This is a genomic window from Streptomyces sp. NPDC054796 (assembly GCF_053611545.1).
Map to the genome: position 1 here is coordinate 1 of NZ_JBSHAO010000014.1, position 57,241 is coordinate 57,241.

Annotated in this window: 49 protein-coding genes and 1 riboswitch (1 of these 50 cut by a window edge); of the genes, 17 read left to right on the forward strand and 32 right to left on the reverse strand. The window is 72.1% G+C overall.

Translation table 11 applies throughout. The features are described 5' to 3' along the window. Positions 1–73 precede the first annotated feature (73 nt). From ACWGJ2_RS14165 to rsmH, 16 genes are all read right to left on the reverse strand, one after another. A complete protein-coding gene (locus ACWGJ2_RS14165) occupies positions 74–1,285 on the reverse strand; it encodes a DivIVA domain-containing protein (RefSeq protein WP_453346342.1) in 1,212 nt (403 codons plus the stop codon). Between the two features lie 52 nt (positions 1,286–1,337). Further along, positions 1,338–1,622, reverse strand: coding sequence for a YggT family protein (locus ACWGJ2_RS14170; RefSeq protein WP_453346343.1), 285 nt, complete (start codon positions 1,620–1,622; stop codon positions 1,338–1,340). Positions 1,623–1,699: 77 nt separating this feature from the next. Beyond that, a complete protein-coding gene (locus tag ACWGJ2_RS14175; protein WP_453346344.1) occupies positions 1,700–2,338 on the reverse strand; it encodes a cell division protein SepF in 639 nt (212 codons plus the stop codon). Between the two features lie 158 nt (positions 2,339–2,496). Then, positions 2,497–3,225, reverse strand: coding sequence for a YggS family pyridoxal phosphate-dependent enzyme (locus ACWGJ2_RS14180; protein WP_453346345.1), 729 nt, complete (start codon positions 3,223–3,225; stop codon positions 2,497–2,499). Positions 3,226–3,228: 3 nt separating this feature from the next. Beyond that, the gene (pgeF, locus tag ACWGJ2_RS14185; protein ID WP_453346346.1) at positions 3,229–3,972 is read right to left on the reverse strand and encodes a peptidoglycan editing factor PgeF; all 744 of its coding nucleotides are present in this window, start codon (positions 3,970–3,972) and stop codon (positions 3,229–3,231) included. Next, positions 3,969–5,207 (reverse strand): cell division protein FtsZ, encoded by a 1,239-nt coding sequence (gene ftsZ / locus ACWGJ2_RS14190; protein WP_453346347.1) that lies wholly within the window; start codon positions 5,205–5,207, stop codon positions 3,969–3,971. Before ftsZ ends, pgeF begins: the two co-directional genes overlap by 4 nt. 390 nt (positions 5,208–5,597) lie before the next feature. Then, positions 5,598–6,455 carry a cell division protein FtsQ/DivIB gene (locus tag ACWGJ2_RS14195; RefSeq protein WP_453346348.1) on the reverse strand — a complete coding sequence of 286 codons (858 nt, stop codon included), beginning with the start codon at positions 6,453–6,455 and terminating at the stop codon, positions 5,598–5,600. A 16-nt stretch (positions 6,456–6,471) separates the two neighbouring features. Next, positions 6,472–7,566 (reverse strand): undecaprenyldiphospho-muramoylpentapeptide beta-N-acetylglucosaminyltransferase, encoded by a 1,095-nt coding sequence (murG, locus tag ACWGJ2_RS14200; protein WP_453346349.1) that lies wholly within the window; start codon positions 7,564–7,566, stop codon positions 6,472–6,474. Positions 7,567–7,572: 6 nt separating this feature from the next. After that, positions 7,573–9,054, reverse strand: a complete 1,482-nt coding sequence (ftsW, locus tag ACWGJ2_RS14205) for a putative lipid II flippase FtsW (protein ID WP_453346350.1) — start codon at positions 9,052–9,054, stop codon at positions 7,573–7,575. Positions 9,055–9,104: 50 nt separating this feature from the next. After that, a complete protein-coding gene (gene murD, locus ACWGJ2_RS14210) occupies positions 9,105–10,550 on the reverse strand; it encodes a UDP-N-acetylmuramoyl-L-alanine--D-glutamate ligase (RefSeq protein WP_453346484.1) in 1,446 nt (481 codons plus the stop codon). A 38-nt stretch (positions 10,551–10,588) separates the two neighbouring features. Further along, on the reverse strand, positions 10,589–11,653 hold the full coding sequence (mraY, locus tag ACWGJ2_RS14215; protein WP_453346351.1) for a phospho-N-acetylmuramoyl-pentapeptide-transferase: 1,065 nt from the start codon (positions 11,651–11,653) through the stop codon (positions 10,589–10,591). Beyond that, positions 11,650–13,053: a UDP-N-acetylmuramoyl-tripeptide--D-alanyl-D-alanine ligase gene (locus tag ACWGJ2_RS14220; protein ID WP_453346352.1), complete on the reverse strand. Its 1,404-nt coding sequence runs from the start codon at positions 13,051–13,053 to the stop codon at positions 11,650–11,652. The genes mraY and ACWGJ2_RS14220 overlap by 4 nt, the downstream gene beginning before the upstream one ends. A 5-nt stretch (positions 13,054–13,058) precedes the next feature. Then, on the reverse strand, positions 13,059–14,753 hold the full coding sequence (locus ACWGJ2_RS14225; RefSeq protein WP_453346353.1) for a UDP-N-acetylmuramoyl-L-alanyl-D-glutamate--2,6-diaminopimelate ligase: 1,695 nt from the start codon (positions 14,751–14,753) through the stop codon (positions 13,059–13,061). A 24-nt stretch (positions 14,754–14,777) separates the two neighbouring features. Further along, positions 14,778–16,913 carry a peptidoglycan D,D-transpeptidase FtsI family protein gene (locus ACWGJ2_RS14230; protein ID WP_453346485.1) on the reverse strand — a complete coding sequence of 712 codons (2,136 nt, stop codon included), beginning with the start codon at positions 16,911–16,913 and terminating at the stop codon, positions 14,778–14,780. A 164-nt stretch (positions 16,914–17,077) separates the two neighbouring features. Beyond that, complete coding sequence (locus ACWGJ2_RS14235) at positions 17,078–17,455, reverse strand: septum formation initiator family protein (protein ID WP_453346354.1); 378 nt, start codon at positions 17,453–17,455, stop codon at positions 17,078–17,080. 142 nt (positions 17,456–17,597) lie between these two features. After that, a complete protein-coding gene (rsmH, locus tag ACWGJ2_RS14240) occupies positions 17,598–18,575 on the reverse strand; it encodes a 16S rRNA (cytosine(1402)-N(4))-methyltransferase RsmH (RefSeq protein ID WP_453346355.1) in 978 nt (325 codons plus the stop codon). A 382-nt stretch (positions 18,576–18,957) separates the two neighbouring features. Here rsmH and ACWGJ2_RS14245 point away from each other — a divergent pair, with 382 nt between their 5' ends. The 4 genes from ACWGJ2_RS14245 (at position 18,958) to ACWGJ2_RS14260 (ending at position 24,647) form a co-directional block, all read left to right on the forward strand. Next, positions 18,958–19,563: a beta-class carbonic anhydrase gene (locus tag ACWGJ2_RS14245; RefSeq protein WP_453346356.1), complete on the forward strand. Its 606-nt coding sequence runs from the start codon at positions 18,958–18,960 to the stop codon at positions 19,561–19,563. Positions 19,564–19,651: 88 nt separating this feature from the next. Next, positions 19,652–20,755 (forward strand): AAA family ATPase, encoded by a 1,104-nt coding sequence (locus ACWGJ2_RS14250; RefSeq protein ID WP_453346357.1) that lies wholly within the window; start codon positions 19,652–19,654, stop codon positions 20,753–20,755. Further along, positions 20,755–22,170, forward strand: coding sequence for a DUF58 domain-containing protein (locus ACWGJ2_RS14255; protein ID WP_453346358.1), 1,416 nt, complete (start codon positions 20,755–20,757; stop codon positions 22,168–22,170). Before ACWGJ2_RS14250 ends, ACWGJ2_RS14255 begins: the two co-directional genes overlap by 1 nt. Further along, positions 22,167–24,647 (forward strand): transglutaminase TgpA family protein, encoded by a 2,481-nt coding sequence (locus tag ACWGJ2_RS14260; RefSeq protein WP_453346359.1) that lies wholly within the window; start codon positions 22,167–22,169, stop codon positions 24,645–24,647. Before ACWGJ2_RS14255 ends, ACWGJ2_RS14260 begins: the two co-directional genes overlap by 4 nt. A gap of 239 nt (positions 24,648–24,886) precedes the next feature. Here ACWGJ2_RS14260 and ACWGJ2_RS14265 read toward each other — a convergent pair whose 3' ends face one another. The 3 genes from ACWGJ2_RS14265 to ACWGJ2_RS14275 form a co-directional block, all read right to left on the reverse strand. Then, the gene (locus ACWGJ2_RS14265) at positions 24,887–25,315 is read right to left on the reverse strand and encodes a DUF3040 domain-containing protein (RefSeq protein ID WP_453346360.1); all 429 of its coding nucleotides are present in this window, start codon (positions 25,313–25,315) and stop codon (positions 24,887–24,889) included. Between the two features lie 279 nt (positions 25,316–25,594). Continuing rightward, positions 25,595–26,359 carry a methyltransferase gene (locus tag ACWGJ2_RS14270; protein ID WP_453346361.1) on the reverse strand — a complete coding sequence of 255 codons (765 nt, stop codon included), beginning with the start codon at positions 26,357–26,359 and terminating at the stop codon, positions 25,595–25,597. A gap of 181 nt (positions 26,360–26,540) precedes the next feature. Further along, positions 26,541–27,065: an SAV_6107 family HEPN domain-containing protein gene (locus ACWGJ2_RS14275; protein WP_453346362.1), complete on the reverse strand. Its 525-nt coding sequence runs from the start codon at positions 27,063–27,065 to the stop codon at positions 26,541–26,543. A 745-nt stretch (positions 27,066–27,810) separates the two neighbouring features. On the opposite strand from ACWGJ2_RS14275, the gene ACWGJ2_RS14280 reads away from it, so the two are divergent. The 4 genes from ACWGJ2_RS14280 to ACWGJ2_RS14295 all read left to right on the forward strand — a co-directional run bounded on the left by ACWGJ2_RS14280 (position 27,811) and on the right by ACWGJ2_RS14295 (position 33,309). Then, on the forward strand, positions 27,811–28,626 hold the full coding sequence (locus ACWGJ2_RS14280) for an ATP-binding cassette domain-containing protein (protein ID WP_453346486.1): 816 nt from the start codon (positions 27,811–27,813) through the stop codon (positions 28,624–28,626). Continuing rightward, positions 28,598–30,685 carry a YhgE/Pip family protein gene (locus ACWGJ2_RS14285; protein WP_453346363.1) on the forward strand — a complete coding sequence of 696 codons (2,088 nt, stop codon included), beginning with the start codon at positions 28,598–28,600 and terminating at the stop codon, positions 30,683–30,685. The genes ACWGJ2_RS14280 and ACWGJ2_RS14285 overlap by 29 nt, the downstream gene beginning before the upstream one ends. A 16-nt stretch (positions 30,686–30,701) precedes the next feature. Then, positions 30,702–31,343 (forward strand): TetR/AcrR family transcriptional regulator, encoded by a 642-nt coding sequence (locus ACWGJ2_RS14290; protein WP_453346364.1) that lies wholly within the window; start codon positions 30,702–30,704, stop codon positions 31,341–31,343. A gap of 490 nt (positions 31,344–31,833) precedes the next feature. Then, positions 31,834–33,309 (forward strand): phytoene desaturase family protein, encoded by a 1,476-nt coding sequence (locus ACWGJ2_RS14295; protein WP_453346365.1) that lies wholly within the window; start codon positions 31,834–31,836, stop codon positions 33,307–33,309. Positions 33,310–33,918: 609 nt separating this feature from the next. Here ACWGJ2_RS14295 and ACWGJ2_RS14300 read toward each other — a convergent pair. The 5 genes from ACWGJ2_RS14300 to ACWGJ2_RS14320 form a co-directional block, all read right to left on the reverse strand. Continuing rightward, complete coding sequence (locus ACWGJ2_RS14300; protein WP_453346366.1) at positions 33,919–34,950, reverse strand: hypothetical protein; 1,032 nt, start codon at positions 34,948–34,950, stop codon at positions 33,919–33,921. 43 nt (positions 34,951–34,993) lie between these two features. Beyond that, positions 34,994–35,917, reverse strand: coding sequence for a methylenetetrahydrofolate reductase [NAD(P)H] (metF, locus tag ACWGJ2_RS14305; protein ID WP_453346367.1), 924 nt, complete (start codon positions 35,915–35,917; stop codon positions 34,994–34,996). Between the two features lie 168 nt (positions 35,918–36,085). Continuing rightward, on the reverse strand, positions 36,086–36,748 hold the full coding sequence (gene thiE, locus ACWGJ2_RS14310) for a thiamine phosphate synthase (protein ID WP_453346368.1): 663 nt from the start codon (positions 36,746–36,748) through the stop codon (positions 36,086–36,088). Between the two features lie 140 nt (positions 36,749–36,888). Then, complete coding sequence (locus tag ACWGJ2_RS14315; protein ID WP_453346369.1) at positions 36,889–37,254, reverse strand: Rv2175c family DNA-binding protein; 366 nt, start codon at positions 37,252–37,254, stop codon at positions 36,889–36,891. Between the two features lie 102 nt (positions 37,255–37,356). Next, positions 37,357–38,547 (reverse strand): NAD(P)/FAD-dependent oxidoreductase, encoded by a 1,191-nt coding sequence (locus ACWGJ2_RS14320; protein WP_453346487.1) that lies wholly within the window; start codon positions 38,545–38,547, stop codon positions 37,357–37,359. 207 nt (positions 38,548–38,754) lie between these two features. After that, positions 38,755–38,866, forward strand: a riboswitch (TPP riboswitch). A gap of 42 nt (positions 38,867–38,908) precedes the next feature. On the opposite strand from ACWGJ2_RS14320, the gene thiO reads away from it, so the two are divergent. The 6 genes from thiO to ACWGJ2_RS14350 all read left to right on the forward strand — a co-directional run bounded on the left by thiO (position 38,909) and on the right by ACWGJ2_RS14350 (position 45,591). Further along, entirely contained in the window at positions 38,909–40,093 is a 1,185-nt protein-coding gene (gene thiO, locus ACWGJ2_RS14325) for a glycine oxidase ThiO (protein ID WP_453346488.1), read from the forward strand. Then, positions 40,090–40,344, forward strand: coding sequence for a sulfur carrier protein ThiS (gene thiS, locus ACWGJ2_RS14330; RefSeq protein WP_453346370.1), 255 nt, complete (start codon positions 40,090–40,092; stop codon positions 40,342–40,344). The genes thiO and thiS overlap by 4 nt, the downstream gene beginning before the upstream one ends. A 6-nt stretch (positions 40,345–40,350) precedes the next feature. Continuing rightward, positions 40,351–41,148: a thiazole synthase gene (locus ACWGJ2_RS14335; RefSeq protein WP_453346371.1), complete on the forward strand. Its 798-nt coding sequence runs from the start codon at positions 40,351–40,353 to the stop codon at positions 41,146–41,148. A gap of 153 nt (positions 41,149–41,301) precedes the next feature. Continuing rightward, entirely contained in the window at positions 41,302–43,527 is a 2,226-nt protein-coding gene (locus tag ACWGJ2_RS14340) for a PASTA domain-containing protein (protein WP_453346372.1), read from the forward strand. 403 nt (positions 43,528–43,930) lie between these two features. After that, the gene (locus ACWGJ2_RS14345; protein ID WP_453346373.1) at positions 43,931–44,647 is read left to right on the forward strand and encodes a transglycosylase SLT domain-containing protein; all 717 of its coding nucleotides are present in this window, start codon (positions 43,931–43,933) and stop codon (positions 44,645–44,647) included. 5 nt (positions 44,648–44,652) lie between these two features. Further along, complete coding sequence (locus tag ACWGJ2_RS14350) at positions 44,653–45,591, forward strand: deoxyribonuclease IV (RefSeq protein WP_453346374.1); 939 nt, start codon at positions 44,653–44,655, stop codon at positions 45,589–45,591. A gap of 263 nt (positions 45,592–45,854) precedes the next feature. Here ACWGJ2_RS14350 and ACWGJ2_RS14355 read toward each other — a convergent pair whose 3' ends face one another. Further along, complete coding sequence (locus ACWGJ2_RS14355) at positions 45,855–46,478, reverse strand: sulfite oxidase-like oxidoreductase (RefSeq protein WP_453346375.1); 624 nt, start codon at positions 46,476–46,478, stop codon at positions 45,855–45,857. A 210-nt stretch (positions 46,479–46,688) separates the two neighbouring features. On the opposite strand from ACWGJ2_RS14355, the gene bfr reads away from it, so the two are divergent. Further along, complete coding sequence (bfr, locus tag ACWGJ2_RS14360; RefSeq protein WP_453346376.1) at positions 46,689–47,168, forward strand: bacterioferritin; 480 nt, start codon at positions 46,689–46,691, stop codon at positions 47,166–47,168. A gap of 12 nt (positions 47,169–47,180) precedes the next feature. Here bfr and ACWGJ2_RS14365 read toward each other — a convergent pair whose 3' ends face one another. Continuing rightward, positions 47,181–47,447 (reverse strand): (2Fe-2S)-binding protein, encoded by a 267-nt coding sequence (locus ACWGJ2_RS14365; protein ID WP_453346377.1) that lies wholly within the window; start codon positions 47,445–47,447, stop codon positions 47,181–47,183. Positions 47,448–47,604: 157 nt separating this feature from the next. Next, positions 47,605–48,948: a class II 3-deoxy-7-phosphoheptulonate synthase gene (locus ACWGJ2_RS14370; RefSeq protein ID WP_453346489.1), complete on the reverse strand. Its 1,344-nt coding sequence runs from the start codon at positions 48,946–48,948 to the stop codon at positions 47,605–47,607. A 283-nt stretch (positions 48,949–49,231) separates the two neighbouring features. On the opposite strand from ACWGJ2_RS14370, the gene ACWGJ2_RS14375 reads away from it, so the two are divergent. Continuing rightward, positions 49,232–51,226 (forward strand): anthranilate synthase family protein, encoded by a 1,995-nt coding sequence (locus tag ACWGJ2_RS14375; protein ID WP_453346378.1) that lies wholly within the window; start codon positions 49,232–49,234, stop codon positions 51,224–51,226. A gap of 6 nt (positions 51,227–51,232) precedes the next feature. Here ACWGJ2_RS14375 and ACWGJ2_RS14380 read toward each other — a convergent pair whose 3' ends face one another. From ACWGJ2_RS14380 to ACWGJ2_RS14400, 5 genes are all read right to left on the reverse strand, one after another. Then, positions 51,233–52,255 (reverse strand): 2-hydroxyacid dehydrogenase, encoded by a 1,023-nt coding sequence (locus ACWGJ2_RS14380; RefSeq protein ID WP_453346379.1) that lies wholly within the window; start codon positions 52,253–52,255, stop codon positions 51,233–51,235. A 147-nt stretch (positions 52,256–52,402) separates the two neighbouring features. Continuing rightward, complete coding sequence (locus ACWGJ2_RS14385) at positions 52,403–53,431, reverse strand: 6-phosphofructokinase (protein ID WP_453346380.1); 1,029 nt, start codon at positions 53,429–53,431, stop codon at positions 52,403–52,405. Positions 53,432–53,633: 202 nt separating this feature from the next. Then, positions 53,634–54,353, reverse strand: a complete 720-nt coding sequence (locus ACWGJ2_RS14390; RefSeq protein WP_453346490.1) for a response regulator — start codon at positions 54,351–54,353, stop codon at positions 53,634–53,636. After that, a complete protein-coding gene (gene macS / locus ACWGJ2_RS14395; protein ID WP_453346381.1) occupies positions 54,346–55,608 on the reverse strand; it encodes a MacS family sensor histidine kinase in 1,263 nt (420 codons plus the stop codon). Before macS ends, ACWGJ2_RS14390 begins: the two co-directional genes overlap by 8 nt. Positions 55,609–55,709: 101 nt before the next feature. Further along, positions 55,710–56,546, reverse strand: coding sequence for a lysophospholipid acyltransferase family protein (locus ACWGJ2_RS14400; RefSeq protein WP_453346382.1), 837 nt, complete (start codon positions 56,544–56,546; stop codon positions 55,710–55,712). A 234-nt stretch (positions 56,547–56,780) separates the two neighbouring features. Between ACWGJ2_RS14400 and ACWGJ2_RS14405 the strand changes: the two genes are divergently transcribed. Then, positions 56,781–57,241, forward strand: partial view of an alpha/beta hydrolase gene (locus ACWGJ2_RS14405; protein ID WP_453346383.1) — the 5' portion only. The gene runs 304 nt beyond the window's last position; the window shows 461 of its 765 coding nt (coding positions 1–461); its start codon is at positions 56,781–56,783; its stop codon lies beyond the right edge, outside the window.

The following is a 57,241-nucleotide window of genomic DNA, read 5'->3' on the forward strand; positions in this document are numbered from 1 at the left end:
CCCGGGAGCTTGTGCTCCCGGGCCCGGCCCTTGTCGTGGCTCACGCAGCCTCAGCCGCGCCCCGTGAGGGGAATCAGTTGTCGTCCTCGTCGATGAGGAAGCCCCGCATCGGCGAAGGCGCCTGCTGCGTCGGCTGGGGCCCGCCCTGGGGGCGGACCGGGGCCATGGGCTGGGTCATCGCCGGGGACATCTGCTGCTGGCCGCCGCCGTACGACTGGCCACCGCCCTGCGTGTGACCGCCGTTGGCCGGACCACCGTGACCGCCCATGGTGTGGTTGTTGCCACCCATGGACTGGTGGCCGCCACCCATCCCGGCGGAGGCACCCGCACCGGCGGGCGCACCGGCCGAGGCCATCGAGGGGGACGGCGGCAGCGAGGCCGTGGCGGGAGTACGCGGCGGGGCGAGCGAGTCGTCCGCCTGGTTCTCCAGCTGACGGAGCTGGCTCTCCAGGTACGACTTCAGACGCGTGCGGTACTCACGCTCGAAGCCGCGCAGGTCCTCGACCTTCCGCTCAAGAGTCGCCCGCGCGGACTCCAGGGAGCCCATCGCGACGCGGTGCTTCTCCTGCGCGTCCCGCTCCAGCGCGTCGGCCTTGGCACGGGCGTCCCGCTCCAGACCCTCGGCGCGGCTGCGGGCCTCGCCGACGATCTTGTTGGCCTCGGAACGGGCCTCCGCGATGGCCTGGTCGGCGGTCTGCTGGGCAAGCGACAGGACGCGCGCGGCGCTGTCGTTGTTCTGCCCGCCGCCACCCGGCATCTGGAGCTGTCCACCGGGGCCGCCGGGACCGCCCGGGCCGCCCATGGGGCCGCCCTGCTGCTGGGGACCGGGGCCCTGCGGACCGCCGGGGCCCTGGGGACCGTGACCCATCGGGCCCGGGCCCTGGGGGCCGCCGGGACCGGAGGGAAGCTGCGGCTGGCCGCCGGGCAACTGGGGCGGGCCACCCATGGGACCGCCGGGGCCACCGGGACCGCCCTGCTGCTGGCCGGGCTGCCCGTGCTGACCGGGCGGCACAGGCTGCGGTCCCGATATGGCGGCGGGGACGGGGGCCCCGCCCTGCCGGTCCTGCGGTTCCTGCTTGCGCATACCGCCCTGCTGCTGGTTCTGCGCGGCGGCACGGGTGGCCGCGGCCAGTTTGGCGCGCAGATCCTCGTTCTCACGCAGCAAGCGCGTCAGTTCGGCTTCGACCTCATCGAGGAAGGCATCGACCTCGTCCTCGTCATAGCCTTCTCGGAGGCGGACGGTCGTGAACTGCTTGTTCCGCACGTCCTCGGGGGTCAGTGGCATCTCTTCACCTCAACGTAAGTCGTCGGCATATCGGCAAGACCATTTCGATCGTTCACAGCCCGGCCACGACGTTGATCAGGATGTAGACGATGATCATGAGCACGAAGAAGGACAGGTCGAGCGCCACGCCCCCGAAGCGCAGCGGCGGGATGAACCGCCGCAGAAGCTTGAGTGGCGGATCGGTGACAGTGTAGGTGGCCTCCAGAACGACCACCATCGCCTTGCCGGGTTGCCATGAGCGGGCGAACTGGAAGACGTAGTCCATCACCAGCCGGAAGATCAGCACGAGCATGAAGCAGTACAGCGCGATTTGGACCACGTCGAATGCGGTTCTCATCTGCGCTGCCCTCTCCCCTTGCCTGTTGGCTCTCGTGCGGCCTCACGGCCCGTTCCCTTGATCCTGCGTCCTGCGTCTCAGCTCTGGTTGAAGAACCCGCCCTCTGCGATGCGGGCCTTGTCCTCCGCCGTGACATCGACGTTAGCAGGAGACAGCAGGAACACCTTCTGCGTCACGCGCTCGATGCTGCCATGCAAACCGAAGACTAGACCGGCCGCGAAGTCGACAAGTCGCTTCGCGTCTGTGTCATCCATCTCGGTGAGATTCATGATCACCGGCGTGCCCTCGCGGAAGTGTTCCCCGATGGTACGGGCCTCGTTGTAGGTCCGGGGGTGAAGTGTGGTGATCCGGTACGGCTCCCGTTCGGACACGACCTTGGGCATGATCACCGGTGCGCTCTTCTCCAGATTCTGGCGTTCAGGTGTGATGGATGACACGGGAGCAATTCTCCCGGATCGTCCGCTTTCTGTAGCTGCCGCCGGGGGCGGCGACGGCTCGCGCTCCCGCTGAGCCGGGGGGTGCATGACCCTCACGGACTCGTCGGGCTCGGTCTTTTGCAGGGAGTGATGTGACTGGTGCGGTTCATGCCGCCGACGGTCCCGCTCGGGCTCAGGCTCGGGCTCGAACTCGTCGTCGGGGTCAAACCCCGGGCCGTCGTACCCATCGTCCTCCACGAGGCCGAGGTAGACCGCCATCTTGCGCATAGCGCCGGCCATTCTCTGCGTCCTCCGCTCTGTGGTGGGTCCCAGCCTCCGTCGGGAAAACCCCAGACTCCGTCACCGGTGGCCTTGGATCCACGCGGCCTCTCCGCCCGGTCTGCCGGACCGACGGAAATGACCATATTTTCTGCTGTGGTCCGACTTGCTTCGCGACGTTACCGGAGCCGGGGTCGGTCTCCGAGTACCGCACTGCCGACACGTACATGTGTCGCACCGGCAGCCACCGCCTCTTCGAGATCCGCACTCATCCCTGCTGACACCATGTTCGCAGCAGGATGCGCCGCTCGCAGGCCGCTTGAGATTTCCCTCAGCCGCTCGAAGGCGGACCCCGGACGGCCCGCGTAGGGCCCCTCCAGGGGCGCCACGGTCATCAGGCCCGCGAGCCGCAGCCCGTCGGCCTCCGCCACGGCGTCGGCCAGCCCCTCCACCGCGTCGGGGGCCACACCGCCCCTGCTGCCCAGGGAGCCTGACGGGGCGTCGAGCGCGACCTGGATCAGGCAGCCCAGCTCGCGCCCCGCACGCCCGGCCGCGCCCGCGAGCGAGGTCACAAGACGGGGCCTGTCCACGGAGTGGACGAAGTCGGCGTAACCGGCCACGGAACGGGCCTTGTTCGTCTGGAGCTGGCCGACGAAGTGCCACCGGAGCCCGAGACCGGCGCACTCGGCCGCCTTGGGAGCCGCGTCCTGGTCCCGGTTCTCCGCGACGTGCGTGACCCCCAGCTCGGCCAGCAGCCGCACATCGCTCGCGGGGTAGGTCTTGGTGACCACGATCAGTGTGACGTCACCGGGTTCGCGCCCCGCCGCGACACATGCGCCGTCGATGCGCTGCTCCACTCGGGCGAGGTTCTCGGCGAGTTCGGCCTTACGGGCCGTGAGATCCGTCATGGCTCAGCTCGCCTCCCACCACACGTAGCTCGCGAGGCGTCCCGTCGTCTTCTCCCTGCGGTACGAGAAGTGGTCCTCGGACTCCAGCGTGCAAACGGAAGACTGTTCCCATCTTGTGACGCCCAGCGCCGTGAGCTGAGCCCGTACGCCCGCGGGGGTGTCGATCGCGGGAGTGCCCCAGCTCGTAGTGGCGTACGCCTCCGGGACGACGGCGGCGACCTCGTCGCGCATCCGCTCCGGCACCTCGTAGCAGCGCCCGCAGACAGCGGGCCCCGTTCGGGCGAGCATGCGCTCCGGACGGGCACCGAGCCGTGTCATCGCCTCGACGGCGGCGGGGACCACTCCGGCGACCAGCCCTGGCCGCCCGGCGTGCGCGGCGCCGACGACGCCCGCGACGGGGTCGGCCAGCAGCACCGGCGTGCAGTCGGCGGTGAGGACGGCGAGGGCCAGGCCCTCACGGGCCGTCACCACCGCGTCCACGGGGGGCGCTTCCGCACCCTCCGCCGTCTCCCAGGGTCCTTCGACCTCGGCGACGTCGCGGCCGTGCACCTGGTTCATCCAGACCACGCCGCCCGGGTCAAGGCCGAGTTCCTTGGCCGCGCGCTCGCGGTTGGTCCGTACGGCCTCCGGGTCGTCGCCGACCGCGCCGCCGAGATTGAGTGCCGCATACGGAACGGCGCTCACCCCGCCCCACCTGTCGGTGAAGGCGAAGTGCGCGCCGCTCGCTGTGTCGTGTCGCGCTATCACTTCAAGAAGTCCGGCACATCCAGCTCCTCGGCCTGGCCGTCGGTGTACGGACGGGCCGGCGGGACCTGCGGGGCGCCGGTCGGGGGCGGCGGGACCTCGCTGACCGGGGAGGGCTCGGGCGCCGGGGCCGGCGGGGGCTCCTCCTCACGGGTGACGGAGCCGAGGCCGCCGAACGAGGGGCGCTCGCCGTCGCTCTCGGGCGCGGAGTAGGAGGACGAGGAGGCCGGCGCTGCCTCCTCCCTGCTGCTGTGCGAACCGAGCGCCTTCTCGCGGTTCTTGGACGGGGGCTGCCCGCCGTCGAACCCGGCCGCGATGACGGTGACCCTGACCTCGTCGCCGAGCGCGTCGTCGATGACGGCGCCGAAGATGATGTTGGCCTCGGGGTGTGCGGCCTCGCTCACGAGCTGGGCGGCCTCGTTGATCTCGAAGAGACCGAGGTCGGAACCGCCGGAGATGGAGAGCAGTACGCCCCGCGCGCCGTCGATGGACGCCTCCAGGAGTGGCGAGGAGATCGCCATCTCCGCGGCGGCGACGGCGCGGTCGTCCCCGCGTGCCGAGCCGATGCCCATCAGCGCGGAGCCCGCCTCGGACATCACGGACTTGACGTCGGCGAAGTCCAGGTTGATGAGCCCCGGGGTGGTGATGAGGTCGGTGATGCCCTGGACGCCGGACAGCAGCACCTGGTCGGCCGACTTGAAGGCGTCGAGCACGCTGACCTGGCGGTCCGAGATGGACAGCAGCCGGTCGTTGGGGATGACGATGAGGGTGTCGACCTCGTCGCGCAGCCCCGCGATGCCGTCCTCCGCCTGGTTGGCGCGGCGGCGGCCCTCGAAGGTGAAGGGGCGGGTCACGACGCCGATCGTCAGGGCGCCGAGCGAGCGGGCGATGTTCGCGACGACGGGGGCGCCACCGGTGCCGGTGCCGCCGCCCTCGCCCGCGGTCACGAAGACCATGTCGGCCCCCTTGAGGACCTCCTCGATCTCCTCACGGTGGTCCTCTGCGGCCTTGCGGCCGACATCGGGGTTGGCGCCCGCGCCGAGGCCGCGAGTCAGCTCGCGGCCCACGTCGAGCTTGACGTCGGCGTCGCTCATCAACAGGGCTTGCGCATCGGTGTTGATCGCGATGAACTCGACGCCCTTGAGACCGACCTCGATCATCCGGTTGATGGCATTCACGCCACCGCCGCCAATGCCGACGACCTTGATGACTGCGAGGTAGTTCTGCGGTGCTGCCACGTCGAAGGCCTCTCGCCTCGAGTTACGTATCCCTGTGGGGCGGTCCGAACGCCGACCCGAACCCTAAGCGTGAAGTTTAGGGTTACCAGTGCCTGTCTTCCTTGGACTCTTAGGAACGGACACTAAGTCGACAAGTGGTGGGTGTTCAACGAACACGCCGAACCTCCCGTTTTTCTTTTCACCCTATGTGATCAGGCCCTGAGCCGGTGATCCAGGGTGCTGGCCTGCGCTGACGTCCGTCAACCGACAAGACCGCACCATACGCGGCTGAGCCGGACCTGTGTGGACCCCCGCCGGGAGTACGGAGGTTATCCCCCAGGTGTACGCACAGTCCCGCGAGAACAGGCCAACCCGGCGCCGAAGCCGACCCTGGCCTGCACGGACGTCTTCTCAACTTCCGGAAGCCGCGGGCGCGCTGGGAACGCTCACATCGAAGTGCCGGGCCTCTTTCGCGGCTTTCATGAGGGCCGTCAGAGTCTTCGCCTTCGCCTCGCCGCGTTCGGCGCTTCCCCACAGAACGGTGCGTCCGCCCTTCAACTGGAGGGTGATGGCGTCATACGAACGGACGCGGATGACGCGCGTGTCGCGGTGCACGGATTCGGGGAGAGCCGCCGCCGCCTTCACGGCTTCCTTGCGGAGCCGGGTCGCTCCGAAGTGCCGCAGTGAGGGTGACTTCGCCACTTCCATGTCCAGAAGCGGAACCCCCTTGGGGGGCTTGGGCACTGTGGCGAATCGCACGCCTTCGGCGTCCACTTCGACGTATTTTCCGGCCTTTTTCAAGGCCAGTTCGGGCTTCCTTTCTGTCACTTTCAGCCCGATCCCGTGCGGCCATGCCCGTACGACGTCCGCCTCGGCGATCCGCGGAAGGCGCTTCTCCAGCCTCCGCTCGACGGCGGCCCTGTCGACGGAGATCACGGGCGCGCCGAGGGGCACGTCGGCCGCGGCCCTGACCTGCCGCTCCGTCAGGACCCGCGTGCCGTCCACGCCGACGCGCTCCACCCTGAGCCAGTCGGAGCCGTAGAGCGCCCAGACCCCGAAGCCGCTCAGCGCGAGCGCGAGGACGAGCAGCAGGACCAGCGCGCGGCGGCCTGGCAGCCGCAGCCGGCGGCCCCCCGGCAGGCGCAGCCGGCGCGGCGCCCGCTGTACGGACGGGGCCCGGCCGGGTTCCGACGGGGGGCGCGCCGGGGGCGCGCCTTCGCCCTCGCGCCGGCGCTGGCGCCGGTCGGCGGTCTTCGTCGGTCCGGCCACGCTTCCCTGCCTTCTCTCAGGCTCCCCGGCGTGCCGCGATTGCCTCGTGCACCATGCCGACGAGCAGCTCGTCCGCGTCCCGGCGGCCGAACTCGGCCGCCGCACGCGCCATGTCGTGCAGCCGGTGCGGGTCGGCGAGGATCGGGAGCACGTTGCTCTGGATCCACTCCGGGGTCAGCTCGGCGTCGTCGACGAGCAGTCCGCCGCCCGCCTTGACGACCGGCTGGGCGTTCAGCCGCTGTTCGCCGTTGCCGATGGGCAGCGGGACGTAGGCGGCGGGCAGCCCGACGGCCGACAGCTCCGCGACGGTCATCGCGCCCGCTCGGCAGAGCATCATGTCCGCCGCCGCGTACGCGAGGTCCATCCGGTCCACATACGGTACCGGCACATACGGCGGCATTCCGGGCATGTTGTCGATCTGCGGCAGTTCGTTCTTCGGGCCCACCGCGTGCAGGATCTGGATGCTGGCGCGCTGGAGGTGCGGCACGGCCTGCTGCACGACCTCGTTCAGCCGCCGCGCGCCCTGGGAGCCGCCCGTGACGAGCAGCGTCGGCAGATTGGCGTCGAGCCCGAAGGCGGCCCTCGCCTCCGGCCTGGCCGCGGCGCGGTCCAGGGTGGCGATGTTGCGGCGCAGCGGGATGCCGACGTAGCGCGCGTTGCGCAGCTTGTTGTCCGGGGTCGAGACGGCGACGTGGCGTGTGTAGCGCGAGCCGATCTTGTTGGCCAGCCCCGGCCGGGCATTGGCCTCGTGCACGACGATGGGGACGCCGAGCCGCTTGGCCGCCAGGTAGGCGGGGAGGGCGACGTAGCCGCCGAAGCCGACGACGCAGTCCGCCTTGGTGCGCTCCAGTACCTGCTCGGTGGCCTTGATCGTGCCGCGCAGCCGCCCCGGCACGGTGATCAGTTCCGGGGTGGGTTTGCGCGGCAGGGGCACGGCCGGGATCAGCTCCAGCTCGTAGCCACGCTCGGGCACGAGCCGGGTCTCAAGGCCGCGCTCCGTGCCGAGGGCCGTGATCCCCACGGTCGGGTCCTGCCTGCGCAGGGCGTCCGCGAGGGCGAGCGCGGGCTCGATGTGGCCGGCGGTCCCCCCACCGGCGAGTACGACGTGCACCCTAATTCACCGCTCTCCGGACGGCGGCCTTCCGGCTCGCCGTCTCATCGTTATCCATCTCACCCCTGCCAGCCTTTTCCGCAGAACAGGCTGCCGCATGTCCAGTGCCGCCCGCGCCGCCGGGTCGCTGCGCGCGAAGGCGATCAGCAGCCCGATGGCGAACATCGTCGGCAGCAGGGCCGAGCCTCCGTAGGAGAACAGCGGGAGCGGGACACCGGCGATCGGCAGCAGGCCGAGCACCGCACCGATGTTGACCACGGCCTGCGCCGTGATCCAGGTGGTCACGCCTCCCGCGGCATACCTCACGAAGGGCTCCTCCGTGCGTCCGGCCACGCGGATACCCGCATAGCCTAGAGCCGCGAAGAGGGCGAGCACCGACAGCGTCCCCGCGAGACCGAGTTCCTCCCCTGTCACGGCGAAGATGAAGTCGGTGTGCGGTTCGGGGAGTTGACCCCATTTTTCCACACTGGCACCGAGGCCCGAACCGAACCAGCCGCCTGAGGCCAGTGCGTAGATCCCGTGCACCGCCTGCCAGCACTGGTCCCCTGGCCCCGGGTCCGTCGCGCCGATACAGGCCAGGCGCGCCATGCGGTTGGGGCTGGTCCTGATGAGGAGCGCGCCGACGGCCAGCGCCGCCAGCAGCACCCCGGTGAAGAGCCGGGTGGGCGCTCCGGCCAGCCACAGCAGACCGAAGAGGACGGCCGTGAGAATGATCGCAGTGCCCATGTCGCCGCCGAGCATGATCAGCCCGAGCAGCAGGAAGGTCACCGGTACGAGCGGTACCAGCAGGTGCTTCCACTGGGTCAGCAGCCGCTTGTCGCTCTTGCGGGCCAGCAGGTCGGCGCCCCAGAGCACGAGCGCCAGCTTGGCGAACTCGCTGGGCTGGAGCTGGAAGGGGCCGCCGAGGTAGATCCAGTTCTGGTTGCCGTTCACCGCGCGCCCTATCCCCGGCACCTGGACCAGGCACATCAGGAACACGGAGGCGACGAGCAGCGGATAGGCGAGCGCCCTGTGCAGCTTGAGCGGCATCCGCGAGGCCAGGAGCAGCAGGACCGTGCCGAGTGCGGCGGCGACGAGCTGCTTGCTGAAGAAGTACGTGGAGGACAGCCCGGACTGGAGCGCCTGGATCTGGGAGGCCGAGAAGACCATCACCAGGCCGAGCACGGTGATGAGGAGGCTGCCGCCGAGGATCAGGTAGTACGCGGTGAGGGGCCGGTCCCAGGCGCGCCTGGCCCGGTCGTAGAGCCGCCGCACTCCGGCGCCGTGCCGGGTGCCGCCCTCGGCGGGGCCGCGGGGCTGCTTTACGCGGGGCGGCTTGCGGGGCGCGGGCGCGGAGGTGCGGGGGCGCGAGGAGGAACCGCCTCGCGCGGAGGAGGAGCCGGAACCGCCCGAGCGCGGCCCGCTCCCCTTCGCCGGGGCCGCTCCCCTGGAGCGCTGGGCCTCGCGCAGGAGCGGCGTGGGCGCGGTGCCGTCGGGTTCGGACGTCATCTGACGCATCCCCTCCTGGTCCCCTGGCACGGTCCATGGGGACCGGCGGGCTACTCCTCGTTGTCCGTACGGGTCGTACGGGCGGCGGGCAGTTCGCGCACTGCGGCGGCGAAGGCGTCGCCGCGTGCCTTGTAGTTGACGAACATGTCCATCGACGCGCAGGCGGGTGCCATCAGGACCGTATCGCCCGGCCTGGCCAGGCGGGCCGCTTCCGCGACCGCCGCCGCCATCGCCCCAGTGTCGGTCCGGTCGAGGTCCACCACGGGCACATCCGGGGCGTGTCGCGCCAGGGCTTCCCGGATGAGGCGGCGGTCCGCGCCGATGAGGACGGCCGCCCTGAGCCGCTTCGCCGACGCCTTGACGAGGTCGTCGAAGGCGGCACCCTTCGCCAGGCCGCCCGCGATCCAGACGATGGGGTCGTAGGCCGCGAGGGACGCCTCGGTGGCGTGCGTGTTGGTGGCCTTGGAGTCGTCCACGTAGGCGACGCCGTCCACGTCGGCGACGTGCTCGATGCGGTGCGCGTCGGGCCGGAAGGCGCGCAGCCCGTCCCGTACGGCAGCGGGCGCCACGCCGTAGGCGCGGGCCAGGGCAGCCGCCGCGAGGGCGTTGGCGATGTTGTGGGGCGCGGCGGGCGTGACGTCGCCGACCTCGGCCAGCTCCTGCGCCCGCTGCTGCCGGTCCTCGACGAACGCGCGGTCCACGAGGATGCCGTCCACCACGCCCAGTTCCCCGGGCCGCGGACTGGCCAGGGTGAAGCCGATGGCGCGGCAGCCCTCCACGACGTCGGCCTCGCGCACCAGCCGTTCGGTGACCGGGTCGGCCGCGTTGTAGACGCAGGCGACCTGGTTGCCCTCGTAGACGCGGCCCTTGTCGGCGGCGTACGCCTCCATCGAGCCGTGCCAGTCCAGGTGGTCGGGCGCGAGGTTGAGGACGGCCGCCGAGTGGGCGCGGACGCTGGGGGCCCAGTGGAGCTGGTAGCTGGACAGCTCGACGGCGAGGACGTCGTACTCCTCGTCGCCGAGTACCGCGTCCACCAGGGAGACGCCGATGTTGCCGACGGCCGCCGTGCGCAGGCCCGCCGCCTCCAGGATGGCGGCGAGCATCTGGACGGTGGTCGTCTTGCCGTTGGTGCCGGTGACCGCCAGCCAGGGCGCCGGGGTGCGCCCCGTGACGCCGCGCAGCCGCCAGGCCAGCTCCACGTCGCCCCATACGGGCACGCCCGCCGCGTCGGCGGCCAGGAAGAGGGGGCTGTCGGGCTTGAAGCCGGGGTTGGTGACGATGAGCTGGGCGCCCTCGGGGAGGGTGCGGTCGTCGCCGAGGCGGACCGTGATGCCCAGCTCCTCCAGCTCGGCGGCCTGGGCGCGCGGCCCGTCACCGTCGCCGCCGTTGACGACGGTGACCTTGGCGCCGAAGCGGTGCAGGGCCTTGGCCGCGGGTACGCCGCTGACGCCGAGGCCGGCCACAGTGACGTTACGCCCCGCCAGCTCGTCCCGGATATCAGGGATGTCCCGGATGCCGTGCGTCTCGTCGGTGCTCAATTGGTGGCCGCCCACCCGGCGTAGAAGATGCCGACACCGACGATGGCGCACATGCCCTGGATGATCCAGAAGCGGACCACGACAAGGACCTCGGACCACCCCTTCAGCTCGAAGTGGTGCTGGAGCGGCGCCATCTTGAAGACGCGCTTGCCGGTGAGCCGGAAGGAGCCGACCTGGATGACCACGGACATGGTGATCAGCACGAAGAGGCCGCCGAGGACGGCGAGCAGCAGCTCCGTACGGGAGCAGATCGCGAGCCCGGCGAGCGCGCCGCCCAGCGCCAGCGAGCCGGTGTCGCCCATGAAGACCTTGGCGGGCGAGGTGTTCCACCACAGGAAGCCGAAGCAGGCGCCCATGAGCGCGGCGGCGACGACGGCGAGGTCGAGCGGATCGCGTACCTCGTAGCAGCCCGCGCCCGCGGTGAGCGTGTTGGCGCAGGACTCCTGGTACTCCCAGATGCAGATGAAGACGTAGGCACCGAAGACCATCACCGAGGCGCCGGTGGCGAGGCCGTCGAGGCCGTCGGTGAGGTTCACGCCGTTCGACATCGCCAGGATCATGAACAGCGCCCACACCACGAAGAGCACCGGGCCGATGGACCAGCCGAAGTCCTGGGTGAAGGAGAGCTTCGTGGAGGCGGGGGTCTGGCCCCGCGCGTCGGCGAAGTTCAGCGAGAGCACCGCGAAGGCGATGCCGACGATGAGCTGGCCCGACATCTTCGCCTTGGCGCGGAGGCCGAGGCTGCGCTGCTTGACGATCTTGATGTAGTCGTCGAGGAAGCCGACGAGGCCCATGCCCGCGAAGAGGAAGAGCACCAGCACGCCGGAGAAGGTGGGCTGGTTCCCGGTGAGCAGCTTCGTCAGCGCGTACGCGAACAGCGTCGCCAGGATGAAGGCGATGCCGCCCATCGTGGGCGTGCCGCGCTTGCTGTGGTGGTCCCGGGGGCCGTCGTCGCGGATGAACTGCCCGTAGCCCTTGGTGGCGAGCAGTTTGATCAGCAGCGGGGTCCCGATGAGGGACAGGAAGAGTCCGATGACTCCGGAGAAGAGGATTTGCCTCATCGGGCGGCGACCTCTCCCTCGTCGCTGTCCAGCAGCGCGTTCGCGACGCGCTCCAGACCGACCGAACGGGAAGCCTTCACCAGTACGACATCCCCCGGGCGCAGTTCTGCCCGCAGCAGGTCGACCGCCGCCTCAGCGTCGGACACGTGCACCGACTCCTCACCCCACGAACCCTCGTTCTTGGCACCCATGTCGAGCCAGCCGGCCTCCCGGCCGCCGACCGCCACGAGCTTGCTGACGTTGAGCCGGACGGCCAGCCGTCCGACCGCGTCGTGCTCGGCGAGCGCCTCGTCGCCCAGCTCGGCCATCTCGCCCAGCACCGCCCAGGTGCGCCGCCCCGAGCCCATCGCGGCCAGCGCGCGCAGCGCGGCCCGAGTGGAGTCCGGGTTGGCGTTGTAGGCGTCGTTGACGACCGTGACGCCGTCGGCGCGCTCGGTGACCTCCATGCGCCAGCGGGAGAGCGTGCCCGCTTCGGAGAGCGCTTCCGCGATCTCCCCGGCGGGCATGCCCAGTTCGTGGGCGACGGCGGCAGCGGCGAGCGCGTTCGACACGTGGTGCTCACCGTACAGCCGCATGGTCACGTCACCGCACCCGGTGGGTGTGTGAAGGGTGAAGGCGGGCTGTCCGCTCCCGGTGAGCCGGACGTTCTCGGCGCGTACGGCCGCGTCGGCCGCCTCGCCGAAGAGCACGACGCGGGCACGGGTGCGCGGTGCCATGGCGCGTACCAGCGGGTCGTCGGCGTTGAGCACGGCGACGCCGTCGGGCGGCAGCACCTCCACCAGCTCGCCCTTGGCCTCGGCGATCTGCTCGCGTCCGCCGAACTCCCCGATGTGCGCGGTGCCGACGTTCAGCACGACGCTGATGCGGGGCGGGGTGAGCCCCGCGAGGTAGCGGATGTGGCCGATGCCGCGGGCGCCCATCTCCAGCACGAGGTGACGGGTGTTCCGGTCGGCGCGCAGCGCGGTGAGCGGCAGCCCGATCTCGTTGTTGAAGGAGCCGGGCGGCCAGACCGTGGGACCGATGCGCTCCAGCAGCTGGGCGATGAGGTCCTTGGTGCTGGTCTTGCCCGCCGAGCCCGTGAGCGCCACGACCTCAGTGCCCAGCGCCTCGGTGGTGTGCCGGGCGAGGGCGCCGAGGGCCGCGGTCACGTCGTCGACGACGATAGCGGGCACCCCGACGGGGCGGGTGGCGAGCACGGCTGTGGCACCGGCCTCGACGGCGGTGTGCGCGTAGTCGTGGCCGTCGACGCGTTCTCCCGCGAAGGCGGCGAAGAGGCTGCCGGGGGCCACTTCCCTTGAGTCGATGACGACGGGCCCGGTGACCTGGGCTTCAGGATCCGGTATGTCGTACTGCTGTCCGGAGACGACAGCGGCGATGTCGGCGAGTGAGAGGGGGATCATCGGTCTCAGGCGTCTGTCCGGTGGTCAGGGGTGCTGTGCGGGGCGTCGCCGAGCCGCTTGTGCTCGATGGCGTCCCGCAGCACCCGCTTGTCGTCGAAGGGGCGTACCACTCCGGCGATGTCCTGGCCCTGCTCGTGGCCCTTGCCCAGGACGAGCACGGTGTCTCCGGGCTCGGCTCGGGCGACGGCCGCTGCGATCGCGGCTGCCCGGTCCTCTTCGACCAGGACGGTGCCGCGCTCGTAGGCGGGCACCTCGGCGGCGCCCGCGAGCATGGTGGCGAGGATCGCGAGGGGGTCCTCGGAGCGGGGGTTGTCTGAGGTCAGCACGGCGGTGTCGGAGAGCCGTGCCAGCGCGGACCCCATGGCGGTGCGTTTGTGCGGATCGCGGTCACCGCCGCAGCCGAGCACGGCGTGCACGCTGCCTTCGGTGACCTTGCGGATGGCGTAGAGGACGGACTCGACGGCGTCGGGCTTGTGCGCGTAGTCGACGACGGCGAGGTAGTCCTGACCGGCGTCGACGCGCTCCAGGCGGCCCGGGACGCCGGGTACGGCCGCGACGCCGTCGGCCGCGGTCTGCGGGTCGATGCCGGCGGAGACCAGGGCCACGATGGCGGCGAGCGCGTTGGCGACGTTGAACGGGCCCGGCAGCGGCGCCGCTGCCCGCACGCTCTCGCCCTTGGGCCCGACGGCGGTGAAGACCGAGCCGAGCGGGCCCACCTCCACGTCCGAGGCACGCCAGTCGGCGTCGGGGTGGCCCTCGGCCGAGAAGGTGGTGACGGGGACCTCGGACTCGCTGATCAGGCGGTAGCCGTACTCGTCGTCGAAGTTGACGACACCGGCCCGCGAGCGGGCCGTGGTGAAGAGCTGCCGCTTGGCCTGGAAGTAGTCCTCCATGTCCGGGTGGAAGTCCAGGTGCTCGGGGCTGAGGTTGTTGAAGACGGCGATGTCGAAGACACAGCCGTCGACCCGCCCGAGCACCAGCGCGTGGCTGGAGACCTCCATGGCCACCGAGGTGACCCCGCGCTCGCGCATCACGGCGAACAGTGCCTGGAGTTCGGTGGCCTCGGGGGTGGTGCGCTCGGACTTGACGCGCTCGTCGCCGATGCGGGACTCGACGGTGCCGATCAGCCCGGTGAGCCCCCCGTCCTTCTCCTCCGCCTTACGGAGCCCGCCGTCGATCAGATAGGCGGTGGTGGTCTTGCCCGAGGTGCCGGTGATGCCGATCTGGAGGAGGTCCTTGCCCGGCTCGCCGTAGACGGTGGCGGCGAGTGCGCCCATCCGGCCGCGCGGGTCCGGCACGGTCAGCACCGGGAGCCCCGTCGCCGCGGCCCGCTCGGTGCCCGCGGGGTCGGTCAGCACCGCGACGGCGCCCAGGCCGGCGGCCTGGGTGGCGAAGTCGGCACCGTGGAAGCGGGCGCCGGGGAGCGCGGCGTAGATGTCCCCGGGGCGTACCGCACGCGAGTCGTGGGTGATGCCGGTCGCGGCGGCGTCGCCCCCGGGTGCCTCCGCACCCAACTGCCGGGCCAGCTCCGCGAGCGGAACCGGGCGCACATGTGTGGGGCGGGGCGGACCTGGGTAACTCTGATCAGCTTGTGGCACGGCGGTGAGCGTACCGGGCGGACCGGGCGTGCCGCGAAGCGAGGGGCGCGCCGCGTCTGGATCGTCCTGGTGGTTGCACTGATCGCTAGTGATCGTTCTCACGCGGTTGGCTTCCGTTCACTTCCGTCAGTCGGCGGACCCGGCGAGGACCGGGAGTCTGGCGGGATCGGCGCCGGTCGGCGGGATCTGGAGGGACTTGAGGGCGAACTTCATGACCTGCTTGTAGACGGGGCCGCACACGTCGCTGCCGAAGTAGCTCCCCTTCCTCGGGTTCTGCACGGCGCAGTACACGGTCACCCGGGGCTTGTCGGCGGGCGCGAAGCCCGCGAAGGAGGACGTGTAGCCGTTGTACCTTCCCGTCTCAGGGTCCACCCGGTTGGCCGTGCCGGTCTTTCCCCCGACCCGGTAACCGGGGATCTTCGCGACGATGCCGGTGCCCTCCATGTCGTCGACGACGGATTCGAGCATCCGGGCGAGCGTCTTGGCCGTCTTCTCGCTGACGACGCGGGTCTTCTTCGCCTCCGGCGCCGCCGAGTAGCGGCCGTCGGGCCCGGTCTTTCCGCGCACGAGGCTGGGCTCGGTACGGACGCCGCCGTTGGCGATCGTGGAGTAGATGGAGGCCGCCTGGACGGCGTTGAGGGACAGGCCCTGGCCGAAGGGGATCGTGTACTGCTGCGACGCGCTCCACTTGTCCGGCTTCGCCAGCAGCCCGTCGGTCTCGCCGGGGAGGCCGAGTCCGGTGGGGCTGCCCATGCCGAACTTCCGCAGATAGCCGTAGAGGACCTCGTTGGCCTCCTTCTGCGTCTTGCCGAGCTGCTCGGTGGCGAGGATGGTGCCGATGTTGCTGGACTTGGCGAGCACCCCGTTGAGCGTGAGGTGCCAGGTGGGGTGGTCGACGTCGTCGGCGAAGGAGCGGTCGGCGCGCTTGAGCCGGTTGGGCACGGTCACCGCGGTGGCCGGGGTGGCCTTGCCCTCCTCCAGCACGGCTGCCATCGACATCAGCTTGCTGGTGGAGCCGGGCTCGAACGCGTCCTGGACGGCCGCGTTGCCCAGCGCGTCCCCGTCGGCGCCTGACAGGTCGTTGGGGTCAAAACTGGGAGCGTTGGCCATGGCCAGCAGCTCGCCCGTACGGGTGTCCTGGACGATGACGTAGCCGCGGTCGGCCTTGGACTTCTCGACCTGTTCGGTGATGGCCTGCTGCGCCGACCACTGGATGTCGCGGTCGAGGGTGAGGTCTATGTCGGAGCCCGGCTTGGCCGGTTGCTCCTGGACCCCGGCCGTGGGGACCTGACGGCCGCCCGACTGCGCGTAGGTGATCTTGCCGTCGCGGCCCGCCAGCTCCTTGTCGAGCTTGGCCTCGATGCCCGCGCCGCCCTTGCCCTCGGAGTTGACGAAGCCGAGCACGGAAGAAGCCAGCTCCTTGTTGGGGTAGACGCGTTTGGCGTGCTTCTCCTGGTAGACCCCGGCGAGCACGTTCGCGCCCTCCTTCTGGGCCGCCTTGTCGGCGAGGCCGGCCTTCAGCTCCTTGATCTTCCGCCACGCCTGGGGGGTCTGCTGGCGGGCGAGCAGGACATAGCGGGTCTTCTTCCGCTCCAGCTTCGCGGTCAGCTCCGCCTCGTCCTCGCCGACGATCGGCGCGAGCAGCGCCGCCGCCTTGGCGGGGGCGTCCTTGACGCCCGTCTGCTTGGGGGTGAAGAGGTAGGGGTCGGCGGTGATGTCGTACGCGTCGACGGTCGTGGCCAGCGCCGTGCCGTCCCGCGAGGAGACGGTGCCGCGCTCGGCCGCGAGCGGGACGGTGAGGTAGCGGTTGACCGCCGCCTTGCCCGCGAACGTGTCGGCGTCGACCGCCTGCACCTGGAGCAGCCGCACCGTGAAGGCCAGCACGACCAGGGTGAGGCCGACCGCGACCAGGCGGAGCCGGGCGCGCGGGTTCGCGAGCCGGATGGATCCGGGCTGTGCGCCGGTGCGCTGGGGCCTGGACCGGGTCTTCGACGCGGGCTTGGGCGGGGCCTTGGAGGTGCCCTTGGCCGCGGGCCGGGGTGCGCTCTTGTCCGAGGGCTGCCGGGTACGGGCGCCGGAACCGGAACCGGACCGCGGGCCAGAAGCGGACCGGGACCCTGAGCTGGAAGCGGAACCGGACCGCGAGCCGGATCCGGAGGCAGAGCCGGAGCCCGGACCCGAGCCCGAACCCGGCGAGGGGCGGGCCGTGCGCCGGGGCCCGCCCGTACGGTCGGCGCGCTCCGTGCCCGCGGGACGCGGCACCCGGCGGGAGTCCGCGCCCTTGGCACGGTCACCCTCGCGGGAGCGGTCGCGGTCGCGGGCCCGGTCGCCGTCGCCGGACCCCGAGGGGCCACGCGCCCGCCCTCGTTCCGGCCCCCGGTCCCGTCCCCTGTCCCGTCCTCGGTCTCCGTCTCGGGAGCGCTCGCTCACGGCTGCTCCTGTCCCGGCTCGCTGGTGGCAGGTTCGGGGCTGCCCTTGACGCTGCCGTCAGGGGCGAGGAAGGCGGGGTTGCCGCCGGGGACGAGGCCCAGCTTCCTGGCGCGCTCCTCCAGCTTCCCCGGCGCCGAGTAGGAGTCGACCTCCTGCTCCAGCGCCTGCTGCTCGTCCGTCAGCTCCTCGGTCTGCTTCTCCAGCTTGCTCAGCTTGAACGAACCCTGGTTGAGCGACGCGTTGAGCAGCAGCAGCGTCAGCAGCCCGGAGCCGAGGATCAGCACGACGAGCAGGACGAACGGCGCACGGGCCGCGGACGAGGTGCCCGTGGACACCATCCCCGCGAGCCGGGCCAGCCGCTGCTGTGCGGTCACGACGACCTCCCCCTTCCGGACGTTCCGCACGCTCGATGCCTTCGGCACGTTCCGCACGCGGGACCGGCGGCACCCGTGGTGCCCGCGTGCGCGGCGCCTCCGACGGCCGCTGCCGCGCCCGTCGCCTCCCGCACATCATCCGTCACGTGGCCTCCCTGACGCGCTTCGCCCCGCGCAGCCGGGCGGGTGCCGCGCGCCGGTTCTCCGCGATCTCTTCCTCGGTGGGAAGTTCGGCACCTCGGGTGAGCAGCTTGAGACGCGGCTGGTACTGCTCCGGCACGACGGGCAGTCCGGCGGGCGCCGTGCTGGCCGCGCCCGCCGCCAGCACCTGCTTGACGAGGCGGTCCTCCAGCGAGTGGTACGAGAGCACCGCGATCCGGCCGCCCACGGCGAGCGCGTCCACCGCCGCCGGCACGGCGCGCTCCAGGACGGACAGTTCGCCGTTGACCTCGATGCGCAGGGCCTGGAACGTGCGCTTGGCCGGGTTGCCGCCGGTGCGCTTGGCCGCCTGCGGCAGCGCGTCGCGGATGACCTCCACGAGGCGGGCGCTGCGGTCGAAGGGCTCCTTGGCGCGCTCCTTCACGACCGCCTCGACGATCCGCTTCGCCTGCTTCTCCTCCCCGTAGGCGCGCAGCAGCCGCACCAGATCGCCCGGCGCGTAGGTGTTGAGGACGTCGGCGGCGCTGATGCCGCGTGTCTGGTCCATCCGCATGTCCAGGGGCGCGTCCTGCGCGTAGGCGAAGCCTCGCTCTGCCTCGTCGAGCTGCATGGAGGAGACGCCGAGGTCGAACAGGACGCCCTGGACGCGCGGGGTGCCGAGCCGGTCGAGGACCTCGGGCAGCTCGTCGTAGACCGCGTGCACGAGGGTGGCGCGGTTCGCGTACGGGGCGAGCCGCTCCCCCGCCAGCCGCAGCGCCTCCGTATCGCGGTCGAGGCCGATGAGCCGGGCCGAGGGGAAGGTGGACAGCAGCGCCTCGCTGTGGCCGCCGAGGCCGAGGGTGCAGTCGACGACGGTCGCCCCCGGCTCGGCGAGCGCGGGCGCGAGCAGGTCCAGGCACCGGCGCAGCATCACGGGGTTGTGCCGGTCGCCGATGGGCCGCTGCTGCTCGTTCGTCGTCATGTGCCCTCTCAAGTCTGGCGGGCACTGCGCACATGCTTCTTGGTCCCCGCCCGCTCGAAGGGGAAGCGTCCGCCGACGCCGGGGAAGAGGCACCGGACGGCCGGGAGCGGGAGGAGGCCGAGCCGCACGTGCGCATCCGCGCACGCGAGGGGTTTCGGGGTCCGAGGGGAGTGGCACGCCTCCCACTTCGCGTCACTTTAGTGCACTCGTCCCCTCGGTCAACCAACTGGTCAGGCGCGTCTCCGCAGGTCCCGGGCAGCCCGGTCGGGGTACCCCCGGAGCCGCCCCGGCCACTGTGGGTTACCTCACAACACGCCGTGTTGACCGTTTCGCCCCTCCCCACGGCAGGCCGTACCGGCGTCCGCCCCTTACCGTCGTATGCATGCCTATATCCGCGCCGCAGCCGCTCCCCGAGCCCCACACCAACGGTGACCGCCGCGAGGGCAGCGTCACCGACCGCCTCGTCGAGGCGAACCAGCGGTACGCCGCCGGTTTCACCGACCCGGGCATGGACGCCAGGCCCGTGCTGAAGGTCGCCGTCGTCGCCTGCATGGACGCACGGCTCGACCTGCACGAGGCGCTCGGCCTCCAGCTCGGTGACTGCCACACCATCCGCAACGCGGGCGGCGTCGTCACCGACGACATCATCCGCTCCCTCACCATCAGCCAGCGCGCGCTGGGCACGCGCTCGGTCGTACTCATCCACCACACCGGCTGCGGGCTGCTCAACCTCACCGAGGACTTCCGGCACGAGCTGGAGCTGGAGGTCGGCCAGCGCCCGTCGTGGGCCGTGGAGTCCTTCAAGGACCTGGACCAGGACGTGCGCCAGTCGATGGAGCGCGTACGGACGTCGCCGTTCCTGCCGCACACCGACGATGTGCGGGGCTTCGTCTTCGACGTGACGAGCGGGCTGCTGCGCGAGATCGACCCGGACTCAGCGCCGGAGTCCGTACCCGGGTCAGCGCCCGAGATCGCTCCGGAATCGTGACGCGAGGGCCCGTCGGCGTGAAGAATGCCTGTGGGGGCACCAATTGGGGGCGCCGACCGAACGACGGGGACGGGCCGAGGAGGGCCGGGTGACGACCTATGACGATCGAGCGAACCTCAGTGATCTGAGCACCACAGCGGAGCGGGTGCGCCGCTCGGTGGAGTCCGTGATCGAGGGAAAGCCCGAGGTCGTACGGCTCTCTCTGACCGTGCTGCTGGCGGAGGGGCATCTGCTGATCGAGGACGTGCCGGGGGTGGGCAAGACGATGCTGGCCAAGGCCCTGGCCAGATCCATCGACTGCTCGGTCCGGCGCATCCAGTTCACGCCGGACCTCCTGCCGTCGGACATCACCGGCGTGAGCGTCTTCGACCAGCAGCGCAAGGACTTCGAGTTCAAGCCGGGCGCGATCTTCGCGCAGATCGTGATCGGCGACGAGATCAACCGCGCCTCGCCCAAGACCCAGTCCGCGCTGCTGGAGTCGATGGAGGAGCGCCAGGTCACCATCGACGGGCAGACCTACACGCTGCCCGACCCCTTCATGGTCGTCGCCACCCAGAACCCGGTCGAGATGGAGGGCACCTACCCCCTCCCCGAGGCCCAGCGCGACCGCTTCATGGCGCGCGTCTCCATCGGCTATCCCAGCCCGGCTGCCGAGCTGGAGATGCTCGACGTGCACGGCGGCGCCTCCCCGCTGGACGACCTCCAGCCGGTGGCGCACGCCCACGAGATCACCAAGCTGATCGACGCGGTGCGCCACGTCCACGTCGCGGACCCGGTCAGGCGCTACGCGGTGGAGCTGGTCTCCGCCACCCGTTCGCACCCCGATCTGCGGCTGGGCGCCTCGCCGCGCGCCACGCTCCACCTGGTGCGGGCCGCGCGGGCCTCCGCCGCGCTCTCGGGCCGGGAGTACGCGCTGCCCGACGACGTACAGGCCCTCGCCGTGCCCGTGCTGGCGCACCGCCTGCTGCCCACGGCGCAGGCGCAGTTGAACCGGCGGACGGCCGAACAGGTGGTCGCGGAGATCGTGCAGCGGGTGCCGGTGCCCTCGGCCGTCGCGCCCGGACCGGGGCCGGGGCCGGGCATCGCGCCCGGCGGCCCGCCGCCCCAGGCCGTCGCGCCGGGCGGGGCGCCCGGTGCCGCGATCCCCGCGCCCCCGGACGGCTACCGTCAGCAGCAGCCCCGGAGCTACTGATGTCCGGCGGGCCCGCCGCGAGCGGCGGGACGGGGGAGGCCCGGGACGAGAACAGGGGCTCGCTGCGCACGGCGCTCGGCGGGCTCACCACCCGCGGCAGGTCCTTCCTGGCCGCGGGTGTCGCCGCCGCGGTCTGCGCGTACGTGCTGGGCCAGTCTGATCTGCTGCGGGTCGGCATGCTGCTGGCCGCGCTGCCGCTGGTGTGCGTGCTGGTGCTGTACCGCACCCGCTACCGCGTCGCGGGCTCGCGCAGGCTGAACCCCGCCCGGGTGCCCGCGCGCACCGAGGCCCGCGTCCACCTGCGCATCGACAACGTCTCCCGGCTGCCCACGGGCCTGCTGATGCTCCAGGACCGGGTGCCCTACGTGCTGGGCCCGCGCCCCCGCTTCGTGCTGGACAGGGTCGAGCCGGGCGGGCGCCGCGAGGTGTCCTACCGCGTCCGCTCCGACCTGCGCGGACGCTATCCGCTGGGGCCGCTCCAGCTGCGCCTGACCGACCCGTTCGGGATGTGCGAGCTGACGCGGTCCTTCAGCGCTTTCGACACCCTCACCGTCGTCCCGCCCGTCGAGTCGCTGCCGCCCGTGCGCCTCTCCGGCGAGACGACGGGCTACGGCGACGGACGCCAGCGCTCCCTCGCGCTCGCGGGCGAGGACGACGTGATCCCCCGCGGCTACCGCCACGGCGACGACCTGCGCCGCGTCCACTGGCGCTCCACCGCGCGCTACGGAGAGCTGATGGTGCGCCGCGAGGAGCAGCCCCAGAAGGCCCGCTGCACCGTACTGCTGGACACCAGGCGCTCCGCCTACGCGGGCTCCGGGCCCGACTCCCCCTTCGAGTGGGCCGTCTCCGGCGCCGCCTCGGTCTGCCTCCACCTGCTGGAGCGGGGCTACGCGGTACGCCTGCTCACCGACACGGGCGCGATGACCCCGGGCCCCGAGGGCGCCTCCTTCGCGGGGGACTCCTCGGACACGGCGGGGCTGCTGCTGGACACGCTGGCCATGGTGGAGCACTCGGCCGACGCGGGGCTCTCCCGCGCCTACGACATGCTGCGCGGCGGGACGGGCGGGCCCGAGGGGCTGCTGATCGCCTTCCTCGGCCGCCTGGACGAGGACCAGGCGATCACGGTGGGCCGGATGCGGCAGCGTACGAACCGCGCGGTGGCCTTCGTCTCCGGTGCTGCTGGTTCCTCCGGTTCCGGTTCCGGTTCCGGTTCCGGTTCCGGCGCCGCGGTGGACGGCGACGGTGGCCCCGGCGCCGGGCCCATGGACGCGGGCGCGGGCACGGGCTCCGACGACGAGGCGCTGCGCCTGCTGCGCGAGGCGGGCTGGAGCGCGCTGCCCGGCGGCCCGGGCACACCGCTCGCGGGACTGTGGCAGGAGGCCGACAAGGCGACGTTGAAGGGACTGGACCGATGAGTGGACGGGGACGGCTCGCCTTCTGCTCGGCGCTCGCCACCCTCGCCGCCGCGTGCGCGCTGCTGCCCCTGGTGGACCCGGCGACGTGGCTGCTCCAGGCCGCGCTGGTGGTCGCGGTGCAGAGCTGCGTGGGCGCGGCGGCGCGCCGGGTGCCGCTGGCGCGCCCGGTGACCATCGTCGTGCAGGCGGCCGTGTCGCTGGCGCTGCTGACGCTGTTCTTCGCCCGCGAGCAGGCCCTCGCGGGACTGCTGCCAGGGCCCGAGGTCTTCGTACGGTTCGGGGAACTGCTGAACGCGGGCGCCCAGGACGTGGGCCGCTTCGCCATCCCGGCGCCGGTGACCGAGGGCATACGGCTCATGCTCGTCGGCGGCGTCCTGGTGATCGGGCTGCTGGTGGACGCGCTGGCGGTGACGTACCGCAGTGCCGCGCCCGCCGGGCTGCCGCTGCTCGCGCTGTACTCCGTGGCCGCCGGGCTCGCCCAGGAGGGCGCGCGCTGGCTGTGGTTCCTGTGCGCCGCGGGCGGCTATCTGCTGCTGCTCCTGGCCGAGGGCAGGGAACGGCTGTCCCAGTGGGGCCGGATCTTCAGCGACCGCGGCAGACCGGGCACCCCCTCGTACCAGCCGGGCGCGGTGGACGGGCCCGCCGTGGCGCCCGTCCGCACGGGGCGGCGGATCGGGGCGCTGACGCTGGGCATCGCGCTGGTGGTGCCCGCGGCAATGCCGTCGCTGGGCGGCGGTCTGCTGGACGCGGCACGGGGAGGGGCCGGAGGCGCGGGCCAGAACAGCGGCGGCACCGTGTCGGCCGTGAACCCGCTGGTCGCCCTCCAGGACAGCCTCAACCAGCCCGAGGACCGCACGGCCCTCACCTACACCACCGACACCAAGAGCACGCAGGAGATGTATCTGCGCATCGTCGCCCTCGACCAGTTCGACGGCGCCGCGTGGAAGCCGTCGGAGCGGCGGATCAGCGAGGTGCCCAGCCCGCTGCCGACCCCGAAGGGGCTGGGGGCCGGGGTGGAGACGCAGCGGGTGCGCAGCTCGGTGAAGGCGGCCGACTGGTACGCGCAGAACTGGCTGCCCCTCCCCTATCCGGCCAGCCAGGTGAACATCGACGGACGCTGGCGCTTCGAGCCCGAGGGCCGCACCCTCGTCGGCGACCGCGGCCAGACGACCCGGGGTGTGCGCTATGACGTGGACAGCCTCCTCGTCCAGCCCACGGCCCGGCAGCTCGCGGAGGCGCCGAGCCCGTCGCGGTCGCTGACCCGCGAGTACACCGAGGTCCCGGACTCGCTGCCCTCCGTGGTGCACCAGACGGCCCTGCGGGTCACACAGGACTCGGCCAACGACTACGAGCGCGCGGTGAAGCTCCAGGACTGGTTCGCCTCGGACGGCGGCTTCACCTACGACACCCAGGTGCGCGCGGGCAGCGGCTCGGCCGCGATCGTGAACTTCCTGGAGCAGAAGGAGGGCTTCTGCGTCCACTTCGCCTTCTCGATGGCAGCGATGGCCCGCACCCTCGGTATCCCGGCGCGGGTCGCGGTCGGCTTCACGCCGGGTACGGCGCAGGGTGACGGCAAGATGGCCGTCGGGCTCAAGGACGCGCACGCCTGGCCCGAGCTGTACTTCGAGGGGGTCGGCTGGACGCGCTTCGAGCCGACGCCGACGCGCGGCACCGCCCCCGCGTACGCGCAGCCCGACTCCCCCGACCCCAGCGAGAACCCGGGCGAGACCCTGCCCGAGCCCGGCCGGAGCACCCAGCCGACGCCCTCTCCGTCGCAGTCGGAGTCCTGCACGGCCGAGGAGAAGCGCCTCGACCCCGAGTGCGGCCAGGCCGCCCCGGCCCAGGGCGGCGACCGCGGAGGCGACGGCTTCCCGCTCGGCACGGTGGCCCTGGTATCGGGGGCTGCGCTGCTGTTGCTGGGCCTGCCGCTGCTGCCGCTGCTGTGGCGGGTACGGGTCAGATCGAGACGCCTCGGTACCAGGGGCGGTGCCAAGGGCAGGTCAGGTGCCGGGTCCGGGGCCGGGGCTGCGGGCGGCGAGGGTGCGGAAGTGCCCGTCGACGCGTACGGCCGCTCCCCCGGCGCCGCCGTCCTGGACGCCTGGCGCGAACTCATCGACTCCGGCTGGGACTACGGCGTCGTCCCGGACGACTCGGCGACCCCGCGCAAGACCGCGGCCCGCATCGCACGCATCGGCGAGCTGGGCCCGGAGGCGGCCGAGGCCGCGCACCGGGTCTCCCTCTCCGTCGAACAGGTCCTCTACGCGCCCAGGCCGCGTCCAGGCGCGGGCGTCGTGGACGACGTCCACCTGGTGCGCGCTGGACTGCGGGACGCGGCACCGCGCGGGCTGCGGCTGCGCGCACTGCTGCTGCCCCGGTCGGCTGTTCGGGTGACCTGGGGCGTCTCACGGCGCTGGTCGGCGCTGCGGAACCGGGGGGCGGGGGCGCTGAGGGGTCTGCGGGTGCGCTTCGCGAAGTAGGCGCCGTCGCAAGGCCGGGCCCGCGGTGCGGGGTCGGCCGGGCGGCTGCTCCGTACCGGGCGGCCGGAATGCCACGGGCCCACGCCCACGAGGCGGAGACGGACAGCGGAAGGACGCGCGAAGACAGCGAAGACCGCTGACGTGCGTGCGGAACCGCAGGACCGCCGCGCTCCGGGGAGGCGGCGGTCAGAAGACGGAACCGGGGGGACCGGCGGGACCGGCCGACGGGGGCGCGGTGCCTACTGGCCGCCCTCGTCGCGACGGCGCTGCCAGCGCTCCTCGATACGGTTCATCATCGAGCGGCGGGACTTGGACGACTGACGGCGCACCTGGGGCGCGCTGCCACTGTTGCCCCCCTGGGCCGCCTCGCCCTGTCCGCCCTGTTGCTCGCCGTTCTTGGGGGCCTTGCGCCAGCCGGTGACCGCGAGCACGGCGCATCCGAGCATGACGAGGAAACCCACGACGCTGATCCAGATCTGCTGCGCGACCATACCGGCCATGAGCAGGGCGATGCCCACCAGAAAGCCTACGACCGCCTGGTACACCCGCTTGCGGGTGTACGTGCGGAGCTCACTTCCCTCAAGCGCTGTCGCGAACTTGGGATCTTCGGCGTACAGCGCTCGCTCCATCTGCTCGAGCATCCGCTGCTCGTGCTCAGAGAGCGGCACGGAGTCCTCCTACTCGTCGGTCGCGGGGGCGACCGGATGCGACCCTTCAAGGATAGGCAGGGAATCGCCCCCGTGAAACCCGCCCCTCTACGCCAATTCCTCCCACCAGGACCGAGATGCCGGACAGTGGGACGGGACAGTGCATTGGCTGCATTCCCTCACCACCTTTCCGCCATGCCGGACGGCGCTCCCTCGATCATACGGCGGGTCGCCGGTGATCGGGCGGGCTCGGGCCCACCGCGTTACCGCGGGGTCACCTCGGCCCCATCTGGCGGCTCATCACTGGTCACGCTGCTCATGAGCCTCAGCGAGCACATGCAACTGGCTGGCGACGGACTGGAAGGCGGGCAGCTCCGAGGCGGCGGCCTCCAGCCGGGCGAGCGCGTCCAGGGCGTCGGGCTCGGTGTCGACCAGGGCTCCGGGCACCAGATCGGCGAAGACCCGCACGCCGTGCACCGCCTCGATCGTGAGGCCCGTGCCGCCGACCAGCTCCGTGAGCTGCTCGGCGGTGAAGCGCCGGGGCATCGGGTCGCCCTCGCCCCAGCGGCCGTCGGGCGCGGTGAGCGCGTGCCGCGCCTCCGTGAAGTGCCCGGCCAGCGCCCGCCCGAGCACCGCGCCGCCCAGCCCGGCGGCGAGCAGGCTGAGGGTGCCGCCCTCGGGGCGCAGCGCGGCCACGGCGTTGCGCAGCCCGTCGGCCGGATCGTCCACGTACTCCAGCACGCCGTGGCACAGGACCGCGTCATAGCCGCCGCGCTCGATGACGTCGAAGAGGCCGTGTGCGTCGCCCTGCACACCGCGCACCCGCTCCGCCACCCCGGCCTCGGCGGCCCGGCGCTCCAGCGCGAACAGGGCGTTGGGGCTCGGATCGACGACGGTGACCTGATGGCCGAGCCGCGCGACGGGCACGGCGAAGTTGCCCGTGCCGCCACCGGTGTCGAGGACGTCCAGCCGCTCGCGGCCCGCGGACTTGACCCGCCGTTCGAGAGCGCCGTGCAGCACCTCCCAGACCACGGCGGTACGGAGTGATGCGCTGGGGCGGGACATGGCGGGTGCTCCTCGCGGCTCAGGTGCTGGCTGGGCCCACCCTATTGCCTCGGGCTCCCCGGCGATCCAGGCCGGGCCCACCGCGCCGCGCGCCCCTTCCCCGGGCCGCCCGGCACCGCGTCCCGCGCATCACGGGAACCCCACCCGGCTCCCCGCACCGCGCCAGCGCCGCACCGGGGCCTCACCCTGCCCGGGGCCCTGACCACAGCGCCGGGTCACGCGCGTGGGCCCGTGGAGCCAGGCTCTCGTCGACCGGGGCTATGCGGGGCTGCGGCAGCGCGGGCTGCGAGACGAGCATCCGCTCGACGAGGCGCAGGAAGACCTCCGCGTCACGGACGAGATCGTCCGCGTCCCGCCAGCTCGCCGCGCCCTGGATACCCGCCTCGGCGCGCGCCCTGCGCGGGGCGCCGGAGGCGAAGAGGGCGCTCCACTCGGAGAGTTCGGGCGCGGCCTCGGGCAGGACCTCCCAGGCGCTGCGGATGCGCTGCCTGCGCCGTGCCGTGGCCTCCGGCCTGCCGCGCACGGCGAGCACCGCGGCCGCCGTGCGGAGCGCGGCGAGGTGGGCCGTGGCATACCGCTCGTTGGGCGTCTCCATCGCCATGGCCTCGTCCAGACCGTGCTGGGCCTGCGCCAGCAGATCGAGGGCAGCGGGCGGGGCCGCGGCACGGCGGAGGACGGGGTGGACATCGTTCGGGGGCCCGTTCATGAGAACCAACCTCCTGTCGTCGTGTGACGGTTCCGATGAATCGGCCGTATGTGCACATCGTGGCGCATGCCACTGACAATCCCGCTGACCTGCACAAACACCTCACGGAGGGGGCGTGTGCCGAGGTGGCGACGCATGCGGCATACTTTGGACTGACCGGTCAGTTCAAAAATGGGAGCGATGAGTGGGAGGGGTCATGGGCGACGCGCGCGACGACGCCGGTACGGAAGCCGCCGGATCGGCGGCCGAGGCCCAGGAGCAGCCGGGGCCCGAGGCCGGGCCCGGCAGCGGGACGCCGAGGGAAGCGGAGGCGGCCACGGCCACGGGCGCGGGCGCAGGCGCAGGCCCGGACGTCGAGCAGCCCGGCACGGGCGGCGGCACGGGCACGCACCAGCCCGACACTGGCAGCGGCGCAGGCACGCACCAGCCCAGCACGGCCAGCGGCGAAGGCGCGGACCAGCCCGACACCGGCAGCGGCGCGGGCACGCACCAGCCCAGCAGCGGCAGCGGCAGCGGCAGCGGCAACGGCAACGGCAACGGCAACGGCAACGGCAACGGCAACGGCAACGGCAGCGACAAGGGTGCGGTCGCACGCGGCGGCGCCGCGCCCCGCACGCGGCGCACCAGGGCACCCCGCGGCCTCAGAGCCGCCGCCGCACGGCGCAAGGGGGCCACGCACACGGCCCCGGACCCGGGCGCGGGCACCCCGGACCCGGACCCGAGCCCCACGTCGACGGCTCCCCGTATCGGCGCGGCCGTCTCGGCCGAGGGCTTCGGGCTGGACGGGCCGCGTGGCCCCGTGTTCCAGGGGATCACCTTCGACGCGGAGCCCAACGCGCTGATCGCCGTCGAGGGCCCCTCCGGATCGGGCCGTACATGCCTGCTGCTGGCCCTCACCGGGCGGATGAAGGCCGGGCGCGGGCACGCGCGGGTCGGCAGGTACCGGCTGCCGAAGCAACTGGCCGCGGTGCGCGGGATCAGCGCGCTCGGCCCCGTGCCCGGGGTGACCGACCTCGACCCGGCGCTGACCGTCACCGAGCACCTGCGCGAGCGCGTGCTGCTCCAACGGCGCTTCGGCGGCTCGCTGCGGGCCCTGTTCCGCCCGCGCCGCGAGCGCGCCGCGGCCAGCCGCGCCCGCCTTGAGGCGGCCGTGACGGCGGCCGGGCTCGATCTGGACGCGCTGCCCAAGGGCCCGCGTACCCACGTCAGAAGCCTGGAGCGGCTGGACGCGCTGCGGCTCTCCCTCGCGCTCGCGCTCCTCGGGGAGCCCCGGCTGCTCGCCGTCGACGACACCGATCTGAAGCTCTCCGAGGAGGAGCGCGGCCAGGTGTGGGCGACGCTGCGCGCGATCGCGGAGTCCGGGACGACCGTGCTGGCCGTGTGCAGCCAGGCGCCCGAGGGCGCGGTGGTCGTCCGTACGGACGCGGCACGCGACGACGAAGCGGCCACCTGCGAAGACCACGACAGCGATAGCGACGACGGCGCGGACCGCCGGGCGAAGACGAACACGAAGCAGAAGGGAGAGGCCGCCGATGCGCTCGCCGAGGCTAGCCGCGCTTGAGCTGAAGCGGTTCGGAAGGGGCAGGCTGCCGCGCGCCGCGATGGCCGCGATGCTGCTGCTTCCGCTGCTCTACGGGGCGCTGTACCTGTGGTCCTTCTGGGACCCGTACGACCGTCTCGACAAGATCCCCGTGGCCCTGGTCAACGAGGACAAGGGGGCGCAGGCCGACGGCGAGAAGGTCGCCGCGGGCGACTCCATCGTCGAGGGCCTCCACGACAGCGACACCTTCGACTGGCGGGAGACCGACGCGGCCGACGCGCGCAAAGGCGTCGAGGACGGGCGCTACTACCTGTCCCTGACCGTGCCCTCGGACTTCAGCAAGCGGGTCGCGTCCAGTTCGGGCGACAACCCGGAGACCGGCGCACTCAAGGTCCGCGCGAACGACGCGAACAACTACATCGTCGGGCAGATCTCGCGCACCGTCTTCTCCGAGGTCAGGTCCGCCGCGTCCACCAAGGCGTCGCGCGGCTTCTACGACAAGATCTTCGTCTCCTTCTCCACCCTGCACGGCCAGACGGCGAAGGCCGCCAAGGGCGCCGACGACCTCGGCGACGGCATCGGCAAGGCGAAGAAGGGCGCGGGCGAACTGAAGGACGGGCTCGGCGACGCCAAGAACGGCAGCGGCGAGCTGAAGAGCGGCACCGCGAAGCTGCACGAGGGCTCGGGGAAGCTGAAGAAGGGCTCGGGGCAGGTCGCCGACGGTACGCAGCGGCTGGCCGACAAGGTCAACGGCGCTGCGGGCAAGGTCCGCCCGTTCCTCAAGGACCACGGTGACGAGATCGGCACCGCCGCCCGCGACGTCGCCCGTACGAGCAAGACCCTCAAGGACAACCTCGACAAGCTGCCCGGTGCGGCCCAGGAGGCCCAGACCGACTCACGGCGGGCCGCCGACACCCTCTCCACGATCTACGAAGCGCGCTGCGAGGGCGCGGTCAAGATCGATCCGGCCGCGTCCTGCCCGGAGCTGAAGAAGGCGGTCGACGCGTCGGAGACGGCGGCCGGGGTCGCCAAGGACGTCAACGGCATCGTCAAGAACCAGAAGAATCTGGAGGAGCTGGGCGACGGGCTCGACGACCTGCGGACGAAGGCGAACGACCTCGCCGAGCGCGCCCCCCACCTGGGCGACGACCTGGACTCGGCCGTCAAGCAGATCAACAGGCTCAACAAGGGCGCGCACCAGGTCTCCAAGGGCGCGGGGCAGTTGCACACGGGGCTGACCAGCGCAAAGAGCGGCGCCGCCGAGCTGGACACCGGGCTCGGCAAGCTCGACAAGGGCGCGGGCACGCTCAACGGCGGCATGTTCAAGCTCGCCGACGGCTCCAGCAAGCTCGCGGGCGGGCTGCACGACGGAGCCGGGAAGATCCCGGACTACGACAAGAAGGAGCGCGAGGACCGCACGGGCGTGATGGCCGACCCTGTGGACCTCGCCTCCGGCAAGGCGCACGCGGCACCGAACTACGGGACGGGCTTCGCCCCGTACTTCATCCCGCTCTCGCTCTGGGTCGGCGCGATGGTCGCGTACATGCTGCTCCAGCCGCTCAACAAGCGCGCGCTGGCCGCCGGGGCACCGGCCTGGCGGATCGCGCTGGCCGGGTGGCTGCCCGTCGCCGCCATCGGGGTGGCCCAGGTGGGCACGCTGATGGGCGTGCTGCACTGGGCGCTCGGGCTCGAAATGGCGCGGGGCCTGGGCACGGTGGGCTTCCTGCTGCTGGTGACGGCGTGCTTCACGTCGATCGTCCAGTTCCTCAACGCCCGCTTCGGCCCGGCCGGGCGCATCCTCGTCCTGGCGATGCTGATGCTCCAGCTCACCTCGGCAGGAGGCACGTACCCGATCCAGACCAGCCCCGGATTCTTCAACGCCCTGCACCCGTTCCTGCCCATGAGCTACGTGGTCGAGGGGCTGCGGCACCTCATCACGGGCGGCGAGCTGTGGCCGGTGTGGCGGGCGTGCGCGGTGCTGGCGGCCTTCACGGTGGGCGCCCTGGCGCTGACGGCCGTCACCGCGCGCCGCAAGCAGGTGTGGTCCCTGGACCGGCTGCACCCGGAGATCTCGCTGTGAGCGGAGAATGGGGACCATGAAGACCGGGACCGGGCCGCGCGCCCGCCGCAGCAGCAGGGACGCCACCCGCCAGAAGCTCTTCCAGGCCGCCGTCACCCTGATCGCGGAACAGGGCTTCTCTTCGACCACCGTCGAGGAGATCGCGGAGCGGGCGGGTGTGGCGAAGGGCACGGTCTACTACAACTTCGCCAGCAAGACCGTGCTCTTCGAGGAGCTGCTGCGGCACGGTGTGGAGCTGCTCACGGCCGATCTGCGGCAGGCCGCCGACACGGCCACGGAGGTGGGCGGCAGCCGGGTCGACGCGCTGGACGCGATGATCCGGGCCGGACTGGTCTTCATCGACCGCTATCCCGCCTTCACCCAGCTCTACGTAGCCGAGCTGTGGCGCACCAACAGGGCCTGGAACTCCACCTTGATGGTGGTGCGCCAGGAGGCCGTGGCGGTCGTCGAGACGGTGCTGCGGGAGGGCGTCGCCGAGGGTGAGCTGAGCGACGAGATCGACATCCCGCTGACGGCTGCGGCGCTGGTGGGGATGGTGCTGGTGGCGGCGCTGGACTGGAAGGCGTTCCAGCCCGAGCGGTCGCTGGACGATGTGCACGGCGCGCTGTCGCTGCTGCTCCAGGGGCGCGTGGGCGGCCGTCACCGGCCCTCCGCGTAAGCGCCCCCGGGGAGGGGTTGCAGCGCGCACATCGCGCACATGGAGAAGGCCGTGCCCTCGGGCACGGCCTTCTTCGTCGCACGCAGGAGCGGCCGTACGCAGTCCCGGTGGCCTCGGCCGAAGTGCCGTGGCCATGGTCGCCGGTGCCGCGTACGGCCGCTCCCGTATTTCCCCCGTGGAACCCCCGTTTTCCCCCGTTGGTCCCCCGTCGTTCCCCCGATTCCCCCGTAGGCGCCCCCCGGACGCCCCGGTCCCTATCCCTTCGGAAGAGGCCACCGCGCCGTTCCGCCGCCCCGTGTCGGCGGTGCGCCGCGGCGCCTTTTCCTTGGGGATTACTCTGCCGTTCGTCCAGGTCGGGGCCCATCCGCTGTACTACTCAACCCGCGATCTAGGTAGTCGTACCTAGGAGTGCGCCCCCGTGCCCACGGAGCGACGGCTTCCGGCTGGGCGGTGGGGCCCACGTACTCGCCGGTCGCTAGAGTCCCTGCTCATGGCACGTATTGCGGTGATCGGCGCGGGCATGGGCGCGATGGCGGCGGCGGCGCGGCTGGCCGTCGCGGGGCACCGGGTGACGGTGTACGAGCGGACGGACACGTACGGGGGCGCGCTGCGACGCCTCGTGAGGGACGGCTTCGCCTTCGACACAGGTCCTGGGCTGCTGCATCTGCCCGCCGTCTACCGCGACCTGTTCGTCAAGACGGGCAAGGAGCCGCTGGAGGCGTGCGTCGACCTCGTGCAGGTCGATCCCGCCGTCCGGCACGTGTTCGCCGACGGCACCGCCGTCTCCCTGCCGAACGCCTCCCGCGCCGGAACCGTCGACGCGCTGGACGCGGCGCTGGGCCAGGGCGCCGGGGAGCGCTGGGCCGACCTCCTGGGCCGCGCCCGCGAGGTGTGGGAGGCGACCCGGCGCCCGCTCCTGGAGGAGCCGCTGGCGGGCGAGGGCACCCCCGCGCGTGCGGCCCTCGCCAAGGACGCCTACCCGGCGCTGCGCGGCAAGGGCCTGCTGCGGCGCAGGCGGCCCACGCTCGCGGAGGCGGCGGCCGACGAGCTGCGCGACCCCCGGCTGGTCGCCCTGCTGGAGAGCCACGTGCGCGCCTACGGCCTGGACCCCGCGACGAGCCCGGCGAGCGCGACCGTGCTGCCGTACGTGGAGCACACCTTCGGCACCTGGTACGTACGCGGCGGGATGCGCGCGCTCGCCGACGCGCTGTACGCGCGCTGCGTGGCGCGCGGGGTGGAGTTCCGCTTCAGGGCCGAGGTGCGACGGGTGCGGGAGGAAGGGGGGCGCGCTGTGGGGCTGGTGCTCGGCCCTGACGGGGGCGGCGGTGAAGGGGGCCGCGAGGTGGACGCCGACGCGGTGGTCTCGGGCGGGCGGCTGCCTGAGGGCGTGCCCGGTGGTGTGCCGGGGGGCGAGGGCGCCCAGGTCGCCGCGTCCGGGACGGCCCGGCTCACCGTCCTCCTCGCGCTGCGCGGGGCCCGCCCCGAGGGGACCGCGCACCGCACCGTCGTGCACCGCGCCGACGAGCCCGCGCGGCCCCTGACGGTGCTGCGGCCCGACGATCCGGCGCTGCGGCCCGACGAGGAGCACGAGGCCGCCGTGCTGTCCGTGCCGGTTGCCCCGGCGGAGGTGCCCGACGCGGAGCGTGCGGGTGCGCTGGCCGACCGGCTGGTGGGCGCGGCCGATGCGGCCGGGCTCGGGCTGGGGGCGCGTGTGCTGTGGCGCGAGGTGCGTACGCCCCGCGACAACGAAGCGGAGACCCACGCGCCGGGCGGCCTCGTCCCCGCGCCCGCCCTGTGCGGCGCGGGCGGCGCCCTGCTCCACGCGTCGAACACCACGCCGCTCGCGGGCCTCTACCGGGTGGGCGGCTGGTCGCACCCCGGCGGCGGACTGCCGCACGCCGGCATGTCGGGCGCGCTGGTGGCGGGCCTGATCGTGGAGGGCGAGAACTGGCGGGGTTCGCGATAGCGGGTGGGACGTGGGGCGCTGCGCTGAGCTGAGCTGTTTGACGTTTCGGGGTTCCCCCTTCACGGGGGTGTTGCGCGGGACGGTTGGCCGGTGTGGTGAGCGCCGTAGGGTCCCGCGCTGATTTTTGTGCCCCTTGTGTGGCGGGGCGGCGTCGTGTGGCTTGGCGCCGTTCTTCGGGTGCGGGTCGGTGGCTTCGGCGCGGCGTGTGGTTGCGGTGCGGTGCGGCTGGCGCCGCGTGGTTCTTGGCCTCTGCCGGTGGCCGTGTGGGGTTGCTGTGTGGTGGGGGTCGGTGCCGCGCCGGGGTGTCTCCTCGGGCGGCGACAAGTGCGGGTCTCGTTTACGGGTTTCCCCCGGCACTCGTCGCCACCACTTGCGGGGACACCCCACCACGTCCCCTCCCACCCGGTGGCCAACAGCAGGTCGGTGCCCCCTGAGCTTGTTCCCATGCTGTGGGCCCGCACCTGGCGGTACGGGCCCAGCCACCCCTGTTGTGGGCAGGCGTCCCGCTCGGCGAGGGGGCATCTCCCAGCGGTAGCTGGGAGAGGGGGCACAACCCGTGCCACCGGACCGCACCAAGCGAACGAACCCCAAGACGCACCCGTCAGGGCTCTAGTAGCCGCCGCGTTGGTCGTCGTAGTAGTAGCCGTTGGGCTGCTGGCCGTTGCCGTAGCCGTCGTAGTCGTTGGGGTACGGCTGGGGCTGGTAGGGGTCATAGGGCTGCTGCTCGGGCGGGAGGGGCGCCTCGGGGTCGCGCTGCTGGGGGACCCAGACGCCGCCGGGCGGGGTCTCCGAGTAGTACGGCTGCTGGGGCTGCTGCGCGTAATCGCCGTACTGGGCGTCGTAGCCGCCGGGGTCGGGCGCGTAGGGCTGCTGTTCGCCGATGTAGCCCTGGGGGTCGAAGCTGACGCCGCCGCCGTAGGAGTCGTGCGAGGGGTAGCCGGTGTAGGGGTCCGTGTAGGACGCGTACTGCTGCTGTGCGTCGTAGCCGTACGCCTGGTCCTGGTATATCCCCTGGCGGGACCCGGACTCGAAGGAGGCGGCATAGGTGTCGTACGTGCCGTACTCGCCCGTGTCGTCGGGCAGCGGCGCCGGCTGGTAGACGGGCGGTTCGGCGGGCTGGAAGACGGAGCCGGGAGCGTCGTTGCCGTAGCCGTACGTGTCGGTGGCGTACGTGTCCGTGCCGTACGTGTCCGTGGCGTAGGCGTCGGGGCTGTACGTGTCGGCGCCGTAGGCGTTCGTGCCGTAGCCCTGGGAGGCGTAGTCCTCGGTGGCGTCGCTGCCGGTCTGCGCTTCGGGGACGGGGTCGTACGCCTCCAGGCCCGAGACCTGGAGCGTCGGCTCCGCCTCGGCCGGGGGACCCTCGCGGCGGCGCCTGCTGGAGCCGGGCGTGCCGCCGAGGGCCCAGCCGGTGGAGAAGCCACGGCGGTAGGAGAGGGTCACGAAGGTCTGGCCGGTGGCGAAGGCGGCGATGCCCAGCCCGATCACGATGACCGAGGGGATCAGCGCCCCCACCACCACGCACAGAAAGCCGCCGAAGGCCAGCAGACGCCAGCGAAGCCGCGCCTTGTACTGCAACAGCACCTCGCCGAGCAGCCACAACGCGACGATGCCGAACGCGATGTAGAGGACTGTCCAGCCCATGTACGCCCCCTCTTCGAGCCGCTGCCTCGGCTGGCCAGCTCTCTCAGCTCAGGGACCGCTCGTGGAGTCCCAGATTCTCGTGGATTTCCAGCGTTGCCGTGGAGTGGTTGAGCGTAATGAAGTGGAGTCCGGGGACATCCTCAGCCATCAGCCTCGCGCACAGCTCCGTGGCGTATTCGATCCCGACCGAGCGTACAGCCGCCGGGTCGTGTTCGACGGCCCGGAGCCTGTCGGCCATCTCCTTCGGGATTGTCGCATTGCTGAGCTGTGCGAACCGCTCGATCTGCTGCACGTTGGTGACCGGCATGATCTCCGGGATGATCGGAGTTTCGCAACCGGCCGCCACCGCGCTGTCGCGCAGCCGAAGATAGTCCTCCGCGCGGAAGAACATCTGCGTGACGGCGTAGTCGGCTCCCGCCTTGCACTTGTTGACGAAGTGGCGGATGTCCGTGTTCCAGTCGGAGGAGCGCGGGTGCATCTCGGGGAACGCCGCGACGCCGACGCAGAAGTCGCCGGACTCCTTGATCAGCTCTACGAGTTCCGAGGCGTAGGTGAGCCCCTGCGGGTGCGTCACCCACTCGCCCATCGGGTCGCCGGGGGGATCGCCGCGGATCGCGAGGACGTTCCGGATGCCCGCGTCGGCGTACTGCCCGATCACGTTGCGCAGCTCGGCCCGCGAGTGGTTGACCGCGGTGAGGTGCGCGACGGGGGTGAGCGTCGTCTCGTTGGCGATGCGCTCGGTGTTGCGCACCGTGCCCTCGCGCGAGGAGCCGCCCGCGCCGTAGGTCACCGACACGAAGGTCGGAGAGACCGCTTCGATGCGCCGCAGCGCGTTCCACAGGGTCCGCTCGCCCTTCGCGGTCTTCGGTGCGAAGAACTCGAAGGAGTACGACTTCTCTCCGGAAGCGAGCAGATCACGGACGGTCGGCGGGCGGTCTGTCCTGGTAGCTGAGATACCAATGGCCATATGGGAAGGCTATCGGCCTTGTCCATGGGGCGGGTGGTGAGCAGGGCGTTACGTCCGGTCCGTCCCGTCTTCTCGAGGCCCTGTGTCCACGGAGTGGACGGCCGGTGCGGGCGCCCGAAGGGCACGGCGACCAGCCCGCGACCGCCTCCCCTGCGCCTCCCGACCGCCTCAGCCGTCGGCCCGTGCCCGCTCGCGCAGCCGTCCGGCCAGGGCCGACGCGGCGGCGGCCGGGTCCTCGGCGTCCGTGATCGCGCGGACGACGACCACCCGGCGTGCTCCGGCGTCGAGCACCTCGTCGAGACGGGACTCGTCGATCCCGCCGATCGCGAACCAGGGGCGCGCGGGGGCGAGCTTCGCGGCGTACCGCACGAGGGGCAGGCCCGGCGCGTGGCGCCCCGGCTTGGTGGGGGTCGGCCAGCAGGGTCCTGTGCAGAAATAGTCCACGCCGGGCTCGGCGACGGCCGCGTCCACCTCGGCCTCGGCGTGCGTGGAGCGGCCGATGAGCGGGCCTTCGCCGAGCAGCGCGCGGGCCGCGGGAACGGGGAGGTCGCCCTGGCCGAGGTGCAGCACGTCCGCCCCGGCCGCGTGCGCGACGTCCGCGCGGTCGTTGACGGCCAGGAGCTTGCCGTGGCGGCGGCAGGCGTCGGCGAAGACGGCGAGGTGGTCCAGTTCCTCGGCGGCCTCCATGCCCTTGTCGCGCAACTGCACGATGTCCACGCCGCCCGACAGGGCCGCGTCCAGGAACTCCGGGAGGTCCCCCTGCTCCTTGCGCGCGTCCGTGCACAGATACAGGCGTGCGTCAGCGAGCCGCTGACGTGCGGTGACGCTCATGGTGCGGGCGTTCCCCCCATGCGGGGGCGTACGGACCGGGGCGCCCCCGCACGAGGGAGCCCCGGGCCGTACGCCCGGTGGATGTGGTGTGGTGATGCGGTGCGGTGTGGTGGTGCGGTGGCGCTCGGCTGTCCGTCGGCTCAGACGGCGAGGGCCTGAGCGCGGCGCTTCACTTCCGTCCCACGGTTCTCGCGCAGGGCCTGGGCCGGGGTGCCCGGCAGGCTCTCATCCTCGGTGAACAGCCACTCCAGCATCTCCTCGTCGCTGAAACCGTCGTCCTTGAGGAGCGTGATGGTGCCCACGAGGCCCTTCACGACCTTGCCCTCGCCGATGAAATCGGCGGGGACCTGGAGGACCCGGTTCTCTCCCCTGCGCACCGCGATGAGCTGGCCTTCCTTGACGAGCTGCCGGACGCGGGTCACTTCGACGCCGAGCTTTTCTGCGACATCGGGGAGGGTGAGCCAGGCGGGGACGAGAGCATCGGTCTTTGCGTCAATCTCGGTCACGCTCTCCAGCCTGCCATCCCCCGCTGACAGTCACTACCGCTCCCCACCCGGGAAAGCGGTACGAAGCACTCCGGCACGTCCTCACGAGGCCCACCGGGTAACTCAGCGCACCGCCTGTTTCAGCGCCACCGACGCGTCCGCCACCCGCTCCGGGTCCAGCGACGCCCCCTGCTGGATCAGCTTCCTGCCCTGCGCCATGTCGCGCGGGCGCCCCACGGCCAGCAGCGCGGTCAGCGCCCCGTCGCCCCGGAGCCAGCACGCGGACCAGGAGACGCCCGTCGGATCGCCGCGCGGCACCAGCAGATCGCCGGACGCGTGATGGCCGACGTACTGCACGAAGCGCCCGAACTGCTCCGACCAGAAGTAGGGAACCGGGTCGTAGACGGCCCCCTCCGCCTCCCCGCCGTCCGCGAGGCCCTCGGCCACGATGTTGGCTGCGACGGCCATGGGGCCCTGGAGCGCGTTGTCCCAGTGGTGCACCAGCAGCCGTTCGCCGTAGCGCGCGGAGGGGAAGGAGGCGCAGTCCCCGACCGCGTAGACGCCCTCGGCCGAGGTGCGCAGCCGCTCGTCGGCGCGGATCGCGCCGTCCTCGTCGAGGACGAGCCCCGAGCCCGCGAGCCAGCCCGTGGCCGGGCGGGCGCCGATGCCGACGACGACGGCGTCCGCGCGCAGCCGCGTCCCGTCGGCCAGCACGACCGCCCCCCGCTCGACCGAGGCGACGGCCACGCCCGTGCGCAGGGCGGCGCCCGCGGCCTCGTACCAGGCGCGCATGGGCTCCGTCAGCTCGGCGGGCAGCGCCCCTGGCAGCGGACGGGGCGCCGCCTCGACGACCGTGACCGCGCAGCCCGCCTCGCGCGCGGCCGTCGCGAACTCGGCGCCGATCCAGCCGGCGCCGACGACCACGATGTCGCCCTTGGCGGCGAGCACGGGCCGCAGCCGTGCCGCGTCGTCCAGGGTGCGCAGCAGATGCACGCCGGGCACGCCCTCGCTCCCTGGCAGCGCGACGGGCTCAGCGCCGGTCGCGATGACCAGCCTGTCGTACGCGACGGGCCCCGCCTCGGTGTCCAGCAGCCTCTCGTGCGGGCGCAGCCCGGTGACGGTCCTGCCCAGTTCAAGATCGACGCCGAGCGCCTCGAAGTCCACGTCGAACGCGGACCCTTCGGCCTTGCCGAGGAGTACGGCCTTGGAGAGCGGGGGGCGGTCGTAGGGCTGGTGCGGCTCGGCACCGATGATCCTGACCGCGCCGGGCCAGCCCTCCTCGCGCAACTGGACGGCGGTCTGCACGCCCGCCATGCCCGCGCCCACGATGACGACCCGCTGCCGTTCCTGACTCTCGCTCACCAGGTCACTCTAGGACGCCCGGGACGCCGGGGGTCGCGGCGAGGTGCCCGGACGCCCCTCACCCGCCCTTACCCGCGCCGAGGGGGCCGCAGTAGGCTGGATCGCGAACGCGACAACGGCGTACAGCGCGACAACGGCGTACGACGCCACGGCATACGCGAAGGCATACGCGGGAGCCCGGACGCACCGGGCTGAGAGGGAGGCTGGCGGCCTCCGACCGTACGAACCTGATCCGGGTCATACCGGCGAAGGGAGGAGCGGCATTCTCATGCGCACCACCACGGCGGCCTCCTCGGCGGCCTCCACGAACGGCATGGAGGGGGCCACTTCGGGGGCCACTTCCGACGTGCTCGTCGTCGGCGGCGGGATCATCGGCCTCGTCACCGCCTGGCGCGCGGCGCAGCGCGGGATGAGCACCACCGTCGTCGATCCGGCCCCCGGCGGGGGCGCGGCGCGGGTGGCGGCCGGGATGCTCGCGGCCGTCACGGAGCTGCACTACGGCGAGGAGACCCTGCTCTCCCTCAACCTCGCCTCGGCAGCGCGCTATCCGTCGTTCGCCGCCGAGCTGGAGGAGGCGAGCGGGCAGGAGATCGGCTACCGCGCCTGCGGCACCCTCGCCGTCGCGCTGGACGCCGACGACCGCGCGCACCTGCGCGAACTGCACGCGCTGCAACGGCGCTGCGGCCTGGACCCGGAGTGGCTGACGGGCCGCGAGTGCCGCCGTCTCGAACCGATGCTGGCCCCTTCCGTACGGGGCGGGCTGCGCGTGGACGGCGACCACCAGGCCGATCCGCGCCGCCTGGCCACCGCGCTGCTGGTCGCCTGCGAGCGGGCCGGGGTCCGCTTCGCGCGGGAGCGGGTGGCGCGGCTGGCGGCCCGGGTGACGGCCTCGGAGGAGCGGGTCACGGGCGTCGTCCTGGACGACGGCCGCGAGCTGTCGGCGGGGCAGACGGTGCTGGCCACGGGCGCACACGGCCTCGACGGGGAGGGCCTGCCGCCCGGCGTGCTGCCCCCGGTGCGCCCCGTCAAGGGCCAGGTGCTGCGGCTGCGAGTGCCGTCCGCCTACGCGCCGTTCCTCTCCAGGACCGTCCGGGCCGTCGTGCGCGGCGGGCACGTGTATCTCGTGCCGCGCACCAACGGCGAGCTGGTGATCGGCGCCACCAGCGAGGAGATGGGCTGGGACACGACGGTCACCGCCGGCGGCGTCTACGAGCTGCTGCGGGACGCGCACGAGCTGGTCCCCGGGCTCACCGAGCTGCCGCTGACCGAGACCTGCGCCGGGCTGCGCCCCGGCTCGCCCGACAACGCCCCGCTGCTGGGGCCCACCCGGCTGGCGGGCCTCCACCTGGCCACGGGCCACTACCGCAACGGCGTGCTGCTCACCCCCGTCACCGGCGACGCCATGGGCGAGCTGCTGGCGACCGGTGAACTTCCCGAGCAGGCGCGACCCTTCACCCCGCGGCGTTTCACGCGACGGCTACAGGAGCAGCCAGCATGACGACTCCCCACACCCCTCACCCCCCGCGTTCCCCCCGTCCTCCGCGTGCCCTCACCGTGTCCGTGAACGGCGAGCCCCGCGAGGTCGCGGAGGGGCTCACCCTCGAAGCGCTCGTCGCGACGCTCACCACGGCGCCCTCCGGGGTGGCGGCGGCCGTCAACGAGGCCGTCGTGCCGCGCGGCCAGTGGGGCACGCGGGCACTGGCCGAGGGCGACCGCGTAGAGGTACTCACCGCAGTCCAGGGAGGCTGACCCGACATGGCCGACGACGCACTCACCATCGGTGACACCACCTTCACCTCCCGTCTGATCATGGGCACGGGCGGAGCGCCGAGCCTCGACGTCATGGAGCGCTCGCTCCTCGCGTCCGGCACGGAGCTGACGACGGTCGCGATGCGCCGCCTCGACCCGACGGTGCAGGGCTCGGTCCTGTCCGTGCTGAAGGAGCACGGCATCCGCGTCCTGCCGAACACGGCGGGCTGCTACACGGCGGGCGAGGCCGTCCTCACCGCGCGGCTCGCGCGCGAGGCCCTGGGGACCGACTGGGTCAAGCTGGAGGTCATCGCGGACGAGCGCACCCTGCTCCCCGACCCCGTCGAGCTGCTGGACGCGGCCGAGACGCTGGTCGACGACGGCTTCACCGTCCTCCCGTACACGAACGACGACCCCGTGCTGGCCAGGAAGCTGGAGGACGTGGGGTGCGCGGCCGTCATGCCGCTGGGCTCCCCCATCGGCTCCGGGCTCGGCATCCGCAACCCGCACAACTTCCAGTTGATCACCGAGCGTGCCTCCGTCCCCGTCGTCCTCGACGCGGGAGCGGGCACCGCCTCGGACGTCGCGCTGGCCATGGAGCTGGGGTGCGCGGCGGTGATGCTGGCCTCGGCCGTGACCCGCGCGCAGGAGCCGGTGCTGATGGCCGAGGCGATGCGGCACGCGGTGGAGGCCGGGCGGCTGGCGTACCGCGCTGGGCGCATCCCGCGCCGCCACTTCGCCGAGGCGTCGTCGCCGACGGAGGGCGTCGCGGAGTTCGACCCGGAGCGGCCCGCGTTCCGGTGACGCCCAGGGGGCCGACTCCGGGGGCTGGTTCTGGGGGCCGGCTCTGGGGGCCATCCTTCCGGTGACGGGCGTGTCACCGTTCGGCTTCAGTCCCCGCGCTCTTCCCGCTCCCCGGATTCCCCTGTCGGTACCGGCTCGTAGACTCGTCGCGATATGGATACGACCCTTCAGGATCCTTCCCCTGGCCAGGGCCGGGGAGACCCCCTCGTGGGGCAGGTGCTAGACGGCCGGTACCGCATCGATTCGCGTATCGCCGTCGGCGGCATGGCCACGGTCTACCGCGCCCTCGACACCCGCCTCGACCGCGAGCTGGCCCTGAAGGTCATGCATCCCTCCCTCGCCGTCGACAGCACCTTCGTGGACCGCTTCATCCGCGAGGCCAAGTCCGTGGCCCGCCTCGCCCACCCCAACGTGGTGGGGGTCTTCGACCAGGGCACGGACAGCAGCTACGTCTATCTCGCGATGGAGTACGTCTCGGGCTGCACCCTCCGCGACGTCCTGCGCGACCGCGGCGCACTCCAGCCCCGTGCGGCCCTGGACGTCATGGAGCCGATGCTCGCGGCGCTCGGCGCGGCGCACCGCGCGGGGCTCGTGCACCGGGACATGAAGCCGGAGAACGTCCTCATCGGGGACGACGGCCGGGTCAAGGTCGCCGATTTCGGCCTCGTGCGGACGGTGGACAGCCAGACCTCGGCCACCACGGACTCCATCCTCGGCACGGTCTCGTATCTCGCCCCCGAGCAGATCGAGGAGGGCCAGGCCGACACCCGCACGGACCTCTACGCGTGCGGCGTGATGCTCTACGAGATGCTGACGGGCGCCAAGCCGCACTCCGGCAGCACCCCGGCCCAGGTGCTCTATCTGCATCTGCACGAGGGGATACCCGCCCCGTCGGCGGTGGTGCCGGGGCTGGCGCCCGGCATGGACGCGCTGGTGGCGCGCGCGTGCGCCCGTGACCCCCGGGACCGCCCCGACGACGCGGTGGCGCTGCTCTCCGAGACGCGCACGGCCCGCGCCGGGCTCACGGACGCCGAGCTGGACGCGATGCCCCCGATGGCCGTCGGCGCCGCGTCCGCGCCCGTACAGCGGGGCGACGGGACGCCGGACGCGCCGCACCACGGCACGCCCGCACCGGAGCCGGACCCGGAGGACGCGCCCGCGCGGGCCCTCGCGCACGGCGAGGGCGGCCCGGACGACGCCGGGCACGCGTCCGGCCACCCGGCCGGGGACGGCCACGCGACGGGGTACGGGGACAGCGCCGGGTACGGCAGCGGTCCCGCCGGCGCCGACGGCGCGGGCTCAGAGGACCGCACGAGCGTCCTCCCCCGCGTCGCCCCCACCCCCTCGCCCACGGTCACCATGGACAGGCCCGCGGCCCCGGCGGACGGCGGCGTCCTGGACCGCACCACCCGGCTGGCCTCGCCCGCGCTCGCGGAGCCCCAGACCGCGCCGGAGGGGCCCGGCGGCCCGGACTCCCCCGGCGGCCACCGGCGCCGGCGCGGAAGCGGCTCGCAGCGCTGGGTGGTCGTCACCCTGGCCGTCGTGCTGCTGGCCCTGATCGGCACGGGGGTCTGGTACGTCACGACGGGCCAGTTCACGCAGACCCCCGCCGTGCTGGACAAGACGGAGACCGAGGCCACCAAGACGCTGGAGAGCGCGGGCCTGGACGTCAAGGTCACCCGCGACTACAGCGAGCGCATCGAGCGCGGCCACGTCATCGACTCCGACCCGGCGCCCGGCTCCCGCATCCGCAACACGGGCACGGTCACCCTGACCATCTCGCGCGGCCCGCAGATCGTGAAGGTGCCGGACCTCTCGGGCACCCCGCTCTCCGACGCCAAGCGCGAGCTGCGGGAAGCCGGGCTCAAGGCGGGCGACGTGAAGCGGGCCTTCGACGAGGAGACCGCGCAGGGCTCCGTCATCAGCACCGACCCCGGCGCGGGCACCAAGAAGCGGCCAGGAGCCGCTGTCGCGCTCACCGTCTCCAAGGGCGCTCCCCTTGAGGTACCGGACGTCGTCGGCGAGGACGAGGGCTCGGCGCAGCAGGAACTCCGGGAGGCCGGGTTCAAGGTCCGCGTGGCCGAGAAGCGGGTCTTCTCCGAGGAGGACGAGGGCACTGTGGCCCGCCAGTCCCCCGCCGACGGCGCCACGGGGGCCAAGGGCGACACCGTGACGCTGACGGTGTCCAAGGGCCAGGACATGGTCGAGGTGCCGGACGTCGAGGACCTCGCGCAGGACGAGGCCCGCGAGAAGCTGGAGGCAGCGGGCTTCACCGTGGACGTGCGCAGGCTCTTCATCGGCGACACCGTCTTCAACCAGTCGCCGGGCGGCGGCGAGGAGGCCCCTCGCGGCTCCGAGGTCACCCTCTGGATCCGCTGAGCCCTTCCATCAAGCCCGCCAGGACCGCCGAACCCCTCATCAGAGGGCTTCGGCGGTCCTTTTCATGCCGTCACAGCGCGTGCGTCCGCGCCGTCACGGACCGCGCACACGGTGAAACGCACCGCGTTTAAACCCCCCACAATTTGTGACGCCGCCCACGGGACGCAGATCACTTACGAAGGGGATTAGTGGCCCCGTAATGGTCAATGGGCGCCAAATCCGGGCACCGCAGGCACGAGCGGGCCACCCCTTCTCCACGAACCGGGATAGTACGTCACATTCTTGATTCCCGTATTTCCAGCCTTTACAAATGCTGACGTCGCACGGCGCCGGGAATCGGAACTCGGCGTTATACCGCCCCTTCCGGCCTCTGCGACGCAAGCAAAGGAAAGGTTCGCTCGCAATGCCCACCATTCCCGGCTACACCCGTATGACCAAGATCCAGCGTTACTCCGCCGCGGGTATCACCGCGGCAGGCGCCGCGGCGCTCGCCCTGACCGTCGTCCCCGGCTCGGCGGACGCGGGCGACGCCAGCCAGTCGACCGCCAACAAGTCGATCAGCGCCGAGCCCGTCTCCTTCAGCGCCCAGTCCTCCACCGTCCCCACCCAGCGCGAGGGCATCGGCGACCAGATGGACGTCGCCGAGCAGCGCGCCAAGGCGGAGGCCGCGGCACAGAAGCGCGCGGCCGAGGCCAAGCAGGACGAGGCCCAGAAGAAGGCCGCCGCCGACGCCAAGAAGGAGCGCGAGGCCAAGGCCGCCGCGAACCGCTCCTCGCAGCGTGCCGCGGTCAAGAGCTACCCGAACAACCTCGACGGATGGATCCGCGAGGCCCGGGACATCATGAAGAAGCACAACATCCCCGGCTCCTACGAGGGCATCAAGCGGAACATCATCCGCGAGTCCGGCGGCGACCCCAACGTCGTCAACGACTGGGACATCAACGCCAAGAACGGCGTGCCCTCCAAGGGCCTCCTCCAGGTGATCCAGCCCACCTTCGACGCGTACCACGTCGACGGCACGAAGGACAGCCTGACCGACCCCGTCGCGAACATCGTGGCCGCCTGCAACTACGCGGCCGACAGGTACGGTTCGATGGACAACGTGAACTCGGCATACTGAGTCGTGTGACGACGAACAGACAGCGCAATCCGGTTGGCGGCCATGTCCCCGTAGCAGGGGGCCTGGCCGCCACCGGCATTTCTTATGCAGCGGAAATCGCGGCGGAGACCGTGCAGGTTTTTGTCGCCAATCCACGCGGCTGGGCGACCCCGCCCGGGTCGCCCCGACAGGACGAGGAATTCCGCGCCGCGTGCGCGGAGAAAAACATCCCCGCGTATATCCACGCGCCCTATCTCATCAATTTCGGCTCGGACAACGAGGCCACGGCCGACAAGTCCGTCCACTCGATGCGCCATTCGCTGCGGCGCGGCCGTGAGATCGGCGCGCTCGGTGTCGTCGTCCACACGGGTTCCGCGACGGGCGGGAGGGAGCGCGGGGTCGCGCTCGCGCAGGCGCGGGAGCTGATGCTGCCGCTGCTGGACGAGCTGACGCACGAGGACGACCCCTGGCTGCTGCTGGAGCCGACGGCGGGGCAAGGCGCGTCGCTCTGCTCCCAAGTCCAGGACCTCGGCCCGTACTTCGACGTTCTCGACCGGCACCCCAGGCTGGGGGTCTGCCTCGACACCTGCCACGTCTTCGCCGCCGGGCACGATCTGGCGGCGCCCGGTGGGGTGAAGCGCACGCTGGACGAGCTGGTGGAGGTGACGGGGCCCGGACGGCTCCGGCTGATCCACGCGAACGACTCCAAGGACATCGCGGGCGCGCACAAGGACCGCCACGAGAACATCGGCTCGGGCCACATCGGCGTCGAGCCCTTCGCCGAGCTGCTGGCGCACCCCGTGACGGAGGGGGTACCCCTGGTGATCGAGACGCCGGGCGGCAAGGAGGGCCACGCGGCGGACATCGCCCGCCTCAAGGGATTGCGGGCCCCCTTCGCGGGGAGCGGAAGGAAACGGGGGGTTGCCCCTTCATCGGGGGTGTCGCGCGGGACGGTCGCCCCATGACGGGGTCGCCGTAGGGTCCCGCGCCAATTTTTGTACCCCTGTCCGGCGGGGCGGCGTCGTGTGGCTTGGCGCCGTGTTCGGCTGCCTGGCCGGTGGCTTCGGCGCGGCGTATGGACCGGTACGACGCGGCTGGCGCCGCGTGATTCATGGCTTGCGCCGGTGGTTATGGGGTTGCTGTGTGGTGGGGGTCGGCGCCGCGCCGGGGTGTCTCCTCGGCGTGAAGGGGGAACCCTGCGTTTCATTGCCCCCCCGCGAAGGGTGCGTCAGAGTTCGGGGCCGTCGCCCCGTTGCTCCTGGTAGGAGTAGCGCTGTTCCTGCCAGGGGTCGCCGATGTTGTGGTAGCCGCGTTCTTCCCAGAAGCCGCGGCGGTCCGCGGTCATGTACTCGACGCCGCGGACCCATTTCGGACCCTTCCACGCGTACAGGTGCGGCACGACGAGTCGCAATGGAAAACCGTGCTCGGCGGTCAGCAGCTCGCCCCCTCGGTGCGTGGCGAGGAGGGTCTTCTCAGAGGTGAAGTCGGCGAGCCTGAGATTGGAGCTGAAGCCGTACTCGGCCCAGACCATCACATGGGTGACGTCGTCGGCCGGAGGCGCCAGTTCCATGATCGTTCGGGCACTGACCCCGCCCCATTCCGCACCGAGCATGCTGAACTTGGTCACGCAGTGCAGATCGCCGATCACCGTTTCGTAAGGGAGCGCGGCGAACTCCTCGTGGTTCCAGCAGCGCTTCTCGCCGTCGGCCGTGGCCCCGAAAACCCGGAATTCCCAGCGCTCGGGCTTGAACTTCGGCACGGGACCGTAGTGCGTGACCGGCCACCCGCGCTGAAGACGCTGGCCGGGCGGAAGCGACGACTGCTCCCCTTCTCGGCTCTGCGGCTGACCCATGTCTCCATGGTGACAGACCTCGCGGGCCCCCTTGACCACGCCCCTGCCGGGAACTCACGGTGAATCCCGGGTGACGCGATCACTGTCGTAAATTCGGGCAAATTCGGTAAGCCTGCACTTACTGGACCGAATTGCCGCGGCAGTGCAAGGATGCGCGATGCGCGCGCACCGCACCTGCCACTTTCCTGCCCCCTGGAAGGAGCCCGCGCCATGCAGGGCGACCCCGAGGTCATCGAGTTCCTCAACGAGCAGCTCACCGCCGAACTGACCGCGATCAACCAGTACTTCCTGCACGCGAAGATGCAGGAGAACTTCGGCTGGCCGAAGCTCGCGAAGTACACCCGGTCCGAGTCGATCGACGAGATGAAGCACGCCGAACGGCTCACCGACCGCATCCTCTTCCTGGAGGGGCTGCCGAACTATCAGCGGCTCTTCCACGTCCGCGTCGGCCAGACCGTCACCGAGATGTTCCAGGCGGACCGCCAGATCGAGGCCGAGGCCATCGACAGGCTGCGGCGTGGCATCGAGGTCATGCGCAACAAGAGCGACATCACCTCGGCGAACATCTTCGAGGACATCCTCGCGGACGAGGAGCACCACATCGACTACCTCGACACCCAGCTCGAACTGGTCGAGAAGCTGGGCGAGCCGCTCTACATCGCCCAGTTGGTGGAGCAGCCGGACAGCTGACCCGCGGGACGGCTAGGCCGCCTCGGCGACCTCGTCCTGGGGTTCCGGCGCCTTCTGCGTCTCCGCGACGAGCGCGGGCGCGCCCTTGTCCAGCAGTTCACGCCTGGGGCAGGTGCCGCGTCCGAGGAGGCCCTGGATGCGGCGCACGCAGGAGCCGCAGTCGGTTCCGGCCTTGCTGGCCGAGGCTATCTGGCGCGGAGTGCAGGCGCCGTCCGCCGCGTGTTCGCGGACCTGCTGCTCGGTGATGCCGAAGCAGGAGCAGACGTACACGCGGCTCACCTCCGTCCAGGGCTTGGTGACCGCCGCCCAGCGGCCACTGAGGTTAACCTAACCTTACCCTCCGGCCGATGTCCACAAAAGTATGTGGGGCCCGCATCTCTGTGATGCGGGCCCCACTGCTGTCCGTGCCGGTGTCCGTACGGGCGGCCGGACCGGTCTACTGGTCGCGGTACATCTCGGCGACGAGGAAGGCCAGGTCCAGGGACTGGCTGCGGTTGAGGCGCGGGTCGCACGCCGTCTCGTAGCGCTGGTGGAGGTCGTGGACGAAGATCTCGTCGCCGCCGCCGACGCACTCGGTGACGTCGTCGCCGGTCAGCTCCACGTGGATGCCGCCCGGGTGCGTGCCGAGGCCCTTGTGGACCTCGAAGAAGCCCTTGACCTCGTCCAGCACATCGTCGAAGCGGCGGGTCTTGTGCCCGCTGGCCGCCTCGAAGGTGTTGCCGTGCATCGGGTCGCAGACCCACACGACCTTGGCGCCGGAGGCCGTGACCTTCTCCACCAGCTCGGGGAGGCGGTCGCGGATCTTGTCCGCGCCCATCCGGGTGATGAAGGTGAGGCGGCCGGGCTCGCGGTCCGGGTCCAGCTTGTCGATGAGGGCGAGCGCTTCCTCGGGCGTGGTCGTCGGCCCGAGCTTCACGCCGATCGGGTTGCGGACCTTGGAGGCGAACTCGATGTGCGCCCCGTCGAGCTGCCGGGTCCGCTCGCCGATCCAGACCATGTGCCCGGAGACGTCGTACAGCTTGCCGCTGCGCGAGTCCGTGCGGGTCAGGGCCGACTCGTAGTCGAGCAGCAGGGCCTCGTGCGAGGAGAAGAACTCGACCGTCTTCAGCTCTTCCGGGTCCGTGCCGCAGGCGTGCATGAACTTCAGCGCCTGGTCGATCTCCCGCGCCAGCGCCTCGTAGCGCTGCCCCGACGGGGAGTTCTTCACGAAGTCCTGGTTCCAGGCGTGGACCTGGCGCAGGTCGGCGTAGCCGCCGGTGGTGAAGGCGCGCACCAGGTTCAGCGTGGACGCTGACGCGTGGTACATCCGCTTGAGCCGCTCCGGGTCGGGCTTGCGGGCCGCCTCGGTGAACTCGAAGCCGTTGACCGAGTCGCCCCGGTACGTCGGCAGCGTCACGCCGTCGCGGGTCTCCGTCGGCTTGGAGCGCGGCTTGCTGTACTGGCCGGCGATCCGGCCGACCTTGACGACCGGGACGGCCCCGGCGTACGTCAGCACGGCGCCCATCTGGAGCAGCGTCTTGAGCTTGTTCCTGATGTGCTCGGCGCTGACCTGGTCGAATGCCTCGGCGCAGTCACCGCCCTGGAGCAGGAACGCCTCACCGTGCGCGACGGCACCCAGCCGGGCACGCAACTGGTCGCACTCGCCCGCGAAGACGAGGGGCGGATAGGACTCGAGCTCGGCGATGGTGTCGCGCAGAGCCTCGTGGTCCGGCCAGTCAGGCTGCTGCGCCGCGGGAAGGTCTCGCCAGGTGTTCGCACTGGCGTCTGGTTTGGCGTTCACAGTCACGCACACCAGATTACGTCGTCGTGTCCAGGGGTTTTCGCCCTGTTCGAAGGTTGAGACGTATGGCACGCCCGACCGTCACGGAGATGCCTGGTGGATGCCTGGTGTATGGTGCCGCTCATGTTCGCGCAGACCCGTCTCAGCAACTGGTGGTGGACCGCTCTCCAGGCGGCCCGCTAGCTGCGCGTATCCGATCCGACGCGAAGGCCGCCCGAGGGGCGGCCTTCAGTGTTTTCCGCGGCCGTTCCTCCTCGTACGTGACATGGAAGAGGAACCCCGGATGCCGCACCCACCCACGCCTCACCCCCCTCGCACCGCCCCCGCCGAGGGGACCGCCGCGCTCCTCCAGCGGCTGACCGCCGAGGAAGCGCCGCCCTTCGCGCTGCTGCGGCGGCGCACCCCCGGCAGGGACGAGAACCTGGTCGAGGTGCTGACCGGGCCCGTCCAGCATGTGGACCGGCTCGACGCCATCCCCGAAAGCGAGCTGGGCGCGCTCGCGCTCGTGCCCTTCCGGCAGATCAGGGAGCGCGGCTTCGACGTGCGCGACGACGGCACGCCGCTGGCCGTGCTCGTGCCCCAGGAGGCGCACGAGGTTCCCCTGGCGGAAGCGCTGGACGCGCTGCCCGCGCACCGCGTCCACGTCGAGAACGGGGCCTTCGACGTGTCCGACGCCGCGTACGAGGACATCGTGCGCCGCGTCGTGGAGGACGAGATCGGCGCGGGTGAGGGCGCCAACTTCGTCATCCGGCGCACCTTCGCCGGGGAGGTCCCCGGCTTCTCGCGCGCCGACGCGCTCGCCCTCTTCCGACGACTGCTGTGCGGGGAGCAGGGCGCCTACTGGACGTTCGTGGTGCACACCGGCGACCGCGTCCTGGTCGGCGCCAGCCCCGAGGTCCATGTGCGGATGAGCGGAGGCACCGTCGTCATGAACCCGATCAGCGGCACCTACCGCTACCCGGCCACCGGGCCCGACGTGGAAGGGCTGCTGGAGTTCCTCGCCGACCGCAAGGAGAACGAGGAGCTGTCGATGGTCGTCGACGAGGAGCTGAAGATGATGTGCACCGTCGGCGACCGGGGCGGTGTGGTGGTCGGGCCGCGGCTGAAGGAGATGTCGCACCTGGCGCACACGGAGTACGAGCTGCGCGGGCGCAGCTCCCTGGACGTGCGCGCCGTGCTGCGGGAAACGATGTTCGCGGCGACGGTGACCGGCTCCCCCGTCGAGAACGCGTGCCGCGTCATCGAGCGCTACGAGCCCGCGGGCGAGGACGGCTCGGGGCGCGGCTACTACGCGGGCGCGCTCGCCCTGATCGGCCGCGACGCGGGCGGCGCGCAGAGCCTGGACTCGCCCATCCTGATCCGTACCGCCGACATCGACCCCGCGAGCGGCAGGCTGCGCGTCCCCGTGGGGGCCACCCTCGTGCGGGCCTCGGACCCCGCGAGCGAGGTCGCCGAGACGCACGCGAAGGCGGCCGGGGTGCTGACGGCGCTCGGGGTGCGGGAGGCGCCCGCGCGGGCCTCGGGCGGGCCAGCGCCCAAGCTGGCGGACGACCCTCGGGTGCAGGCGGCGCTGGAGTCGCGGCGCGCGGGGCTCGCGCCGTTCTGGCTGCGGATGCGCACGGAGGACGGGGCGGCCGGGACGGACGGGGCGGACGGCCACGGGCCCGGCTACGGGGAGGGCCGGGCGCGCGGCGAGGTGCTGGTCGTCGACGGCGAGGACACCTTCACCTCGATGCTCGCCCACCTGCTGCGCTCCACCGGAATGGGCGTGCGGGTGCTGCGCTACGACGCGCCGGAGCTGCGGGAGGCGGCGCTGACGCACCCCGGCCCCGTCGTGCTGGGGCCAGGGCCCGGCGACCCGCGCGAGGAGGCCGACCCCAAGATGCGGCTGCTGCGCGGGCTGACGGCCGAGCTGGTGCGGGAGCACCGGCACGGGCTGCTGGGCGTCTGCCTGGGGCACGAGCTGCTCGCCGCCGAACTGGGCCTGGAGATCGTCCGCAGGGACCGCCCGTACCAGGGCGCGCAGGAGCGGATCGACCTGTTCGGGCGCGAGGAGACCGTCGGCTTCTACAACTCCTACACCGCGCGCTGCGACGAGGAGGCGGTGAACGAGCTGGCGCTGCACCGCGTCGAGGTGAGCAGGGACCCGGTCTCGGGCGATGTGCACGCACTGCGCGGGCCGACGTTCGCGAGCCTCCAGTTCCACCCGGAGTCGGTGCTCACCCTGGACGGGCCCGCGCTCGTGGCGCGGCTGCTGGCCGCGGTGGCGGTGAGCTGAGGGGCGTCAGCCGGGCCCGGACGACGACGGCTCGCCGGGCCGCACCAGCACGTTCTCGCTGGTGCGGCCCGCGAGATAGTCCTCGATGTTGTTCACGGTGGTGCCGATGATCTGGCCGACCGCTTCCCGCGTGTAGTACGCCTGGTGCGAGGTGACCAGGACGTTGCTGAAGGTCATCAGCCGGGCGAGGGTGTCGTCGGCCACCACGTCGAGCGACCTGTCGTGGAAGAACAGCCCCTCCTCCGCCTCGTACACGTCCAGCCCGACCCCGGCCGGCCTGCCCGCGCGCAGCTCCTCGACCAGCGCCTCCGTGTCGACGAGGCCGCCCCTGCTGGAGTTGACCAGCAGCGCGTCGTCCTTCATGCGGCGCAGCGCGTCCCGTCCGACGAGATGGTGGGTCTCCGGCATCAGCGGTACGTGGAGGCTGACGAGATCGGCGGCGGCGAACAGCTCGGGCAGCTCCGTGTACGTCATGCCCAGCGCCGTGCAGGCGGGGTTCTCGCGTACGTCCCAGCCCAGCAGCCGCATCCCGAAGCCGTGCGCGATGCGGGTGAACGCCTCGCCGATCCTGCCGGTGCCGATCACTCCGGCCGTGCGGCCGTGCATGTCGCGTCCCATCAGGCCGTCGAGGCGGAAGTCGAACTCGCGGGTGCGGCGCACGGCGCGGGCGACGCGCCTGTTGACCGCCATCGCGAGGGTCCAGGCGAACTCCGCGACGGAGTACGGCGAGTAGGAGGAGACCCGCGCGACGGTGAGGCCCAGCTCGGCCGCGGTGTCCAGGCTGATGTTGTTGAAGCCCGTGGCACGCTGGGCGATCATCCGGGTGCCCCCGTCGGCGAGGACGCGCAGCACCCGCTCGTCGAGCCGCGCGTTGACGCTGACGGTGATGACCTCGTGGCCCGCGGCGAGGGGCGCGGTGTCCCCGTTCAGGAACACGTCCAGGCAGCGGACCCGGTGCTCCCGGTCGGCGCAGGCCCTCTCCAGCAGCGGCTTCTCGTCGGCCTGCACGCCGAACGCGAGGATCTCCACGGGGCTTCTCCCGGGACGGGGACGGGGCAGAAACAGGGACGGGGCGGGCGGGCCCGGAAAGCGCGAGAGGCCGCACATCCGGGACATGCCCGAATATACGGCCTTTCGCCCCGTACCGCCGCCCGGAGATCCGGACGACGATCCGGGTCATCCGAAGAAGACGCCCGCCTCCTCGTACAGCTCGGGAGAGACCGTCTTCAGCTTGGAGGTGGCCTCCTCAAGGGGGACGCGGACGATGTCCGTGCCCCGCAGCGCGACCATCTTGCCCCAGTCCTCGTCACGCACCGCGTCGATCGCGTGCAGCCCGAACCGGGTGGCCAGCCAGCGGTCGAAGGGGGTCGGCGTGCCGCCGCGCTGGATGTGCCCGAGCACCGTCGTGCGGGCCTCCTTGCCCGTACGCGACTCGATCTGCTTGGCCAGCCACTCGCCGACGCCCGAGAGGCGGACGTGCCCGAAGGAGTCCCGCGACTCGTCCTTGAGCACCATGTCCCCGTCCTTGGGCATGGCGCCCTCGGCGATGACGACGATCGGCGCGTAGCTGGCCTTGAAGCGGGACTCCACCCAGCCGCAGACCTCGGCCACGCTGAAGCGCTGTTCCGGGATGAGAATGCAGTTGGCGCCGCCCGCGAGGCCCGAGTGCAGGGCGATCCAGCCCGCGTGGCGCCCCATGACCTCGACGACCAGGACCCGCATATGGGACTCGGCCGTGGTGTGGAGGCGGTCGATGGCCTCGGTGGCGACGGTGACCGCGGTGTCGAAGCCGAAGGTGTAGTCGGTGGCGGACAGGTCGTTGTCGATGGTCTTGGGAACGCCGACGCACTTGATGCCGTGCTCGCCCGTCAGCCGGGCGGCCACGCCGAGGGTGTCCTCGCCGCCGATGGCGATCAGTGCGTCGACCTCGTGCTTGGCGAGGTTCTCCTTGATGCGGCGGACGCCGTTCTCCTCCTTGAAGGGGTTCGTCCGCGAGGAGCCCAGGATCGTGCCGCCGCGCGGCAGCGTGCCGCGCACCGCCGGAATGTCGAGCTGCGTGGTGTCCCCCTCCAGGGGCCCGCGCCAGCCGTCCCGGAAACCGAGGAAGTCGTAGTCGTACCTCTGGACGCCCTTACGGACCACAGCCCGCATGACCGCGTTGAGACCGGGACAGTCGCCGCCGCCCGTCAACACTCCGACCCGCATGGGATCTCCCTTCTCCACGTGAACGCGACTGCGGCCACGCTAACGGTGATCCACGTCACATGGGGATGGGGCGAACGCCCGATTCCCTTGCGTGCGGGCGGTGTTGGCGGTGCACGATCACTCGTACGAAGGACCCTCGGGAGGCGCGCGGGAGACACACCGGGGCACGGCGCGTGCACCGGGCGCCCGTCGCCGCCCCGCCTCACTCCCCGTCGAGACCCCGCTCGATGGCGTAGCGCACCAGCTCGACGCGGTTGTGCAACTGGAGCTTGCCCAGGGTGTTCTGGACGTGGTTCTGGACGGTGCGGTGGGAGATGACCAGGCGCTCGGCGATCTGCTTGTAGCTCAGCCCCTTGGCCACCAGCCGCAGGACCTCCGTCTCACGCTCCGTCAGATGCGGGACGCCCGGCTCGTCGGGGGTCGTGGGCTCGGGGTCGGCGGCGAGCCTGCGGTACTCGCCGAGGACCAGTCCGGCGAGCCCCGGTGTGAAGACCGGATCGCCGACGGCCGTCCTGCGCACCGCGTCCAGCAGCTCCGCCGTGCTCGCCGACTTCACCAGATAGCCCGTCGCCCCCGACTTCACGGCCTCCAGGACGTCCGCGTGCTCGCCGCTCGCGGAGAGCACCAGCACCCGGAGCGAGGAATCGGCGCCCACCAGCTCGCGGCACACCTCGACGCCCGGCATCCCGGGGAGGTTCAGATCCAGCACCAGCACATCGGGCGAGACGGCCAGCGCGCGGCGCACCGCCTGCTTGCCGTCACCGGCCGTGCCCACCACGTCGAACCCGGCCTCGGACAGATCGCGGGCCACGGCGTCCCGCCACATCGGATGATCGTCGACGACCATCACCCGCACCGGACGCTCCCCGTCCAGGCCCTGGGCCTGGTCCCGGTCCTGGTCGCCCCGCACCCCGTCAGTCATGGGCTGTTCCGTCATGCTTCGGCACCCTCAATTCCACTTCCGTCCCCTGCCCCGGCACCGACACCCACTCCGCCGTGCCGCCAAGATCGCGCAGCCGTCCCCTGATCGACAGCGCCACGCCGAGGCGCCCCTCGGCCTCCGCGTCCGCGAGGCGTCCCTCGGGGATGCCGGGGCCGTCGTCCCGCACCGTCACCGCCACCGCGTCCGGCTCGTCCTCCAGCAGGATCCACGCCTGCGCCTCCTCCCCGTCGGGGCCCGTCGCGTGCTCGCGGACATTGTCCAGCGCGGCACCGACGGCCGCGGCCAACTCCCGCGCGGCGGTGGCCTCCAGCACCACGGGGCTGCCGGGTTCGGCGAAGGACACACGGGACCCGGAGTACGCGGACAGCAGCACCCGCAGATCGCGCGCCCGCTCCGCTCCGCCGCTCCCGGAGCCGGTTCCGGCGCTGGAGTCCGGGTCCGGGCCCGGGTCCGGATTCCGGTCCAGGGCCGGGTCCGGATCCGCTCCCGGGTCCGTACGGTCAGCTCCCGCGCCGTTCCCGCCCCCCGGCACGATGCCGCTGGAGACCAGGGTGCGCAGCGCCACCTCCTGCTCCCCCGCCATGCGGCCCAGCTCGGCCGCCTCGCCGCCCAGCGCCGTGCCACGGCGCTGGACCATGGCCAGGACCTGGAGCACGCTGTCGTGGATGTCCCGGGCCAGCCGCTCCCGTTCGCGGGTCGCCGCCTCGATCTGGAGGGCGCGGGCGAGGGTGCGCTCACTGGCGCGGGCGACCTCGACGACATAGCCGATGGCGATGCTCGCCACGCAGACCAGCAGGACGTTGTGCAGCGTGGACCGGTAGAACGAGTTCTGCTCGACGAAGTTGGCGATGCCGACCAGCACCGAGGCCAGGGCGCCCCAGCGCCAGCCGCCCTTGATCGCGAAGGCCAGCACGGGCCCCGCGACCCAGATGGAGGGCAGCGTCGGCCCGACCTCGTCATAGGCGTCCACATAGCGCGACAGCAGGATGCCCCCGACCGCGAAGGCGAGGTCCACGGCGAGGAAGGGCCTGGTGCACCGCCGGGCCGAGGAGACCTTGGGGAGGGTGGCGAAGGTCCACACCGCGAGCGCTGCCAGATAGGCGCAGCCCAGCGCCGGGTGGGCGTTGTCCTCGTACTCCAGGGCGAACACGACGATCGCGTACACCAGCGTCAGGATCCGGTAGCCCGTCAGGGCACGCCACAGCGGCTGCTCCACGGACATCTTCATCGCCATGCTGCCGCCCCGCCCCCTGGTCCCGCCTGGTCCCGCCCGTGCGCGGTCACCGCCCGTGTGCGCCGGTGCCGCGCTGCCGCCCGGCGCCGCCCCGCCTCGGGCTACGCCGCCTTCCCGCCCTGCTGCTTGCCGTCGTCCGGGGAGTCCGGCTCCGGTTCCGGCCCCGCTCCCGGTTCCGGTTTCGCCGCCGTGGAACGGCCCGCCCGCTCAGCACCCCGCTCCGCGGCCTTCTCCTCCTCGGCCCGCTTCTTCGCCGCCTCCGCGATCTGCCGCTTGGCGGCCGTCGCGTAGATGTCGACGTACTCCTGGCCGGAGAGCTTCATGATCTCGTACATGACCTCGTCGGTCACCGAGCGCTGGATGAAGCGGTCGTGGTCCATGCCCTGGTAGCGGCTGAAGTCGAGCGGCTCGCCGATCCGGATACCGGGGCGCATCAGCTTCGGCACGACCTTGCCGGGGGGCTGGATCTTCTCGGTGTCGATCATGGCCACCGGGATCACCGGAGCCCCGGACCGCAGCGCCACCCTGGCCAGGCCGCCGGGCTTGCCACGGTAGAGGCGGCCGTCGGGAGAGCGCGTGCCCTCCGGATAGATGCCGAACAGCTCGCCGCGCTCCAGCACCTCAAGACCGCTCTTGATCGCCGCCTCGCCCGCTCCACGTCCGCCCGAACGGTCCACGGGCAACTGCCCGACGCCCTTGAAGAAGGCGGCCGTCAGCTTCCCCTTCACCCCTGGGGAAGTGAAGTACTCGGCCTTGGCGATGAAGGTGACCTTGCGGTCGAGCACCGCTGGCAGGAAGAAGGAGTCCGAGAAGGAGAGGTGGTTGCTGGCAAGGATCGCGGGCCCCTCGGCGGGGATGTTCTCCAGCCCCTCGACCCAGGGACGGAAAGCGAGCTTGAGCCCGCTGCCGACCGACAGCTTCATCGCTCCGTAGAACAACCGACAACCTCCTGTATCCGACGGGCACGACCCTATCTCGCCACCCGGCACGGCCGCCCCCGTAGGGAGCCCTGGCAGCGGCAGCGGGAGCTACCCGGTGACGGGGCGCGCGCGTAGGGTGGCAGCACCTCGCCCGTCCGGGGCGCACCCGCGTCACGGGGGGCCGTGGCCGATGACCGGCCGCCGACGAACGACTGCCGACGACCGGCGTCGACGACCAGATGGAGGCCCAAGGTGCCCGTACTCGCCGGAGCCGAGCCGATGCGTCACGACGGTTCGGAGGTGGGAGTCCTGCTGTGCCACGGCTTCACGGGCACGCCGCAGTCGCTGCGCCCCTGGGCCAACTATCTGGCGGCGCGCGGCCTGACCGTCTCGCTGCCCCTCCTGCCCGGACACGGCACGCGCTGGGAGGACCTCGCGGTGACCGGGTGGCGCGACTGGTACGCCACCGTGGACCGCGAGCTGCGGCAGCTCGGCGAGCGCTGTGAGCAGGTCTTCGTCTGCGGCCTCTCCATGGGCGGAGCCCTGGCCCTGCGCCTGGCGGCGCGGCACGGCGAAGCGGTGAGCGGCGTCGCCGTCGTCAACCCGGCCGCGACCTTCCCCAGGCTGGAGGGCCTGGCGCTCCCCGTGGGGCGCTTCCTGCTGCGCTCGGCGAAGGGGATCACGTCCGACATCGCCAAGGAGGGCTCCTGGGA

What these genes read in the sequence shown, in the direction of transcription:
- ACWGJ2_RS14165 (WP_453346342.1), bottom strand. Translation starts at nt 1,285, where the DNA reads ATGCCACTGACCCCCGAGGACGTGCGGAACAAGCAGTTCACGACCGTC.
- ACWGJ2_RS14170 (WP_453346343.1), bottom strand. Translation starts at nt 1,622, where the DNA reads ATGAGAACCGCATTCGACGTGGTCCAAATCGCGCTGTACTGCTTCATG.
- ACWGJ2_RS14175 (WP_453346344.1), bottom strand. Translation starts at nt 2,338, where the DNA reads ATGGCCGGCGCTATGCGCAAGATGGCGGTCTACCTCGGCCTCGTGGAG.
- ACWGJ2_RS14180 (WP_453346345.1), bottom strand. Translation starts at nt 3,225, where the DNA reads ATGACGGATCTCACGGCCCGTAAGGCCGAACTCGCCGAGAACCTCGCC.
- ftsW (WP_453346350.1), bottom strand. Translation starts at nt 9,054, where the DNA reads ATGACGTCCGAACCCGACGGCACCGCGCCCACGCCGCTCCTGCGCGAG.
- mraY (WP_453346351.1), bottom strand. Translation starts at nt 11,653, where the DNA reads ATGAGGCAAATCCTCTTCTCCGGAGTCATCGGACTCTTCCTGTCCCTC.
- ACWGJ2_RS14220 (WP_453346352.1), bottom strand. Translation starts at nt 13,053, where the DNA reads ATGATCCCCCTCTCACTCGCCGACATCGCCGCTGTCGTCTCCGGACAG.
- rsmH (WP_453346355.1), bottom strand. Translation starts at nt 18,575, where the DNA reads ATGACGACGAACGAGCAGCAGCGGCCCATCGGCGACCGGCACAACCCC.
- ACWGJ2_RS14245 (WP_453346356.1), top strand. Translation starts at nt 18,958, where the DNA reads ATGCCTATATCCGCGCCGCAGCCGCTCCCCGAGCCCCACACCAACGGT.
- ACWGJ2_RS14255 (WP_453346358.1), top strand. Translation starts at nt 20,755, where the DNA reads ATGTCCGGCGGGCCCGCCGCGAGCGGCGGGACGGGGGAGGCCCGGGAC.
- ACWGJ2_RS14260 (WP_453346359.1), top strand. Translation starts at nt 22,167, where the DNA reads ATGAGTGGACGGGGACGGCTCGCCTTCTGCTCGGCGCTCGCCACCCTC.
- ACWGJ2_RS14270 (WP_453346361.1), bottom strand. Translation starts at nt 26,359, where the DNA reads ATGTCCCGCCCCAGCGCATCACTCCGTACCGCCGTGGTCTGGGAGGTG.
- ACWGJ2_RS14275 (WP_453346362.1), bottom strand. Translation starts at nt 27,065, where the DNA reads ATGAACGGGCCCCCGAACGATGTCCACCCCGTCCTCCGCCGTGCCGCG.
- ACWGJ2_RS14285 (WP_453346363.1), top strand. Translation starts at nt 28,598, where the DNA reads ATGCGCTCGCCGAGGCTAGCCGCGCTTGAGCTGAAGCGGTTCGGAAGG.
- ACWGJ2_RS14290 (WP_453346364.1), top strand. Translation starts at nt 30,702, where the DNA reads ATGAAGACCGGGACCGGGCCGCGCGCCCGCCGCAGCAGCAGGGACGCC.
- ACWGJ2_RS14295 (WP_453346365.1), top strand. Translation starts at nt 31,834, where the DNA reads ATGGCACGTATTGCGGTGATCGGCGCGGGCATGGGCGCGATGGCGGCG.
- ACWGJ2_RS14300 (WP_453346366.1), bottom strand. Translation starts at nt 34,950, where the DNA reads ATGGGCTGGACAGTCCTCTACATCGCGTTCGGCATCGTCGCGTTGTGG.
- metF (WP_453346367.1), bottom strand. Translation starts at nt 35,917, where the DNA reads ATGGCCATTGGTATCTCAGCTACCAGGACAGACCGCCCGCCGACCGTC.
- thiE (WP_453346368.1), bottom strand. Translation starts at nt 36,748, where the DNA reads ATGAGCGTCACCGCACGTCAGCGGCTCGCTGACGCACGCCTGTATCTG.
- ACWGJ2_RS14320 (WP_453346487.1), bottom strand. Translation starts at nt 38,547, where the DNA reads ATGGCGGGCGTGCAGACCGCCGTCCAGTTGCGCGAGGAGGGCTGGCCC.
- thiO (WP_453346488.1), top strand. Translation starts at nt 38,909, where the DNA reads ATGGAGGGGGCCACTTCGGGGGCCACTTCCGACGTGCTCGTCGTCGGC.
- thiS (WP_453346370.1), top strand. Translation starts at nt 40,090, where the DNA reads ATGACGACTCCCCACACCCCTCACCCCCCGCGTTCCCCCCGTCCTCCG.
- ACWGJ2_RS14335 (WP_453346371.1), top strand. Translation starts at nt 40,351, where the DNA reads ATGGCCGACGACGCACTCACCATCGGTGACACCACCTTCACCTCCCGT.
- ACWGJ2_RS14340 (WP_453346372.1), top strand. Translation starts at nt 41,302, where the DNA reads ATGGATACGACCCTTCAGGATCCTTCCCCTGGCCAGGGCCGGGGAGAC.
- ACWGJ2_RS14345 (WP_453346373.1), top strand. Translation starts at nt 43,931, where the DNA reads ATGCCCACCATTCCCGGCTACACCCGTATGACCAAGATCCAGCGTTAC.
- ACWGJ2_RS14355 (WP_453346375.1), bottom strand. Translation starts at nt 46,478, where the DNA reads ATGGGTCAGCCGCAGAGCCGAGAAGGGGAGCAGTCGTCGCTTCCGCCC.
- bfr (WP_453346376.1), top strand. Translation starts at nt 46,689, where the DNA reads ATGCAGGGCGACCCCGAGGTCATCGAGTTCCTCAACGAGCAGCTCACC.
- ACWGJ2_RS14375 (WP_453346378.1), top strand. Translation starts at nt 49,232, where the DNA reads ATGCCGCACCCACCCACGCCTCACCCCCCTCGCACCGCCCCCGCCGAG.
- ACWGJ2_RS14385 (WP_453346380.1), bottom strand. Translation starts at nt 53,431, where the DNA reads ATGCGGGTCGGAGTGTTGACGGGCGGCGGCGACTGTCCCGGTCTCAAC.
- ACWGJ2_RS14390 (WP_453346490.1), bottom strand. Translation starts at nt 54,353, where the DNA reads ATGACTGACGGGGTGCGGGGCGACCAGGACCGGGACCAGGCCCAGGGC.
- macS (WP_453346381.1), bottom strand. Translation starts at nt 55,608, where the DNA reads ATGGCGATGAAGATGTCCGTGGAGCAGCCGCTGTGGCGTGCCCTGACG.